This window comes from Streptomyces sp. NPDC043896, from assembly GCF_056435605.1.
On record NZ_JBWKEE010000030.1, the window covers coordinates 1 to 53,942 of the forward strand.

A 53,942-nucleotide genomic window follows, 5' to 3' on the forward strand; every position below is an offset into this window, starting at 1 on the left:
GCAGCCATCTGGCACAACCGAGCCGACGGACGCCCGGTCACCAGGTCACTGATCGCCTACGACCACTGACCAGCACTTCGGACTTACTCGTCTAGTGCTGTGACCGGAAAGGCTCACCGGGCCGCGGCGCCCGGCACGGCACCTCGCGGCGTTGTCGGACCACGCAGGTACGTCCAGTACGAGCCGTGGCCCTCCGCCTTGCGATGCACCGCACCGGACACCGCGACCCGGCAAACCTTCCCGGTCACAGCACTAGGCTTCGGGCATGGAGTCGTACACCATCGGTCAGGCGGCCCGGCTGCTCGGCGTGAGCGTGGACACGGCGCGGCGCTGGGCCGACGCCGACCGCTTCCCCACCCGCCGTGAAGGCACGCGCCGCATGGTGGACGGGCCGGACCTGGCGGCGTTCTGCGTCGAGGCCGCGCAGGAGGGCGCCGAGGGCGAGGAGGCCCCGTACACCTCGGCGCGCAACGCCTTCCCGGGCATCGTCACCGGCGTGAAGCTCGGCACCGTCGACGCCCAGGTCGAGATCCAGGCCGGCCCGCACCGCATCGTGTCCCTGCTCACCCGCGAGGCGGTGGAGGAGCTGGGCCTGGAGGTCGGCGCGCGGGCCACCGCCCGGGTGAAGTCGACCAGCGTCTTCGTCGACCGGGGCTGACCCCGGCCGGCACCGGGTGCCGCGCGGGTGTCGGGCGGGTGCCGGCCGGGCAGGGGCGCCTGTGGCGGAGCCGCCGGCGGGGCGGTGGCAGACTGGCCGCTGATCCGCCGAAGGGGAGTACGCCCGTGTCCATGTTCAGCAACCTGCGCCGCGCCGTGCGCCGCGGCTACCGGCGGGCCGTCGACCTCAGCCACCCCGCCCGCTCCCCGCTCGGCAGCGCCGTCGTCAACTGCGTGGTCTACCAGGAGGGCGTCCGCCAGGACGGCTGCGCGGAGGTGGAGGAGGCCCTGCACCGGGTCCGCAAGGCGGGCGCCGGCTTCGTCTGGATCGGCCTGCACGAGCCCTCGCAGCAGGAGCTCGCCGGACTCGCGGAGCTCTTCGGCCTGCACCCGCTGGCCGTCGAGGACGCCGTCAACGCGCACCAGCGGCCGAAGGTGGAGCGGTACGACGACACCCTCTTCGCCGTCTTCAAGACCGTCCGCTACGTCGAGCACGAGGAGCTGACCGCGACCAGCGAGGTGGTGGAGACCGGTGAGCTGATGGCCTTCATCGGCGAGGACTTCGTCATCACCATCCGGCACGGCGGACGCGGCACCCTCGGCCCCGTCCGCGAGGCCCTGGAGGCCGAACCGGAGCAGCTGGCCAAGGGGCCGGCGGCCGTGCTGCACGCGATGGCGGACCACGTGGTCGACGACTACGTGGCCGTCACGGACGCGGTGCAGAGCGACATGGACGCGGTGGAGACGGCCGTGTTCAGCGAGCACGGCGGCCGGGGCGACGCGGGCCGGATCTACCAGCTCAAGCGGGAACTCCTCGAACTGCGCCGGGCGGTGGCGCCGCTCAGCCGCCCGCTCCAGCACCTCGCCACGCAGCCGATACCGGTGATCCCGGCCGAGGTCCGCGCCTACTTCCGCGACGTCTCCGACCACCTGACGCGGGCGACCGAGCAGATCGGGGCGTACGACGGGCTCCTCGACTCCATCCTCCAGGCGCACCTCGCGCAGGTGACGGTCGCGCAGAACGAGGACATGCGCAAGATCACGGCATGGGCGGCGATAGTGGCCGTGCCGACGATGGTGTGCGGGGTGTACGGCATGAACTTCGACCACATGCCGGAGCTGCACTGGACGTACGGCTACCCGCTGGTGCTTTCCGTGATGGTGGCCGCCTGTCTCGCCATCCATCGGGGCTTCAAGCGGAACGGCTGGATCTGACACCGCTCGGAGGGAAGGTCCAGGGGGACTCCCACCGCGTCGGCCGGGACTCCCGGGACCCCTCCCGCCCCCGTCGGCGCACCCGTCGCAGGAGGGCTCAACTCCCTTTGAAACCAAGGGTGATGGCCCAAACCAGGCGCTCTGTAGTGGCTTGAGGGCGACGGGTGGAGGGCATAAGTCGGGCCCGGCCCCCTTTCAGGCCGAGGGGCCGTCGATGCCGTCCTTAGGGGGGACTCGTGCACTACTACGTCGACGTCATCAAGCGCTACGCGGACTTCTCCGGCCGCGCGCGCCGCCAGGAATACTGGATGTTCGTCCTGTGCAGCATCCCGATCATGGTCGTGCTCATCGCACTCGACTTCGCGCTCGGGAGCTACCCGGTCATCTTCTACATCTACAACATCGCCGTCTTCCTCCCCACCCTCGGGCTGAGCGTCCGCCGTCTGCACGACACCGGCAGGTCCGGCTGGTGGTACCTGATCAGCCTCATCCCCTTCGTCGGGTGGATCGCAATGATCGTCCTGATGGCCATCGAGGGCGACGCAGGCCCGAACGAGTACGGCCCGAGCCCCAAGCAGCTCACCGCCTGAAAGGCGGGTCACCGCGGCGCCGCCGCCGGCCTCACGGGCCGGTGGGGGCGCCTTTCGCCGCGCAGTGACGTGCGTCTCGCCGGTCTTCCGGCAGGGGGCTGTCCAGACATGCCCGATCACGAGATATCTTGATGTCGAGCAATGTTGCAGACGAGAGACGCAGACTGTGGAGCGGAGCATCCGGTGACTGACTCGACCATCATCTACACGCACACTGACGAGGCCCCGGCCCTCGCGACGTATTCCTTCCTGCCTGTGATCCAGGCCTACGCGTCGACGGCCGGTGTGAATGTCGAGACCCGTGACATCTCCCTGGCCGGTCGGATCATCGCCGTCTTCCCCGAGTACCTCGAGGAGAGCCAGCGGATCGCCGACGCCCTCGCCGAGCTCGGCGAGCTGGCGAAGACCCCCGAAGCCAACATCATCAAGCTGCCCAACATCTCGGCTTCGATCCCGCAGCTGAAGGCCGCGATCGCCGAGCTCCAGGGCCAGGGCTACGCCCTCCCGGACTACCCGGACGACCCGAAGTCGGACGAGGAGCGCGAGATCCGCGCCCGCTACGACAAGGTCAAGGGCAGCGCCGTCAACCCGGTCCTGCGCGAGGGCAACTCCGACCGCCGCGCCCCCGGCTCGGTGAAGAACTACGCCAAGGCCCACCCGCACCGCATGGGCGCCTGGACCTCCGAGTCGAAGACGAACGTCGCCACCATGGGCGAGAACGACTTCCGCTCCACCGAGAAGTCCACGGTGATCGCCGAGGCCGGCACGCTGCGCATCGAGCACGTCGCCGCCGACGGCACCACCACCGTGCTGCGCGAGTCCGTACCGGTCCTGGCCGGTGAGGTCGTGGACGCGTCCGTCATGCACGTCGACGCCCTGCGCACCTTCCTGAACGACCAGATCGAGCGTGCCAAGGCCGAGAACGTCCTGTTCTCCGTGCACCTCAAGGCCACGATGATGAAGGTCTCCGACCCGATCATCTTCGGCCACGTGGTCCGCGCCTTCTTCCCGAAGACCTTCGCCCGCTACGGCGAGACCCTCGCCGCCGCCGGCCTGTCCCCGAACGACGGCCTCGGCACCATCCTCAACGGCCTGGGCGCCCTCGCCGACGGCGACGCGATCAAGGCCTCGATCGACGCCGAGATCGCCGAGGGCCCGGCCCTCGCGATGGTCGACTCCGACAAGGGCATCACCAACCTGCACGTCCCGTCCGACGTCATCGTCGACGCCTCCATGCCGGCCATGATCCGCACCTCCGGCCACATGTGGGGCCCGGACGGCGCCGAGGCCGACACCCTCGCCGTCCTCCCGGACAGCAGCTACGCCGGCGTCTACCAGGCCGTCGTCGAGGACTGCCGCGCCCACGGCGCGTTCGACCCGGCCACCATGGGCTCGGTGCCGAACGTCGGTCTGATGGCGCAGAAGGCCGAGGAGTACGGCAGCCACGACAAGACCTTCGAGATCGCCGCCGCGGGCACCGTCCGCGTCGTCGACGCCGCGGGCAACGCGCTCATCGAGCAGGAGGTCGCCGCCGGCGACATCTTCCGCGCCTGCCAGACCAAGGACCTGCCGATCCAGGACTGGGTCAAGCTCGCCGTCACCCGCGCCCGCGCCACCGGCGCCCCGGCCGTCTTCTGGCTCGACGAGACCCGCGCCCACGACGCGCAGCTCATCGCCAAGGTCAAGACGTACCTCGCGGACCACGACACCGAGGGCCTGACCATCGAGATCCTCTCCCCGGTCGAGGCGACCAAGTTCTCCCTGGAGCGCATCCGCCGCGGCGAGGACACCATCTCGGTCACCGGCAACGTGCTGCGCGACTACCTGACCGACCTCTTCCCGATCCTGGAGCTGGGCACCAGCGCCAAGATGCTATCGGTCGTCCCGCTGATGGCGGGCGGCGGCCTCTTCGAGACGGGCGCCGGCGGCTCCGCCCCGAAGCACGTCCAGCAGCTGGTCAAGGAGAACTACCTGCGCTGGGACAGCCTGGGTGAGTTCTTCGCCCTGGCCGCGAGCTTCGAGCACCTCGCCACCACCACGGGCAACGCCCGCGCCCAGGTCCTGGCCGACACCCTGGACCGCGCCACCGGCACCTTCCTCAACGAGGACAAGTCGCCGACCCGTCGCCTCGGCGGCATCGACAACCGCGGCAGCCACTTCTACCTCGCCCTGTACTGGGCGCAGGAGCTGGCCGGCCAGAGCGACGACACGCAGCTGGCGGCGGCCTTCGAGCCGCTCGCCAAGACGCTGGCCGAGCAGGAGCAGGCCATCGTCGGCGAGCTGAACGCCGTTCAGGGCTCCCCGGCCGAGATCGGCGGCTACTACCAGCCCGACCCGGCCAAGGCGGCCGAGGTGATGCGTCCCTCCGCGACGCTGAACCAGGCGCTCGCCCTCCTGGGCTGACGCCCGTAGCTACAGCCCGTACGCTCCGCCCCGGCAGGCCCCGCGCCCGCCGGGGCGGAGCCGCGTCCGGAGACCTCCTAGAGCCGGTGCACCCGGCCCTGGCCCACGGCCAGGGGGTGCCGTCCGGCCGCCAGGATGCGCAGGCCGGGTGCGGCGGTGAGCAGTTCGCCCAGCCAGGTCAGCGCCTCGGGGCCGAGCCGGTCGCTGCCGTCCAGGACCAGCAGCATGTCCCGTTCCGCCAGCCAGGAGGCGGCGTTGGCCGTCCCGTACGGCAGGAAGGGCATGCCCGGTACGCAGCCCAGCGCGGCCACGAGGCCGCGTACGCCGCCGTCGGGGCTGACGGTGACCACGGCGGCCCCGTCGCAGAAGTTGGACGAGAGCCGCCGGGCGATCTCCCGCACCAGCAGGCTCCGTGCTTCGTGGAAGTGCCCCGTGACCGTCAGTACCCGGCCCCGCCGGACGGCGGTGAGCAGCCTCGAGAGTTCGGTGGACGTGGTCGGCAGTGTTCCGGTCGCTCCGCCCGATGGTGTCGGCCGGGAGTCCCCCATCATCACGATGCCCCCCGTTGCATGCGTGACCCAGTGCGGCACGAGGGTTGTTTCGAGCCGCGTGTCGATGATTATGCGTCAATTCGGCAGCATGACCAGGGGAATGTCGTATTCCGGCGCATGGCCCGGAGGCGCCCAGGTCAGCCGATGCCCTGCCGGTCCGGCTGGAGGGCGAAGGCCGCGCGCTGCGGGGTCGGCGCGGTCGCCCGTACGGCCTCCTCCAGCAGGTCCCGGTGGCGCCGGACCGGCTCGCGCCGATCCGGCGGGGCGATCCGCTCCAGGTCGTCCAGGCAGGCCGCGATCCGGCGGGTGATCTGCACCGAGCCGATCCCGTAGTCCCGGATCTCGGTGAGGGCCAGGTCCAGCAGCTCCGGCCAGCTCGGGAGGGTCTCCACCAGCCGTACGGCGCCCCGCGCGTCCCGGTGGTACGCCCGCCCGAGCGGCTGGGCGGCGAAGGCGGTCAGCAGCACCTGGATCCGGTCGAGCGACTGGACCGCCGTCGTCGGGTCGTTGACCGCCGGGGACAGCGCCCGCGCCGCGATGTCGGCGAGCTGGCGGATCCCGAAGGCCAGGTCCTGCTCCGTGGTCCGCTCCACGCCGAGGTCCAGGGTCGCCTGGAGGTCGGCGTCGGCGGGGGCCGGGCCGCCCGAGACGCGCAGCAGCGGGGTGTGCGGTACGAGGTAGTCCCCGATCCGGGGGATGAGGTGCAGCACGAGCCCGTCCCGCGCGGCCAGCGCCACCAGCCGCCGTACGTCGACGGCCTGGAGCACGCCCGGCCGCCAGGTGTGCCGGACCACCGTCCCGCCCGGGTCCGGCTGCGGGTCGTGATCGGGACCGGGGTCGCGGGCTCCGGGGTCGGCGGGGCCCGCGCTCTCGCGGACGAGCCGCAGGCTCTCCTCCGCCACCCGCTCCATGACGTACGTGACCCTCATCAGCCGGATGGTGGAGTGCACGTAGACGACGAACAGGCCGAGGCTGAGCACCAGGAACCCGATGGCGAGCGAGGCGCCCAGGTAGGGCACGGCCGCGTCGCCGTCGTCCGGGGCCGAGGAGTACTCCTTCTGCACCCTCAGGGTGTAGAGGAACGTGCAGAGGAACACCGCCAGGGTCAGCTTCGTGACCAGCGATTCCACGTAGAGGCGCAGCACCCGCGGCGAGAACTGGCCCGCCGCCATCTGGAGTGCCACCAGGGTGATCGAGAAGACCACGCCGATGAAGGTCAGCATCGCCGAGCTGACCGCCGCCACCGCGGTCTTGGCCGCCGCTCCGAAGTCCTCGGCCGTCCGCAGGAACCACAGCCGGGAGAGGTCGATGTCGACCAGCCGCGTGTCCAGTTCGTGGATGAAGGAGTCGGCCACGACCACGCCCGTCGCCAGGTACCAGCCGACGACCAGCCCGGTGAACGGCAGGAAGAGGAAGGAGTTGCGCATGCGTTTGCGCAGCCTCGGGAACATCCCCCGGCTCCGCCGCACCACGGTCATCGGCATGCACGCCAAACTAGCCCCGGCGAAGCGGCGGACGCGGTTCCTGCCGCCCCCGGGGCGTACGTGCCGTGCCGCGCCCCCCTCCCCGCCGCCGGTGAACGCTTGTCCGCGAGGCGGTCATCGGCTCTACTGCTGAACGGCCCCGGTCCCGGGGCGTGTTCCCGGGAGGGGTCGAGATGACAGCGCACCGCAGGCACGGGACCCCGTCGCACCGGCGCCGTTCCCGCTCACCCGGGCGCCGGCTCGTCCTCCTGGCCACCGCCTGCCTCCTGGCCGGCCTCTGCGCCGCGGCCGGCATCGCCTGGAACCCCTTCACGGCCGCCGCCGGCCAGGACACCGCAGGCCCCGCCGCCGCGCCCGCGCCCACCGGACCCGCCGCCGCCCCCGGCACCCCCTCGGCCACCGGCCCCGACGGCGCCGCCGGGAGCCCGCCGGCGCGCTCCCCGGCCTCCCCGCCGGCCCCGGGCCCGGCCGGCACCGCGGGCGGCGCCGCGCACCCCGCCGGAGCCCTGCCCTTCGACCTGCCCGCACCGGCCGCCCTGCGCTCCGGCGAAGCGGGCCGCAAGCTCGTGTTCGCCCACTACTTCACCCCGTACCCGCTCTCCCTGGACAACGCGGGCGCCGAAGCCGACTACTACACCCGGCACTACCTCGACCCGCGCGGCGAGAACGGCAAGCACCAGCGCTACGGCGGACTCCTGCGCGACCGCCCGCTGCCCGTCGCGCCCAAGGGCGGCGACTGGGAGTACGCCAACCTCCAGCAGGAGGTGCGCACCGCCCGGGACGCCGGCGTCGACGGCTTCTCCCTCGATCTGCTCTCCCTCTCCGGCAAGAACCGGGAGCGCGCCGAGCTGCTGATGAAGGCCGCCCACGCCGTCGACCCCGCCTTCAGGATCATGCTGATGCCGGACATGACCTCCCTCGGCACGGACGACCCCGCCGTGATCGCCGGCCTGATCGCCGCCCTCGGCGGGAACCCGGCCGCGCACCGGCTCCCCGACGGGCGGCTCGTCGTCTCGCCGTTCAAGGCCGAGCAGCAGAGCGCCGGCTGGTGGCGGCGGGTGCTGGACCTGCTGGAGTCCCGGCACGGCGTCCGCACGGCCTTCGTCCCCCTCTTCCTCGACTTCGGCGCCCACCACGAGGCCTTCGCCCCCATCAGCCACGGCTTCTCCGAGTGGGGCAGCCGCAGTTACGCCGGCCAGGAGGGCGCCGCCGACGACGTGCGCCGCGCCCACGCCGCGGGGAAGATCTGGATGCAGCCCGTGTCCGTCCAGGACGCCCGCCCGAACCAGGGGATCTACGACGAGGCCGGCAACACCGCCACCCTGCGCTCCACCTGGACCCACGCCATCGAGGACGGCGCCGACTGGGTACAGCTCACCACCTGGAACGACTACTCCGAGGGCAGCCAGTTCGCCCCGTCCCAGCACAACGGGTACGCCTACCTGGACCTCACCTCGTTCTACCTGACCCGCTTCAAGACGGGGGACTGGCCGCCGATCGTCCGGGACACCCTCTACCTCACCTCCCGCACCCAGTTCGCGGCCACCGGGCCGACCGGCGGCCAGTCGCTGACGATGTCCCTGCGCAAGGGCAGCGCCGCCGCCCGGGACACGGTGGAGGTGCTCAGCTTCCTGACGGCCCCCGCCACCGTCCGCACCGCCGTCGGCACGGCGGACGGCGAGCACCGGGCCCCCGCAGGAGTCCACGCCGAACTGCTGCCGCTGCGGCCCGGCACCAGCTCGGCGGAGGTGGCGCGCGACGGAGCGCCCGCCGCGCGCGTGGAGCTGCCGTACCCGGTCGACCACCGGGTGCCGGTGCAGGACCTCCAGTACTACGCGGCGACCAGCGGCCGTCCGGGGTAACGGCACGCCCCGGGGGAGTGGTACGCGCGGCGAGGCCGCCCGCCCGGCCGGAGCGGTACCGGGCGGCCGGGCGGAAGCCACGCCCCGGGCGGCGGCCACGCCCGGGGCGGCGGCCACGCCCCGGACGGTACGCAGGCCAATCCGGCCCAGGCGGCCCTTCCGCCCCGGCCGGCGAGACCGCATGCTCCGGGTGCGGGCCCACGAGGCCCGCCCCGACACGACCCCACCCGGAGGTACCCGTGCCCGCGCCGTCCGCCCCCTCAGCCCCGCCCGCCTTCCCCGGCGGCCCCGGCCTCTTCCGGCTGGACCCCGCCGTCGCCCACCTCAACCACGGCTCCTACGGCGCGGTCCCGCTGCCCGTCCAGGAGGCGCAGGAAGCCCTGCGCACGGAGGCCCACGCCGACCCCGACGCCTTCTTCCGGGGCGTGCCCGAGCGACTGGCCGCGGCCCGCGCCAGGATCGCCGCCCGGCTGGGCACCGACCCGGACGGCCTCTGCTTCATCGCCAACGCCACCGAGGGCGCCAACCTCGCCTTCGCGGCCATCCCGCTCGCCGGGGACGACGAGGTGCTCGTCACCGACCACGGCTACGGCACCGTCACCGCGGCCGCCGCCCGCCGCGCCCGGGTGACCACCGTGGCCCTGGACCCCCGCCTGCCCGACGAGGACGCCGTACGCGAGACCGTGCTGGCCGCGCTCACGCCCCGCACCCGGGTGGCCCTGCTCGACCACGTCAGCTCGCCCACCGCCCGGCTCGTCGCCACGCCCCGGCTCCTCGCCGAGCTCTCCGCCCGCGGGATCACCACCGTCGTCGACGGCGCCCACACCCCCGGAATGCTGGCCGAACCGGTCGCGGCCGGCGCCGACTTCTGGTTCGGGAACCTCCACAAATGGGGCTACGCGCCCTCCGGCACCGCCCTGCTCGCCGTGGCCCCCGCCCACCGGGCCCGGGTCCGCTCCTTCTCCCCGTCCTGGCAGGACCACCTCGGCTACCCGCGCTCCGTCGAGTTCCGCGCCACCGCCGACTACACCGGCTGGCTGGCCGCCCCCGAGGGCCTCGACCTCATCGAGCGGCTCGGCGCCGACGGGCTCCGCGCCCACAACAGCGCCCTCGCCGCCTACGGAGCGGAACTGCTCGCCCGGATCCCGGGCCTGACCCCGCTCCCGCACACGCCCGGCCTGGCCATGCGCTCCCTGCTCCTGCCGCCCGGCACCGCCGAGACCCAGGACGCCGCAGCCGCCCTGCGCGAGGAACTCGCCGCGAAACACCGCGTCCGCACCCTGATCTGGGCCCGGCCGGGCGGCGGCGGCATCCGGGTCTGCGGGCAGGTCTACAACCGCGCCGAGGAGTACGAGCGCCTCGCCGCCGTCCTGCCCGGCTTCCTCAGGGGCGCCTGAGCAGGTAGGTGTCCATGATCCAGCCCTTGCGGGCCCGGGCCTCGGTCCGCAGCTCCTCGATGCGGCCGGACACCTCCGCCAGCTTCCCCTGGACCAGGATCTCGTCCGCGGTGCCCACGTAGGCGCCCCAGTAGATGTAGAGGTCCTGGTCGAGGTGGGCGGTGAAGGCGTGCCGCGCGTCCAGCATCACCACCACGTCGTCCACGTCCTGCGGCCAGCCCTCCGCGAGCCGGCGGCCGGTGGTGATCTGGACCGGCCGGCCGACCCGGTTCAGGTTGGTCCGGTGCCTGGCCAGCAGCGCCGACACGCTGCTGATGCCCGGCACCACCTCGTGCTCGAACGCCACCCGGCCGTGCTCCAGCACCTCCTCCAGGATCGCGAGGGTGGAGTCGTACAGGGACGGGTCGCCCCACACCAGGAACGCGCCCGTCTCGCCCTCCGCCAGGTCCTCCGCGATGAACCGCTCGAAGATCCCGGCCCGCGCGCTGCGCCAGCCGTCCACCGTCGGGGTGTAATCCGCAGGGGTGCGGTCCCGGTCCGGGTCGCGGCCCTCCACCAGCCGGTGGCCCGGACGGGCGTACGCGTCGAGCATCGCCCGCCGCAGACCGGTCAGGTCCGACTTCTCCTCCCCCTTCTCCAGGATGAGGAATGCGTCCGCCGCGCCGATCGCCCTGACCGCCTGGAGGGTCAGGTGCTCCGGGTCGCCCGCGCCTATGCCGATGACTGAGAACTTCTTCACCGGGCTATTGTGCCCACCATGCGCGTCGCCCTGTTCGTCACCTGCGTCAACGACGCGCTGTACCCCCGCACCGGCATCGCCGTCGTACGGCTCCTGGAGCGGCTCGGCGTCGAGGTGGACTTCCCCGCCGCCCAGAGCTGCTGCGGCCAGCCCCAGTACAACACCGGCTACCGCCACGAGGCCGAACCCCTCCTGCGCCGCACCGCCGGGGCCTTCGCCGGGTACGACCACGTCGTCACCCCCTCCGGCTCCTGCGCCGCGATGATCCGCGAGCACTACCCGCGCATCGGCCGCCGGGCCGCCGAGGAAGGGCGGGGGAGCGCACTGGCGGAACTCGCGGAGGACCTCGTACCGCGCGTCCACGAGCTCACCGAGTTCCTCGTGGACGTCCTCGGCGTCACCGACGTCGGCGCGTACTTCCCGCACACCGTCACCTACCACCCCTCCTGCCACGGCCTGCGCTCCCTCGCCCTCGGCGAGCGGCCCCGCCGCCTGCTCGCCGCCGTCAAGGGCCTCGAACTGGTCGAGCTCCCCGGCGCCGAGGAGTGCTGCGGCTTCGGCGGCACCTTCGCCGTCAAGAACCCCGACGTGTCCACCGCCATGGGCACCGACAAGACCGCCGCCGCCCGCGCCACCGGAGCCGACGTGCTGTGCGGAGCCGACAACTCCTGCCTCGCCCACCTCGGCGGCATCCTCCACCGCGCCGGGGACCCGATGCGCACCCTGCACCTCGCCGAGATCCTGGCCGCCACGGAGGAGGACCCCCTGCCATGACCGGTACGCACCTCGGCATGCCCGCCTTCCCGCCGTTCCCCGACGCCGCCCGCGAGGCCGTACGGGACGGCGTACTGCGCGCCAACCTCCGGCACGCCACCCACACCATCCGCGACAAACGGGCCCGGGCCGTCTCCGAACTCGCCGACTGGGAGCGGCTGCGCGCCGCCGGCAAGGCCGTCAAGGACCACACCCTGCGCCACCTCGACCGCTACCTCCTCCAGCTGGAGGCCTCCGTCACCGCCGCCGGCGGCACCGTGCACTGGGCCGCCGACGCCGACGAGGCCAACCGCATCGTCACCGGCCTCGTCCGCGCCACCGGCGAGCGGGAGGTCGTCAAGGTCAAGTCCATGGCCACCCAGGAGACCGGCCTCAACGAAGCCCTCGAAGCGGCCGGGATCGCCGCATACGAGACCGACCTCGCCGAACTCATCGTCCAGCTCGGCCACGACCGGCCCTCCCACATCCTGGTCCCCGCCATCCACCGCAACCGGACCGAGATCCGCGACGTCTTCCGCTCCGAGATGGCCGGCTGGGGCCGCCCCGCCCCCGAAGACCTCGGCGACGACCCCCGCGAACTCGCCGAAGCCGCCCGCCTCCACCTGCGCGAGAAGTTCCTGCGCGCCAAAGTCGCCGTCTCCGGCGCCAACTTCATGGTCGCCGAGACCGGCACCATGGTCGTCCTCGAATCCGAGGGCAACGGCCGCATGTGCCTGACCCTGCCCGACACCCTCATCTCGGTGGTCGGCATCGAGAAGGTCGTCCCCACCTTCCGCGACCTGGAGGTCTTCCTCCAGACGCTGCCGCGCTCCTCCACCGCCGAACGGATGAACCCGTACACCACCATGTGGACCGGCACCACGGACGGCGACGGCCCCTCCGCCTTCCACCTCGTCCTCCTCGACAACGGCCGCACCGACACCCTCGCCGACGCCACCGGCCGCCAGGCCCTGCGCTGCATCCGCTGCTCCGCCTGCCTGAACGTCTGCCCCGTCTACGAACGCGCCGGCGGCCACGCCTACGGCTCCGTCTACCCGGGCCCCATCGGCGCCGTCCTCAGCCCCCAGCTGCGCGGCACCGGCAGCGCCATCGACGCCACCCTGCCCTACGCCTCCACCCTGTGCGGGGCGTTCTGAATCCGCGCACTCGCCGTGTCCCACACAGGTCGTGTCTCTTTGAGCCGGTGACTCCCGAAGCCGCCGTGTCTCGCAAAACGACTGGAGCGTGTCTCCTTGGCCCACCCGGACCATAACCCGCCCCGCCCACCGGCCGCCACGACTCCGCCGATCTCCACCCCAACGACGAAGGCCCCGACCCGATCCCCGGGCCGGGGCCTTCGCGTCGTGTCGGACGGCTACACCCGCGCGAGGACCGCCCCGTGCTCCTTCCACGTCGCGTGGGCCTGATCGACCCACAGCGTCGCGACGTACCAGGCGAGCGCCATCTCCCCCTCGGACTCCGAACGGCGGGCGGCGTCGAGGGTGTTCTGCGCGTTGCGGAGCTGGCGGGTCATCTGCTGCCACCCGGACGACAGCGAGGACATCGACGCCTGCCGCTGGCACGCGTCGGCCAGCGCCATGATGGCGTACTCGGCGGCGGTGTTGTCCGTGACGGTGTCCGGGTCCACCCGGCTCATGTCCGGCTCGATCGCGTGGCGGCCCCACTCGTTGATCCGGTGCAGGAGCCGGGCGAAGACGACCTCTCGCTCGGGGACGCCTCCGAACTGCTCGGGGGACGGCGGCGGGGCGTCGTAGGGGCGGCGGGGCCCGGTCAGCTCCAGCTCCTCCACGAGCCTGATGATGTAGTGGCACAGGTCATCGACCTTGTGGTGGGGGCACGGGGCGACGGTCATGGTGCTCATCACGGCCGACCGTACCGGCGCCCGCCCGGCAGGGTGGGGAGGCGTGCCGCCGGACAGGTGACGGGAAGCACCTGCGCCGGCCGCGGTGCTCTACCTCACCTCGCCGGTCGGAGTTCGTGCACGGTGGCCCGGTGGCCGCCCGCCTTCTCGGTGAGCCGGTAGAAGCGGACGTTCCCGACGCGGGTGGTCTGCTCCAGCCAGCCCAGCTCGATCAGCTCCCGGCGGACGCGGGAGAGGAGCTGGGGGAGCATCCCGAGGCGGGCGGCGAGGTCCCCGCCGGTGGCGCGTACGGACCCGTCGTCCTTCTGCTCCAGGGACGCGTACAGCAGGACCAGGAGGCGCTGGTTGGGGTTGAGGTCGGCGGTGCGTTCCAGGACGTCGAGGACGTCGCGGCGGTTCTCGATGTTCATGCGGCGCCCCTTCGGGGAGGGTTGAGGGCCGGGCCGATGTCGGCGGCCCGTACGGGGTGGTTGGGGAGGTCGGGCGGGTTGCAGGTGGCGACGGCGTGGCGCTGGTCGGCGCCGGGGCCGTGGCCGCCCAGGTAGGGGGAGATGGCGTAGAACTTCGCGCGGCCCACGGCCGGGCCGCGCTCCAGCAGGATGCGGCGGGCGACGAGCCGCTTGATCATCCGGCTGACGGTCTCGCGGGTCAGGTTCAGCCGTCCGGCGATTTCGGTGACGGTCAGCTGCACCGGCTCTCCGTGGCCCGGTGAGGCCAGCAGGTACCAGGTGATGAGGCGGACTTCGGCGTCGGTGAACGCGGCGGGGTCCTCGAGGATGGCGAGCATCCGGGGCTGGGAGGCACTGGAGTGGGCGCCGCCGTAGGCGTACGGGGTGAAGGGGCGGACGTCGGCCTGCGGCCTGCTGCTCTGCACTCCTCAACACCCCCTCTGGCCTGCGAACTCAACTCATTGTTGATTCAACGTAGCCTCCGGATCACGTCACTTGCACTCCAAGGTGAACCCGCAGGTCACAGAGCACACGCACGACCCGGCGCAGCGAGGGGTGATGTGATCCTAGGATCACAACGTCGTGATCCTAGGATCACATCAGAAAACACCATCACCGCAGGTCAGCGCCCCAATGAGTAAATCGCGCTCTATAGATGAGGGAACCCGCCGCCGCCGACCGCCCCCCGCCACGAACCAACCCCCAGGCGCTCCGCGCCAGCAGCAGCCAGCAGCCCTGGGCCACCGCCGGGCCGCCGCCCGCCCGGTTCGGGGCTGGGGCTCTCAGGGGCCCTGCCCCCGAACCCCCGCCAGCGCCCCGGCCGCGCTGGACCGGCCGCAGGGCTTCCGCTCCTCCCAGCGCTGGGCGCTGGTCCGGTGCCCACCCCGGTGGGTCCTCCACACCCCTCCCACGCCCCGCCCGCCCCTGGGCCGCCGCTCGGTCGCTCAACTGGCGTGGCCGGGCCCCGGTGGGTGACTGGCGCACCTCCGCACCGCCGCCGTCGGCCTGCGGGCCGCCCTGGGCTGGCTTTCGCGGGCCGGGGCTCCGTCGAGTGGGTGAAAGGGCTGCCGCACAGGTCAACGGCCTGGCGGGGCGCCGGTAGCGTGGCCATGTATCAGGCCCGCCAGCAGGCCGCCCATACCTCAGGTGGGCAGCCGGAGCGGTACGGGTGGACGGTTCGACGGCCCCGGAAAACCTCAGGGTGCACACCCGGGGCCGTCGGCCCGCCCGGCCCCGGCGGCGCGGAACAGGGGCACCGTCCCAGACCCGGCCAGGTGCTCGACAGCACACGCCGGCCGCGGTGCTCCACGTCACCTCAACGGCGGCACGGCACCCCGAACCCCCGCCCTGCCTCCCGTACAGTCCGGCGGGTGACGGCCCTCGCCCCCGCCCCGCTCGACGCCCTCCCCGCCCTGTCGGACCTCTTCGGCATCAGCGGCACCGCGCGCACCCGCTACCTCCCCGACGGGCAGCCCGGCCCCGTCGTCCGCGTCGATGCCTACTGCGGAACCTGGGTCGTCAAACGCCTCCACGGACACCACCCCGACGACGTCCACCGGGTCCTGACCGTCCTGCCCGAACTCGCCGACTGGCTACCCGTGCGCCCGGCCCGCACTACCGCAGGAGGCCACACCGTCGCCCACGTCGCAGGCGCCGCCTACTGCCTGTACGCCTACGCCGAAGGCGAGACCCGGCCCGGCCACACCCTCACCCTCCACGAGGCCGCCGCACTCGGGACGCTGACCGCCGACGTCCACCGCCAGCTCGCCCACCGCTACGCGGGCCCCCGCCCCGACACCTGCCCGCCCCCACCCCCACCGTCGGCCGCCTCCACCCTGGCGGACCTGGACCGGCTCCGCGCGGCCGCCCTCGCGCACCCCGACGCAGAAGCCGCCGTCCGCACCCTCACGGCCGTGGACCGCCGCCGCGACCTGATCACCACCGTCGCCGCACTCCAGCCGCCCTCCACCGGCCCGGCCGGTCCCCACGGCTTCACCCACGGCGCCATCCACCCCGACCACGTCCTGTGGCACGAGGGCCTGATCAACGGCCTCATCTCCTGGAACCGGCTTGCCTGCCGCCGCTACGCCACCGAAGTCGTCGAAGCCGCCCTCGCCCACTTCACCCACGACAACACCCTCGACCTCGACCGGATCGCCGAACTCGCCGCCGCCTACCGCCGCACCACCGGCCTCGACCCCGACGTGCTCGCCGACGCCGCACACCGCGCCTGGTGGCACCTCCTCACCGACCTCACCCCCCTGGCCCCGGACACAGACGGGCCGCCCGACCACGACCAGCTGCTGACGTGGTGGACGGCCCGACGCGACGCCGTACGCGACGCCTTCACCACGGCGTGAGGAAGAGCACCTGCGCCGGCCAGGTGCTCCCGGTCACCTGCCGTGGTGGTGGGCGGCCCGAGATCGGCTGGTTTCGCCTCGCCCGTCCGGGGACGGCCATAGGGTGCGGCGCGTGATGGACGCGAACCCGCAGGACGACGCACTGACCGCCGCTCTTCCCCAGATCGCGGACGCATTCCGCCTGGGCGAGCCCCTGACCCGGGAGTTTCTTGCCGACGGACTGATGAACCGAAACTGGCAGGTCAAGACCACCACCGGCCGGTACGCCGTCAAGCAGATCCTGGACGTACCCCTGCCCAAGGTCCGGCGGAATCTGGCCGTTCTCCCCGGCCTCGCCGAAGCCGGTCTTCCCGTAGCCCCGGCCCTGACCACCGCCGACGGCGAGCAGGTCATCGAAGTCGCCGGACAGGGCTACTGCGTGCTGCCGTGGACGGAAGGCGAGCACGTACCGGGAACCGAGCTGGAGATCAGCGCGGTCCGAGACCTCGGCTCGCTCCTCGCAAGCCTTCACCAGGGCCTTCACGACCACGCCCCCGGACCGCTGCCGGACACGCCCCCCAGGGCCAAGGTCGTCCAGCCGCACACCGCACTGGACGCCGCCGACGCCCTCCTCGCGAAGGTCACCGCCGGGACCGGAAGCGACTTCGAGGAGAAGGCCGCCCGCGCCCTGCGCGACCGCAAGGACCTGCTGGCCGAGCACGCGGCCCTGCGGCCGGACAGCGAAGTCCCGGCGGGCCCGTACGGGTGGACGCACGGAGACTTCCAATACCGCAACCTGCTGCGGCGCGAAGACCACGTCGTCGCCATCCTCGACTGGGACCGGATCGGCGTCCGCCCCTACGCGGAAGAAGTCGCCCGCACCGCCCAGGTCCAGTTCGGCGTCGGCGGCCACTTTGACCTCGACCGGGTCGCCGCGTTCGTCACCGGCTACCGCACGGTCATCGACCTGCCCACGGAAGTCCTCGCCGACGGAGTCACCCGCCTGTGGTGGAAGCGCATGACCGACTTCTGGCAGCTGGAGTTCCACCTCGACCGGCCCGCCGACGGCTTCGACGCCATGTTCCTCGCCGACGAGCAGCTGCTGCACTGGTGGACCGGCCGCCTGGACGAGGTCCAGGCGGCCTACGCGACCACGTGACCAGGAGCACCTGGCCGGCGCAGGTGCCGTGGAGCACCTGGCCGGCGGGCGTGCTTCTTGTCACCTTCCGCGGGCGGCCAGCATCAAGGCCAGCGGCCCGGCGGGAAGTAGGAACTGTCCCTGTTCGGCTGCCGTGATGGCGTCGTCCAGCGGCCACCAGGACAGCTTGAAGTCGTGCTCGTCCGGCGTCAGCTGCTGCGGGCCCAGGGTTAGCTGTCGGGCTTCGTAGAGGTAGACGCGGGCGGTCGAGCCGAGCGTGATGGCGTAGGCGCCCAACGGCCGCCAGGACGCAGCGATGACCCCGGCCTCCTCCGCGAGCTCGCGGCGGGCGCACTCCTCGGGGCTCTCGTCGCCTTCCATCCGGCCACCGGGCAGGAACAGGAACTCGCGGCCGTGGCGCGGGAAGTCGGCGGCCAGGACCGCCACCCGGCCGTCACCGTCCACGGCGACGACCACGGCAGCATCCCGAGCAGGGCTTTCGTCATGTCCCACGGTCGAACTCCTTACTCAGCCGAGATGGTGGCGCGGACAAGGAGCGTGACGGCCCCGCCCGGTTCGGGAGCGGGAAGGATCTCGGCGTGGACATCGGCGAACCCGTGCCCTTCCAGCAGCGCCGTCCACTGCTCGGGGGTGTGGTGCCAGCACCGCGCCGTCAGTTCGGTGCCCAGCCACTTCCCGCTGACCTCCCGCTCCCCGTACGGGCCGGTGTTCGCGGCCCGGTGGGAGAACGCGAACACCCCGCCCGGAGCCAGGCGGGCCCGGATGCGGGGCAGCAGAGCGTCCGGGTCGGTGAACCAGACCGCCCCCCACGTTGAGTACACCGCGTCCCACTGGCGCGCGTCCTCGTCGAGGAACGCGCACGCCTCGCCGTGGACGAACTCCACGCCGGGCACGTCGTGCCAGAACCGGCGGGCGCGGGCGACCTGGACCGGCGAGAGATCCACCGCCACCACCCGCACGCCCTGGCGGGCCAGGTACGCAGCGTTCTCGCCCTCGGCGGGCCCCAGGTCCAACGCGGTGCCCGGGGCGCCCAGGAGCTCCGCCCCCGGCTTCGTGCCGGTCGTCCACGAGAACCGGTCGGCCGCCGGACGCTCCTGCGGCTCCTCGCCCCGGTGGGGCCGGTACCTGTCCCAGTACGCGGCGACGTCCAAGGGAGCGGAGCTGGTCAAGCGGACCTCCTGAAGAAACGGACAGGTGACGTGGGGCACCTGCGCCGGCGAGGTGCTGTTGAGCACCTGCCGCGGACCAGGTGCCCCACAGCCTTCTCGCCGGTCGGCGCCTACCCCAGCGGCCAGGAGTCCGACGGGTCGTCGAGCCAGGCCCGGTGGGTGCCGTCCGGGGTGACGGTGAGACCGAAGCGGTCCGGGCCGGGCTTTCCGTGGCCGAGCCACCAGCGGTGGGCTTCCTCGATCTCGTTCCACAGGCGGCGCGGCCCGTGCTGGTAGACGGTGAACTGGTCGGCGACGCCGCCGTCGTGGTCGATGGCCGCCCACGACCGGCCGTCGGTGGTGGCGACCCACAGCCGGTCGGCCACCCCCGTGACCGGCTCGTCCTGCCAGGTGTGCCACACGTCGCCCAGGCGGTGCCCGATGGCGAAAGCGGCATCCCCCTGGACCACGTCGCGGCGCGGCAGAGTCGAGACCGACTCGTCCGGCCGGTGGTCCTCGGACACGACGTCGCTGTGGATGCGCATGTCCTGACGCTGGGTCCTCATCAGCATGAACGCGCTGTGCGGGCTGTAGCGGCCCACGGCCGACCCGTCGTCTGCGACGGTCAGCCGGAGCAGTCCCCAGCAGATCCACGGGTTGTCCCAGGGCGTGAGGATCACGCCCCCGGCTCGGGTCTGGGCGATCCACTGCGGCGGGATACGGCGCACGGAGCAGGTGGCCACGGTCCGGTCGTACGGGGCGCCCGGCGCCCAGCCGTCCCGCCCGTCCCCGCACACGACGTTCGGGGTGTGCCCGAGAGCCTTGAGCCGGTCGCGGGCCCGGTCGGCGAGGTCCTGATCGACTTCGATGGTGACCAGGTTCGCGTCTCCGACGACGTGGCCGATCATCCCGGTGTCCCAGCCGGTCCCGGTGCCGATGTGCAGCACCTTCGCCCCGGGGTACAGGTCGGCGGCCTCGTTCATCCGGAACACCACCGACGGATGGGACGCCGAACTGGAGGGCCACACCTCGCCGTCGTCAGCGGTGGCGCCGTCGTTGACCTGGGTCACCACGGGCTCGAGGGCGTAGGCGGCGGCAAGCCAGCCCTCCGGGTCCTCGCCCCGGTCCAGGGGCCGGTAGCTGCCGTCCCGTTCGATCCAGATCCGGTCGGGCAGGAAGTCGTGGCGCGGGGCGGCTTCCGCCGCCTCCTGCCACTGGGGGGCCACGTCGTGGCCGAGATCGGCGGCGACAGCCCGGAGCAGGCCGCGCACGGCGGCCTGCTCCGGGGACTGCTGGGCGTCGGTCACCGCTTGTGCTTCGGGTCGGCTGCGGGCTTGGACCCGTCGGGGGACGGCTTGGAGGTGCCCGGGTCCTTCTTCCCCGAGTGCTTGCCCTCGCCGCCGTCGTTGGAGCCGCTGCCCCCGCCGGTGCCACTGCCACCGCCGCCCTTACCGGTTCCCCAAGGCATGACTTCCTCCTGCGTGATCGTCGTGCGGGTCCCGGATCGGCGGGCGCCGGTCCGGGTGGTACAGCCCCAGGGCGAGGGGACGCGGCCTTCACGGGGGAAGACCGGGCCATCGTCCCCGCCCGGGGCAGCTCCTGTGGGGGTTACGGCCGAAGCCGGGCCCCTTCCGCGGCAGGTGCTGTAGAGCACCTGCGCCGGCGGATGTGCTTCAGATCCTTCGCCGGTCAGCTGGTGGCGAGTTCGGCCAGGAACTCGGCGTTCGCCTTCGGGTCGTGCCCGAGCCGCACGTTGTCGCGCGGGAGGGCGGCGAGGGCGGCGGTCAGGTCGTCGGCGGGGCCGGTGGTGGGCGGGGTGAGGCGGAAGACGTCGGGGTAGCGGTCCTCGGTGCCCTCGGTGAAGAAGTCGTCCGCGTCGAGCTGGCGGCCCTCGCCGACCCGGGCGGGGGCCTGGTCGGGGTCGATGTGGGGGAAGACGATGCGGGCGGCGGTGCCCTCGGTGGCCAGGGTCAGCCCGAGCCACGTCACGAGCTGGTCGGGGAAGAACTGCGGCTTGAGCTCCTTCCCGGCCTTGTTGCGGATGGGCAGGCGGCCGCCGTCCAGGAGGGCCTGGGTGACGCGGGGGTGCTGGGTGGGGTGGAGCTGCTGGCCGTCCAGAACGCGGGCGCGTACGTCGTCGTAGAAGCCGACGGCGTCGAGGAACCCGAGGCCGATGGCGGCGGCCGACGGCCACGGCCGCACCTGCACGGCACCGTTGGGGCCGGTGCGGACGAACACGCGGTCGTTGGCCAGGAGCCCCCACCCGGCCCGCGCCAGCAGCAGCGCGGTCGTGGTCTTCCCGGCGCCCTTCGGCCCCAGCGTCAGGACGGTCTCCCCGTCGCGGACGGCCGCCGACGCGTGGAGGATCGTCCACCCGTCCCCGAGGAGGCGGGCCCGGACGAGCTCGCGGGCCAGGCGGGCGGCGGCCGTGGCCACCGCGACCTCCTCGACGCCCAGGACGTGCATCTCGCCCGCCTCGTACTGGTAGGCAAGGCGCTCGTCGGGCTGCACGGCCGTCGTGCGGGTGCCGTCGCTCGCGTGGAGCATCACGGCGTTCGCGTACAGGCTCTCCTCGTGGTCGGCGCCGGTCACCCGGGCCGTCAGCTCGGCGACCGCGTCGGCGTCGATGTTCGCCTCCACGATCGGCAAGGTGACCGGCAGCACCTCGCCGGCCGCGGTGGCGTCCATCACCTTCGCGTTCCACCAGGGGCCGAAGTAGCGGCGCGACCAGTCGGCGACCGGCTCGCTGTCGCTGGACACGGTGACGTGGGCGTCGGCGGCGGTGATCTGTACGGCGTGCGTCATGCGGGGGCTCCTTGCAGGTGGTGGGCGATCGACTGGCATGCGGCGTTGGTCTTGTGTTCGGCGGCGGCCAGGAGGCGGCGTTCGCCGGGGTCGAGCTGGGGCAGGCGCACGGTGGGGCGGCCCCGGGTGAAGTGGACGGGCAGGCCGAGCTGGGCGCCGTGGTGGTCCACGGACAGCTCCACCACCCCGTCCTCACGCCCCAGGCTGTGTGTCAGGGCGGCCAGGACGGCGCCTGCGGGCCCGGAGCGGCCCCGGCCGATCCCGGCGTTGATCCGGCGCGGCCGGTCGCGCAGGGCGGCGCGTACGGCCGCCACGGGCACCCGGGCGGTGCGGCCCCGGACGCGGGTGGTGGAGGCGCACAGCACGGCGGCGTCGCCGTGCTCGCCGATCACCTGGCCCTCGACGTCCTCGACGGGCACCGCGAGCTGCCGGGCGAGAGCCAGACGGTAGCGGGCGGAGTCGGTGGCTGACCCGATCCCGAAGACCCGCTCCATCCCGCTGGCACGTTGCAGGAGCCAGCTCATCGGGTCCACAGGGTTGGTCACCACGACGGCCGTTCCGGCGTACCCGGCCAGCTGGCGGCCGATCGCCGTGATCAGCGGCGCGTTCGCGTCCAGCCCGGCCATCCGCACGTCGCGGCCCCGGGTGTTGGTGAACTTCGCCCGGGGGCAGACCACGACGGCCGCGCAGTCGTGCATGTCGGCGACGGTCGCGGTCTCCGCCCGCACGGGCGAGGCGGTGATCTGGGCCATGTCCTCCAGATCGGTGACCAGGCCCTCCGCCGAGCCGGGGCTGCCGGACGCGACCAGCAGGCGCCCGCACCATCCGGCGGCGACCAGGAGGGCGCCCACGGTCTGGCCGACGGCCCCGGCGCCGATGATCCCCACGCTCGGGCCGGTCATCGTCCGGCCGCCGTCGTCGCGTTGTCCAACGCGAGGCGCCACACCGCACGCCCGTCCAGGGTCATGGACGCCAGCAGGGCGGAGATCCGGTCGAGCATCGTGCACACCGGCCCGGCGTTCGCCACGAGCGCGGAGGCGGTCTCCGGGAGCGGCAGGCCGGGCGGCGCCGTCAGGTAGGTCGTCAAGATGTTCACGGTGTCCATCAGCCAGAGCACCGCGAGCTGCCGCAGGTAGGCGGCCCGCTCCGCCGGGCTGTGCCGGTAGGACTGGTGGTCGGTGAACTCGCTGATCCCGCGCAGGACAGCGGCCGGGCCGGGGGCGGCCGGGGGCTGGGCGACCAGGGCCAGGACGGTGCGGGAGATCAGCTTGGCGACGTCCACGGCCGGATGCCCCGGCGCCAGCCCCGGGTCGAGGAACACCGGTTGTCCGTCGGGCCCGTCGGGGAAGGTGACGTGCTCCGGCTTCAAGTCGCCGTAGACCACCCCGTGCCCGTACGTACCGGCCAGCCGCACCCGCCGCAGCCGGTCCACCACCGTCGCGAGGACTGGCGCGTGCTCACCCGTCAGCGACAGGTACGTGGACCCGGAGATCCCGTTGAACTTCCGGCCGAACGTCCCCTGAACCGACCGCTCCCGGATCGCGGAGCCGCCCACGGCGGCGGCGACGGCCGGGGCCTGCAGGGCGGCCAGCGCGCCGACGGCGGCCGTCATCAGCGCGGCCGTGCGGTGCGGCTCCTTCGCGACGATCTCGCCCAGGGACAGGCCCGGCACCGGCTCGGTGAACAGGACTCCGGCCGCGACACCTGCGACTGGCGCCGCCGCCAGCCCGGCCCCGGCCAGCAGCCGGTACTGGGCGGCCTCCCGCTCCAGCAGGGCCCCCGGCGTCGATAAGTACGCGGCCTGCTTCGCCCTCACCTCCGGCCAGCTGCCGTGCGTACCGCGCAGCACCGACGCCAGGGAGACCCCCAGCAGGGACACCTTCGCGAACACCGGCCGCCCCCCGGCCTCCAGCCGCTGCACGTACCCGGTCACCGAGGGGACGTGCGGGCCCATGACGACGGGCCGGTCCGGCCACAAGGCGGCGGCCGTCTCCTCGATGCGGTCACGGGCGTAGGCGAAGACGTCGTCCGCCTGGATCGTGTCGGGCACGGCAAGCTCCTCGGGAGGTGAGGTGGAGCACGGGGGCCGGCGAGGTGCTGTTGGGCACCTGCCGCGGATGGGGACTCCGGTGCCCGGCGCCTGGCGGCAGGCCGGGGACCGGAGCGGTCTACGCGGGCCCGTCGTCCGGGGTGCGGTCCGAAACGGTGACGGGCAGCGCGAGGTGGTGGGCGTCGTCGGTGATCTCGTCGTGGCCGATGACGCCGAGCAGAGCGAAGCCGGTAAGAACGGCCGACCACCAGGTCAGCGCGACGACGACCTCGCCGTTGACGTGCAGGCGGTGGCGGCCCATCAGCAGGCCGCCCGCAGTAACGGGCCGGGCCGCACCCGCGCGGCGGCGCGGCCGTCGGCGGCGTACCGGGCGAGGTACTGGGCGGACTTGGCCAGAAGTCGCAGGCTGGCCACGGGGTCATCTCCGGGCTTCTTCGCCAGCTCACGGGCGTAGCGGACGGTCCGCAGGGCGGTGTCACGTGGCCGGGAACCGCCCATCGTCGCGGCGAACGCTTCGGCCGGGTCGGCCAAGGCCCGGATGTGGCCGCGCAGGCTCTCCCGGACCGCTCGGGCCGCGTCCCCAGAAGGCGCGGTGTCGGCGAGCGCGAGCGCGAGCTCCACGTCCCGGGCGACGTCCCCGGTCGAGATGAGCGGGAGCACCTTGGCCGGCGAGGTGTCGCAGGTCCTTGCGTGATGCGGCTCGGAAGGTGTTGCCGTTCGGTGCATGTGCGCGCTCCTGATGACGGGGGTGATCCGTTCGAGGGTTGCTGCGCCGCGCCCCGGACATGCGGGGCCAGTGCGGTACACGGCGTGCCCGGGGCGAGGGAAGTCCGGCTCCTGCTGCACGGATTGACCGTACGGACGGCCGTGGTGCGGTAGGACTGACTGTGGGTACGAGTTCGGCAGCGACCTGCCCCAGGGGGCGTCATGACCACCAACGGCACGTCCCGGCCCTCGCGTTCGGGATTCATCAGCGGCTTCGTGCTGCGCACGGCCCGCGAGTCGATCCCCGCCACCCAGCAGGGTCTGGCCGAACTCCTCGCCGTGGACCTCGCCACCGTGCAGGGCTGGGAGTCCGGCCGCCGCCCGCTGGCCAACATCAAGGCCGGGCTACTCACCGCGATGCGGCGCCGCCTGGCCATCCTCGGGGCCGACCCGGGAGTCCTCGGGCTCCTCGACGCAGCCATGGACGCCGACCGGATCGTGACGGCCTGCCTCGACCCCGCCGCCGACTCCCACCCGCTCGGGGAGTGGGTCCACACCCGCGACACCACGCACATGCTGGCCTGGGCCCTCACCGGCACCCCGCCGCCGCCCCTGGCCGCGCGCGTCAGCCGCCCCAGGCGCGGCCCCGTGCCAGCAGCACCCCTCCTCGGACCAGGCGAGAAGGAGATCCTGTTCGACTACCTGCGCCGCACCGCCGAGAGCGCCAAGCGCACCGACCCCCAAGGCATCCTGCTGCACCGACAAGCCCTCTACCTGGCCTCCTACGACCGCACCCCGCAGGCCCGCGCCTGGACCGCGCAGACCCTCCACGCCCGCCGCGACGTCCTGGCCCGCCACGGCTGGAGCCCCCAGTGGGCCGAAGCCCGCTCCACCGCCACCGCCCTCGCCCGCCTCGGCGACCCCGTCCCGCTGTGGGACTTCATCGAACGGGCCATAGCCGACAACGACGATGGCGAGGCCGCGAACCTGAACTACTGGGCGTACTGGCTCGGAGTGGCCCGCCAGCCGCAGGCCGACGACACGTTCATGCGCGACCGGGCCCTGACCGGCTGGGACCCTGTCGCCCTGCTGCGGGCCCTCGCCGACGGCATGCACCTCGCCCCCGGCTACATCGACCTGTACGCCCACTCGCTGTGGGCGCTCCTGGAGGTCCACCCCTGGCTCCCCCGGGCCCTGCCCCAGGTCGCCGCATCGCTGCGCGCCCGCACCGACAGCCTCCTCGAGGACGGCGTCATCTCCCAGAGATCCAGACGCGAACTCGGCGCCCTCCGCTACGTTTTACGACAGAACTGATGATCCGAACCGGAGGTCACCGCATGGCAGACGAGACGGCGAACGCGCAGGGCACCGCCGAATTCCTCTTCGAGATGGGCGTCCTCAAGAACGCGAAGCGGACCGGCTGGTGGTTCACCGGGAACAACAACCCCGAGTCGATCGCCGAGCACTCGTTTCGCGTGGGGATCATCGGCTCCGTCCTGGCCATGATGGAAGGCGCCGACGCGGGCAAGGTCGCCCTGATGTGCCTCTTCCACGACACTCAGGAAACCCGGATCGGGGACATCCCTCACATCGGCCGCCGCTACATCCAGGCCGCCAGCAACCAGACCGTCACCGCCGACCAGGTCTCCGCCACCCACCCCGCCGTCAAGGCCGGAGTCCAGCGGGTCGTGGACGAGTACGAGACCGGCTCCAGCCTCGAAGTCCTCGTCGCGCACGACGCCGACAAGCTCGAATGCCTCGTCCAGGCCGTCGAATACCGAGCCCAGGGCTACAGCGAGGTCCAGGACTGGATCGACACCTCGATCGCGAGCCTCAAGACGCCCTCCGCGCAGGCTCTCGCCGAAGCAGCGCTGTCGATGTCCCCGCTCCAGTGGCGCCGCACGTTCCTGGGCCGCTGACCTCCACCCGCGGCAGGTGATCCGGAGCACCTGCGCCGGCGAAGGCGCTTTCGGTCACCTTCGCCCGCGCAGGGTGGAAGGCTGTGGGCGCATGGACGACGAACCCCTTGAGGAGTGGGCCCTTCGGTGGCTGAGCCGCCAGGCGGGCCGCGTGGGCGAGATCCGCGCCATCCCCATGACCGGCCGCGAGGGCGAGGTCCGGGCCGCGCACGTCAACCCGCAGGCGCCCCGGCTGATGGTCCGTTGGGACGGCTACCAGTGGACAGCGATAGGGCTAGCGGCCGACTACGCCGCCGCCCAGCGCATTCTGCACCCCGCTCCGTCGCCTGAGCCTCAGGACCTCCAGCTCCCGCCGTCGAAGAAGAAGCCGGGCCGTCACCGCAAGCCCCCGGCCACGACCTGACCCGCGGCAGGTGACGGGAAGCACCTCGCCGGCGCGCGTGCTGCCCGTCACCTCGACCGGCTGGCGGTCCGGGTCAGCGTTGGTAGTAGGAGACGCGTCCGGTGATCCGGGCGTTGTGGATGGCCTGGAGGTGGTGGCGGGCGTATCCCCGGTCGCGAGGCATGATCTCCCCCCACTCGTCGATGGTATGGACCTGGACCTCGGAGTGCTCCTCCCGGTCCAGGACGATGTTCGAGATCTGCTCGTCCGTGAGGGCGCCCCCGTCGAAGACGAACCCGATGTGGTTCGCGGGCCACGCCGCGCCCCGGTCCTTGATGAACTCCACCCCGAGGAGCTTCTGCTCGCCCGCGAAGGCGATACCGGTCTCCTCCATGCACTCGCGCAGCGCACACTCCCACGGGTTCTCGCCCGGGTCCATGTTCCCGCCGGGCCAGTGCCAGACGTCGGGGTTGCGGACATCGCGGAGCTGGACGGGCCGCTGTCGGGTGTCGGTGAAGTACAGGCAGGCGTACGAGGTCGCGCGCGCGATGGTCTGGACGTACTCGCCGGGCGGCAGCCATTCACGGGCCATGGGGTCGTCTCCTCCTGTTGAAACCAGCGGATGGCACGTCCCCATCTCACCGGGGGACGTGCCATCCAGCTCCGGACTCCCCGGGGCGGGGACAGCCTCACACCACCGGCGGCGGACCGGGGCAGGTTCGACGAGATACGCCCGGAGGTGATCGAGAGCACCGCGGCCGGCGAGGTGCTGTCGAGCACCTTTCGCGGTGTCGGACGGTCGCAGCCGCTACGTCTCCTGCGAGCCGGGGGCGGAGTGCGGATCGGTGGGCAGGAACTTGGCGGCCTTGATGCGGAGCTGGTCGGCGAAGTAGGCGGGGGCGTCCGGCCGCATCCGGGCGAGCGCGACGAGCGCGGTGATCGCGACATCGGCGACCTCATCGTGCACGTCGTCCCATGCGTGGGTGACGCCGCCCTTGCGCGGGTTGGTGCCCCACACCCCGACCACGGCCTGTGAGGCCTCTCCGGCTTCCTCGCTGATCTTCATGACTTGCAGGGTGTGCGACAGCTCCGGGGCCATCCCCCGGGCGGCGTCGCCCTCGTTGAACAGAGCCGCCAGGTCCGTCAACTTCTCCCAGATGTCCTTCTCCACGCCGTCCCTCGTCCTTCCTCCGAACCGACGGTTGGCCCGCTCCCGTAACGCCCGGGAGCGGGCCAACCGCCCCGGGATGGCCCGGGGCGGAGACAGCCTCACAGGCCCCGGACCGGCCGGGGACGCGTTCGCGGAGAAACGTCCGAAGGTGGTCCGGAGCACCTTGGCCGGCCCGCGTGCTCCCGCTCACCTTCGGGTGAAGGCCGGGTGATCGGGCCCCGGGCAGGGGCGGGGGCCCGTACGGTGCCGGGGCGTCTTGCGCGCGTCCTTCCCGGGTCGGCCTCTTGGGCTGCCGCCTCGCGGGGGGCGGCAGCCGCCGGGAGAGTCCCGGTCGCCGTCTGCCCCGGCAAGGAGGACGGCTGTGGGGCGTCATGCACGGGAGCGCACGCCCACGGGGGTCGTACGGCTTCGCAGGCTGTGGTGTTGGTCGAGGCGGGTGCTCACGGTGGTGGGCGCGGTGCTGACGGCGGCCAGAGTGGCGGAGTGGGCGGCCCGGTGGGCAGAGAGCTTCGATCGTCCGTAACGGTCGAAGTTCCCCCGCGCGCCTGCGCGATGGCCCCGCTGGGAGTTGACGCCTCCTGGCGGGGCTTCATGGTCCCACGGGCCGGGCCGCCCCGGGCCTGCTTCTCGTGGGCCCGTGACGAGTCGAATCTATAGTTATCTCAGTAGCAAGGGTGTCAGCTGACGGGAAACCCTCACCCCCGCGAGGGAACGAAGGTGACGCGCAGCACCACCGCCGGCGCAGGTGCTCTCCAGCACCTGCCGCGGACGGCACCATGAGAGCGGGGCCCGCCCACCTTGTCCGGCGGGCCCCACCCCCTCACCTCCCCGGCCGCAGCGTCCGCACGTTCTGCGGCACGTCAGCCGCCTCCCGCAACCGCTCGATCAACTCCCGCTGCGCCGCGATCTGCGACACCGCCCGCACCCGAAACGCCCGCAGCTCCACCAGCTCCGCTTCCTGCTTGCGCAGCCGCTCTCGCAGGGCCCCCTCCACGTCCTTCTGCCGGGCGATCTGCGCCTGACGCGGGTCCGGGATCGTCCCGGCCTCCGCGAGGGCGGCACGGCGCCGCTCGAACTCCTCCGCGAGGTGCTGGTACAGGCCCGGCCGCTGCCCGCCGTCCCGGTCGGGCTTACCGTAGAACAGGGTCCGGCTCACCCCGGACTCCCGGGCCAACGTCGCCAGATCGACCTTGCCGCCCGGCGGCAGCTCCCCGCGCAGCATCCGGTCCATCGCGGCCCGGATCGCTTCCTCCGCCTGACGGCGGCCCTCTTCACTGATCTTGGGCATGGTGCTCTCCGTCCCGCGCCGCCAAGGCGCCGTCGATCTCGTCCAGGACCCGGCGGCCCCGGTCCAGGTCAGCCTGAGCCCGCGCGCGGGCCTCCTTCTGGGGCCGGGGGATAGCCCGGATCATCGCTGTGAGCGCGTCCACGTTCGCCGCCCACACCGGCCGGTGCTCCTCGTGATGGGTCGCCTGCGGACACCGCGCCGAGTCACACATCATGGCCAGTGGCTGGGACGCCTTCGGGTTGCCCGCGAGCTTCTGACACAGCGCCTTCGACGGGTCCTTGAACCAGCAGAAGTTCGCCGCTGCCACGTGCAGGAACTTCGACTGCTGCCGCAGCAGGTTCACCAACCGCGTCTCGCTGTCGATGATCGTCGCGGCCGTGGCGGCGTGGTCGGCGAGGTCGGAGTCGATGTGCTCGAACGCGTCGATCAGGTCCCGGGCCCCCGGGCCGGTCGGCAGCCGCCCGGCCCGGTACTCCTCCCACGCCTGCCGCGTCAGCGCGAGCCGGTGTTCCTCCTCCGCCTCCCGGACCTCCGCCAGGAAGATGGCCTGAGCGCCGCCGGGCCGATGGGTGTAGCCCTCGGTGGTCACCACCGACAGGTGCTTGAGCTGGACCTTCGCGGCCAACAGCCCGCCGGGCCGTTGCGCGAGCGCGATGGCCAGCGTCCGCCGCAGCATCCGGAAGGTGATCGGCCCATCCGGGATCGGCGCCAGCCCGAGCCGCTGACCGGCCGGGCCGTTGACCCACTGGTGGAGGCCCTGGATCTCGTAGCTTGCGGCGCGTCGTGCGAACACCCGCTCATCGGGTCCGCACTTCGTCAGCCGTGCGGCGAGGCGGACTGCGGTGTGGACGACCTCGACCACGGTCCACTCCTCACGGATGAACTGGCCGGGCCGCTGGCGCTTCACGAGCCGTCCGGCCAGCTTGTACCGGGTGGTGCCCCGCAGTCCGGTCACAGGCTGCATACAGCTGTTGCCGGTCAGCTCAAGAAGCTCGCTGCGTCGCATACCGCTGAGGGCCGCGACGACGACCATGCACGCGGAAACGGCGAGAGTGTGGAGAGCGCGCAGGTCCCTGTCCCACATCGGCCCCGCCCACGGAATCTCACGGTCCGAGTCGCCGGGTGCGGGCACCAGGGCAGGATTGCGGCCGTACGGTGCTGCGACTCCGACGGCAGCCACGGCGTCGAGGAGCCACGGGCGGATGACGGCATCCGTTTGCTTGGTCGGCCTGTGGACTTTGAGGCCCGGGAGGAGCGCGCGCAGGGAGACATCCATGAGCGGGCCTCCGCCATCCCAAGCCCGGCTGCCGGGTCGCCGCCTAGGCGTACGAGGGTCCGAGCTGGGCAGAGGTTCACCGGCGCGCACGTGCTGCTCCAGGCGCGCGCGCAAGAGTTCGGGGATGGAGCGTTCCTCCGTAGCAGGGGCGTCATTGGCGGACGTGAAGGCATCCCACTCGTCCGCGATGTACGGACCGAGAACCTCCACGATGTAGAGGGCTGCGGCCAGCAAGGGCTGCATGATGGTGTCGGGCACCGGAGGGGTGTTGTTGCCCCGGAAAGTGGAGTACCCGGTGATCGCCCAGGGTGAGACCCCGCCCCACGGTAGGAACCCGGGCCGGTAGGAGTCGCCGCTGAACAACTCGGCGTAGTGCCCGAGATAGATGACCGGCGCGATGATGAATGCCAGCGAGCTGGACGCGCGGAGCGTCCCTTTGGCCGTGTAGGACCGGTGGTGCATGTACGCGTCGCAGTGGCCCTGCTGGACTTGTTCCAGCGAGGTAATGCCGTGTGTGGTCAGGTAGTTCAGCCACTTGACGAGATCACGGAACAGCCCGTTCGCGGTGATCGGAGCCTTGGGGACGCGGAAGGCGTGGGCCAGCTCGGCGACGGCCTGGTGCTGAGGCGCCATGAGCGCGAGGGTCTGCTCCTTGGCGACGATCCGCCAGGCCGGGTTCTTGATGCTGGTGAAGTCGAAGCGAAGCTGCGAGGGGACGATGTGGGCGGCGGCGTCGGCGTAGTCGAGGAACCAGTTGTCATCCTCGAATCGGACGGGGAGAGCACCTGGCGAGGGTCGCAGGCCGATCTCGGCGAACACGTCGGTACCGGCGAACACCCGCGGCGAGGTGCCGGAGAGCACACGGCCGGCGGAGGTGCTGTCCCTCACAGCGATGCCTCCTCTGGCCGCAAGGGCAGCTCGGCGTCGGTGTCGAGCACCGCGCCCGCCGCCGCGTCCAGCACGCGCTGGTCGAAGCGAGGCAGGATCTCGGTGTCGAGCCGGTCGGAGTATGGGCCGAACACGGTCAGGAAGTCGCTGGTGGTCATGGCCCGTGCCTGCCGGGAGAAGTACGCCTTCCATCGCAGCAGGTTGGGCGCGTGGCGGGGGAGGAACACCGCCAGAGGGCACAGCAGGCACACGTGCGGCCGGGCCGGGCACGGTTTGCCCTTCGGGCCGTGGAGACCGGCCAGCATGTCGGAGCACGTCGCGGTGAACACGTCCTGGCTCCCGCCTAGCAGATGCCGCATCCGGGCCTCGTCCACGCCCAGAGTGTGGGCTGTTTCTGGCTGGTCTCGGACGAAGTCGGCCGCGTCGTCGTCGCTCAGGACGACGGGCTTGCGCGCGCGTCGGCTGACGTCACCGATGGCGTCGGAGATGATCTCCTCGACCGCGTCGCGGCGGGCGGGCGTCGTCGGGCTCAGGTAGTGGTGGGCTTCCACTTGCGCGGTGTGATTGGGGTCGATCGGCCGTACCGATCCCGCCCATGGGAGGCTTTCTCCGCGCCGGTTGAGGAAGGTGTTGCGGACCCTGCCGCTGTGGTGGCTCAACGGGCTTCCATCGTCGGCGAGCACGCCCAACTCGGCGGTGAGTGCGGCCCTGGCTTTGGCGTTCCACGTGGCCCGCCCAAGGGGCCCGATGAGCTGTTGGCCGATGCGGAAGATCCGCGTCACGCTGTAGATCCACAGCATGTCGTGGTGGTCGGTCCCCTCCGCATGGCGACGTAGCGGCCCGGACAGGTCGAGCCAGTCGGACAGGACGGTGATCGCCTTACGTGGCAGGTTCGCCGACTCCGGGCCGGTGCGCCCCTTCACATAGTCGAGCAGGAGCGTCTTGTCACCGGCCCAGTGGAGGTCTGCCAGGCCCAGTGCGCTCAGTCCGTCGGCGACGATGCCGCTGTGGACGCCCAAGAGCATCCGGTAGGCGTACGTCACTGGGGCCGTCGGGTAGAGGGCGTCACGCCACGCGCTGACGGCGTTTTGGTTCGCTTCGGTGGTGGGCAAGTCGAGGCTTCGGAGCACCGGGAGCGGAAGTAGGGGACCGTCGGCGAGCAGCTTCGCCGTAACGGCGTCCAGGCCCGTCCCGCCCCGTGCGGCTGCCGCCAAGGCGGCGTCGTGGCGCTTGCGGGCTCGGCTGACGTATGCCTCCAGCGCGGCGGTGAGCGCTGTCCACTCGGTGTCGGTGTACGGCTGGTGCGGAGCACCCTTGGGCCTCGATGTGCCCTTGAGGGACCTGCCGTGCAGGTGCGCGCGAAGGGACGGCTCCAGAGCGCCGAACGTATCGTCGTAGCCACGCAGCATGGCGCGGGTGATCCGCTCCATCACCCAGTTGTTGGCCAACCAGAGGCGGACCATCTGGGGTCGCGTGAGATCGCGGGCCCGGCCGGTGAACCCCTCTTCGGTGAGAGCCCGGACCATCTGACGCAGGTACGTTCCGTACTGCCGGAACGTCGCCACGGAGGCCACGGGGCCGTAGGGGTGGACGCAGCTGACGAGCCCTTCGGCCAGATCGTTGACCAGTCTCACGTTGGTGAGATCGCCGAAGGTGATGACGGTCTGGTCGCCGTTGGGGAAGGAGGCTTCGATCCGGGGCGGCGGCCCGTAGTGGTACTCGGCGGGCATCAGGCGTCCTCGAATTCGGTATCGGCCTCGGCCTGCGCCGCCGAGAGCCCGCGTCGGCGCAGCGTCGCGGCGTAGATGTCGCGGTGGATGCGGTGGATGTCCAGGCGCGAGACGTATAGCTCCGTCGTGGTGACGCTCGCATGCCCTAGGAGGTCCCGCAGCAGCACGATCGGTTCCCGCGAGCGCAGCAGGTCGAGCATGTAGGGGTCCACGTCGAGGTGGTCGATGACCTGACCCTCGGCCCTGTAGTGGCCGGTCACCAGCTTCGCCAGCGTGGCCATGGCGAAGCTGTGCCGGGCGGTGTGCGGGCTGACCATCGGGAACCGGGGCTCGTACATGCGCCGGATGCGTTCGGAGGTCCGCCGGAACACCGTCGCCCACGCGGTGAACGGGTCGCCGGTGCTCTGGAGGGACAGCAGCGCGGGGGCGCCTTCGGGCGTCACCAGCCGCAGCCGTTCACCCGTGGACAGGACGCGCCAGGAGCGGCGCAGGCCGTTGATGCGGCCGCCTTCCCAGTCGGACGCGCTGATGTGCAGCGGCTCGGTGAGGTGATGTGGAGCACCGCGGCCGGCGGTGTGCTCTGCGTCCTGGCGGCGGGCGGCGGCGCGGTCGGCGGCCAGGGGCCGCTCCAGCCCCATGTACTGGTGGACCTGCGTCAGCGGGTCGTACTCGATCCACGTGGTGCGCGCGATGTTCCCCTTGGTGATGGGCCCGGGAAGGGGGAACCAGGTGGGGATAGCCGTGCGGCGGCGGGGGAGGTCCGGGATCTCGTAGGTGAGGAGATGGGTGAACTCCTCGCTTCGCGCGCCGGTGCCGAAGGCGAGGTGGCCGACGGCGGCGTTGCGGCCGAGCTGTCGGCCCGCGTAGCCGGGCTCGGGGTCGCCGTCGGGGTTGAGCCCAGCAAGGGCCCGCAGGAACAGCCGGGTGAAGTCGGGCTCGAGGTACTTGATCCGCGCATGGGCGGACGGCCTGCGCACGGAGGCGGTGTTGCGGACGGTGGCAACCGGCCCGGCCTCGGTGTAGCGGGTGCCCATGACCTGGGTGAAGGGCATCTGCGTGCAGTGGCCCTCGCTCATCGCCCACTGGTAGAAGCCCGTGATGCTGGCGATCCGGACGTTCCACGTGGAGCCCTCCCACCGGGCCTCCAGCGGCCCCCCGGGCAGTCGGTACGCGGCGAACGCGGCCAGCGCAGAACGTAGTTCGTTCCGGGTGCCGAACGGGTCCACGCCCCTTTCCGACAGGAACTCCAGCCAGTGGAGCAGGGCGGTGGCGTTGTTCTTCCAGGTGTGCGGGGAACGGGCCGACCGACCAGAGGCGAAGCGGCCACCGCCGCCGGTCGGCAGGCGGCGAAGCCACTGGTTGACGACGGCCACCGGGCGAAGGCGCCCGTCGTCCTCGAAGACCAGGTCGTCGTCGTAGAGCACGGGCATGCCATCGGGAATCAGGGGCTCGTGGTGGAGTCCCCAGTCCTCCCATCCCGCGCTGGAGTAGTAACCGATATGCATGATTCGAACGTACGTTCCCTACGGGAGTGACTGCAACGGATTGTTGAGGTGATCGTCCGCACTGCATTCCCCATAGAGACACGACAGTTGTGCACGGATTGCCTGCTATGAGGTCTGCCCCGTCGCCATCGACATCCCCGAGGTCCTCGTGCACCTGCGCGAACGCGTGGTCCAGGGCGGCCCCGTGACCCGCGAGGGCGTCCGCGTCCGCATCCGGCCCGCCCACGGCCACACCGCCGAACGGGCCGCCATGCGCGCCGCCCGGCTCCTCCTCGACCACCCCGGCGCCGTGCGCGCCGGGGAACGGCTGCTGTCCCGCGCCCGCCGGCTGCGCCCGCGCCGGCTCCCGGGACCGGGCCGCGCCTGGACCGACACCCGCGAACTGCCCGACATCCCGGCGGAATCCTTCCGCGACTGGTGGCTCCGAGAACGGGGGACCCGAGGTTGACCTCCAAGGACCGCGTCCTGGCCCGCATCCGGCGGGCCAACGCACAGGCCCCGGACGCTCCCGCCGTCCCCCGGGACTACCTCCGCGTCCACGGCGACCGCACCCCGGCCGAGACCGCCGCCCTCCTGGCCGCCAACCTCACCGAGTACCGGGCCAGGGTCCACCGCACGGACGAAGCCGGCCTCCCGCCGCTCCTCGCCCGGCTGCTCGCAGCCTCCCGCACGGTGCTCGTACCGCCGGCCCTGCCCCCGCACTGGCTGGCGTCCACCACCGCGGCCCGCGTCGAGGACCGGCCGGACTCCACCCCGTACGACCTGGACCGCGTCGACAGCGTCGTCACCGGCTGCGCCCTGGCCATCGCCGAGACCGGCACCATCGTCCTCGACGGCGGCCCCGACCAGGGCCGGCGCCGCATCACCCTCGTCCCGGACCACCACGTCTGCGTGGTCCGCGTGCCCGGCCAGCTCGTGGACTCCGTACCGCAGGCCCTCGGACGCCTCGACCCGGCCCGCCCGCTGACCTGGATCTCCGGCCCCTCCGCCACCAGCGACATCGAACTCGACCGGGTGGAAGGCGTACACGGCCCCCGCACCCTGGAGGTCGTCCTCCTCGGCGCACAATAGCCGCATGCCATCCCACATCGCCCTGACCGCCCTCGTGGTCCACGACTACGACGAAGCCATCGACTTCTACACCCGCGCCCTCGGCTTCGAACTCGCCGAGGACACCGCCCGCCCGGACGGATCCCGCTGGGTCGTGGTCCGCCCGCCCGGAGCCAAGGAGTCCGCCCTGCTGCTCGCCCGCGCCAAGGACGAGGCCCAGCGCTCCCGCGTCGGCGACCAGACCGGCGGCCGCGTCGGCTTCTTCCTCTACACCGCCGACTTCGCCGCCGACCACGCCCGGATGACCGCCGAGGGCGTCCGCTTCCTGGAGGAGCCTCGCCACGAGCCGTACGGCTCCGTCGCCGTCTTCGAGGACCTCTACGGCAACCGCTGGGACCTCCTCCAGCCCGCCTAGGTCCCTGGGGTCCCCGTCAGCCGGGGGGCCTCGGCCGCCGCGTCGACCCGTTCCCCGGCCTCCACCCGCCCGGCCAGCTCCCGGGCCCACCGCACCAGCCCCGCCACGTCGATCCCGTACGCGTCCCCGCGCCCGGCCAGGGCCCCGGCACCCCGCAGCAGCAGCCGCGCCCCGCCGACGGAGTTCCCCCGCGCGGCGTGCGTCAGCCCCACCGCCAGCTGCGCCAGTCCCCGCCACAGGCCGGCGTCCTCGGGGGGCCCGGACTTCCACGCGTCCTCGAACACCTCGTGCGCGTGGAAGGGCATCCCGGCGTCCAGCAGCCCCTGAGCCTCCGCCACCGTCCGCTCCGGGGCGCGCACCACCCCCTCGGGCTGCCGCGCCACCCCCTCGACCCCGTACGGCAGCGGCCGCCCGAGCCCGTCCCGCGGCCGCGCACTGCGTGCCCGCCCCTCACCGTCCCGGTCGCGTTCCCGTTCCCTCACACGGCCATCCTCCCCCGCGCCGATTACCCGTGCACACGCACCCCTCTGCGTGGGGTAATGTTCTGCATGTGCCCGGCACGAGGGGGAAACCCCAGGTGAGGGGCACAAAGCAAGGCAACGGGACGTGGCGCAGCTTGGTAGCGCACTTGACTGGGGGTCAAGGGGTCGCAGGTTCAAATCCTGTCGTCCCGACTGTGCATTCCGCACGTCGGAGGCCGTTCTCTCATCGATGAGAGAACGGCCTTTCCTGCGTCCGGGGCCATGGTGGCCGTGGCGACGCCGCCGGATCCGGACAGGCATCCGCACCCCGCCGTGGGACTTCCCCGTCCCGCGGGAGGCGCTGGCTCCGGCCAGGGGGCGGGCGTGCCCGCACGACCCGAGCCGCTTACCCGCAACGGCCGTTCGGGCTCTGCTGAACCTGCGGCGCGTGCCCGCTGCTGCTCAGGACCACCACCGTGCCCCGGGTCGTGTGCCGACGACGGGGCTGAGGGCGGGCGCGGCCACGTCGCCCGGGCGGGCGCCGGGGACGAAGTCCGTCCACGCGCCGCTGAGGGCCGTCGGCTCGGGGATGGGGCGACCGTGGCCGCGTTGCACCGTACGGACCAGGTCTCGCCCCCGGGCCCGTTGAGGGACGGCAGGCCGACCTCGAACCAGCCCGGGTACTTGGGCTCGGCGTAGAGCTCGCGCCCGGCGCGGATGGCGAACGGATCGGGGCGTCATCGGTACGGTCCGCTCAGTCCGAGTGCACGAGCCGGCCGCCGACGTAGGTCCGCTCCACCCTGGCCTCCGCGATCTCCTCGGCGGGCGCCGTGAGGATGTCGCGGTCCAGGACGACCAGGTCGGCGAGGTTGCCGACGCGCAGGCTGCCCGCGTCGTCGTGGCCGTTCACATGGGCGGCCCCGGCGGTGTACGCGGCCAGCGCGGTCGGCAGGTCGATCCGCTGCTCGGGGTAGAAGGTCCGGCCGTCCCCGGCCCCGGGCTCCCGGCGGTTCACGGCCACGTGCAGGCCCGCCAGGGGATCGGGGCTGCTCACCGGCCAGTCGCTGCCCGCGACGAGGGTCGCGCCGGCCCGGACCAGGTCGCCGAACGGGTACTGCCAGGCGGCACGTTCCGGGCCCAGGAACGGAATGGTCAGCTCGTCCATCTGGGGCTCGTGGGCCGCCCACAGCGGCTGGATGTTGGCCAGGGCACCGAGCGCGGCGAAGCGGGTGAGGTCCTCGGGGTGGACGACCTGGAGGTGGGCGAGGTGGTGGCGGTTGCCCCGGTGCCCGTTGGCGGCCACCGCCGCCCCGACCGCGTCGAGGGCCTCGCGCACGGCCCGGTCGCCGAGGGCGTGGAAGTGCACCTGGAAACCGAGGGCGTCGAGCTCCGTCACGTACCCGCGCAGCGCGCCCGGCTCGACGAAGCTCAGGCCGCTGTTGGCGGTGGCGCAGCCGCAGCCGTCCAGGTAGGGAGAGGTCATGGCGGCGGTGAAGTTCTCCGCGACACCGTCCTGCATGATCTTCACGGAGGTCGCGCGGAACCGTCCGGCCCGCAGCTTCTCGCGCCGGGCCACCAGTTCGGGGATCTGCTCGGCGCCCCGCGCCCGGTCCCACCAGAGCGCCCCGGTCACCCGCGCCGTGAGCGAGCCGCTCTCCGCCGCGGTCATGTACGCGTCCGAGGGGTCGGGCCGGCCGCCCAGCTCCCCGAGCATCGCGTCCTGCCAGCCCGTGATGCCGAGGGAGTGGAGCAGCTCCTGGGCCCGCAGCAGCCCGGCGAGGAGTTCCGCCGGCGTGGTCGGCGGCAGCAGCCGGCCGACCAGCGAGGTGGCGCCCTCCTGGAGCATGCCGCTCGGGGTGCCGTCCGGCTCCCGCTCGATCCGGCCGTCGGCGGGGTCGGGGGTGGCGGCGGTGATCCCGGCGAGTTCGAGCGCCCGCGTGTTGGCCCAGGCACCGTGGTGGTCCCGGTTGGCCAGGAGGACCGGGCGGTCGGGGACGACGGAGTCGAGCAGCTGCCGGGTCGGCAGTCCGCCCTCGAAGCTCTCCATCGACCAGCCGCCGCCGGTGATCCACTCCCGGTCGGGGTGCGCGTCCGCGTACGCGCGGACCAGCGCGAGGCAGTCGTCCGCGTCGACCGTCCCGGTCAGGTCGCACTCGGCCAGCTCCACCCCGGCGACGACCGGATGGACGTGGGCGTCCTGGAAGCCGGGGACCAGCAGCTTCCCCGTCAGGTCGACCACCTCGGTGCCGGGGCCCACGAGTTCGCGCACCTCGTCGTGGCCGACGGCCGCGATCCTGTCGCCGACGACGGCGAGCGAGGTCGCCCGTGTACGGGCCGGGTCCACCGTGAAGACGGGCCCGCGGGTGAAGACCAGATCGGCCTTGGGCATTCGAAAGCTCCAGAGCGTGAGGCGACAGGGGGGTGGCCGCCATGGAAGCGCCAAGGGCGTTTACACGTCAATGGTGTTGACGTAAGGTCCCGGCCATGTCCGAACGTGTCACCCCCGAAGACAGGCGCCGGCGCCGGAGGCCCACCAAGCAGGGCGCGGTCCTCTCGGAGCAGCTCATCGTCGAGACGGCGCTGCGGCTGGTCGCCCAGCACGGCGCGGACGCGCTGTCCGTACGCAGACTGGGAGCCGCGCTCGGCGCCGATCCGAGCGCGCTCTACCGCTACTTCCACAACACCGACGCCCTCCTCCTGGCCCTCGCGGACGAGATGATCGGCAGGGCGCAGGAGGGCTGGCGGGCGACCGGGGACTGGCGGGAGGACCTGCGCTCGATGGGCCTGCGGATCCACGCCTGCTACCTGTCCCACCCGCAGGCGGCCGTCCTCGGCGCGTACCGCACCACGGGACGCCCCCACGAGACCCGGGCCGTGGAGCGGATCCTCGGCATCCTCCGCACGGCGGGCTTCCCGGACGCCCTGGCAGTCCGCGCCTACCACGCGTTCGTCGACCAGGCCCTGGCCTTCGCCGCGCAGGACGCCGCCGCGCTCGCCCTGCCGAAGGCCGCCCGCGAGGCGGACGAGGCGGTCTGGAACTCGGTCTACGGCAGGCTGCCGGCCGAGACCCACCCGCACATCGCGGCGTCCTTCCCGCTGCTCGCCGCCGACATGCGCGACAGCGGCTACCCCTTCGCCCTGGAGCTGATGCTCGCCGCGCTGGCAGCGCTCCACCCGGCCGGGCCCGGCGCCGCGGGTCCCCGCCCTGCCGGTCGCGGCGCGGCGGCCGACAGGGGTGTGCGGGCCGCGGAGGGCGGCCGCGTCGCCTGACGCCCGGCCGGACCCCTACCGGGTGCCGTAGGGGAGCAGGGCCATCTCGCGGGCGTTCTTGATCGCGGCGGCGAGCTGCCGCTGCTGCTGGGCGGTGACGCGCGTGACGCGGCGGCTGCGGATCTTGCCGCGGTCGGAGACGAACTTCCGCAGCAGGTCGGTGTCCTTGTAGTCGATGAAGGTGATCCCCGCCGCATCCAGCGGGTTGGGACGGGACTTGAGCGGCTTGTGCGGGTCCTGGCGGCGGGGCATACGGGGTTCCTTGTCGGGTCGGACCGATCGTGACGGGTCGTCAGGTTCGGCGGGGGCGTGCGGAGTTCAGGAGACGGGGTCGAGGAGCGAGTCGAAGGCGGCCGGGAGGGACTTCCAGCCCTCCGGTCCCGCCGCGTACTCGGCGTCGGTGAGCAGGCAGGATTCGAGGAGCCGCTCCAGGCCCTGGCGGTCGAGGCCGGGCGAGGTGAAGACCAGGTGCTGGCAGCAGTCGCCGTGGTCGGGGTGCCAGTCGAGCGAGGCCGCCGCCCTGCGCATCGGGGGGACCAGCTCCCAGGCGGCGTCCGGCAGGGAGGCCAGCCAGGGGCCGGCGTTCTCCACGCACAGGGCGCCGCCCGCGGCGTCCCAGGCCAGCAGGGTGTCGGGCCGGTCGGCGAGCCAGAAGCGGCCGCGGCTGCGGGCGGCCGCGCAGCAGAGGTCCTCCAGTGCGTCGTAGAGCCGCTCGGGGTGGAAGGGCCGGCGCCGGTGCCAGACGAAGGTGGTGACCCCCGCCTCGTCGGCGTCCTGGGGGAGCAGGGCGCAGGCCGGGTGCTGGGCGGCGTCCGCGGCTTCCAGGTCGAAGCCGGCGAAGGCCGCCCGCGCCAGCTCGCCGGACCCGGCCGGCACCCGGCGGGCCGTCGGGTGGAGCTGCGCCAGCAGGGCGAGGTCCTCGTCGTCGGCGTCCTCGCTGTCGACGACGGCCAGCACGGGCGCGTACTCCAACTGCCGGGCCCAGGTGTCCCCGACGGTGCGCTGGTCCGCGGCGGCCGCCGCGAGGCCCGCCTCCGCGAGGTCGTCGCCGTTGACGAGGCAGGGCAGGACGAGCGCCGGGTCCACCGCGGTGATCACGCCGGTGAGGTCGAGTACGCCGGCGCCGTGGGCGCTGACCACCTGGGCCATGGCCCTGGGCTCGACGGAGTCCCACAGCTCGACGACGGCCAGCCGCGTCAGACCGCTGCCGGCCAGACGCTCCAGCTCCGGGACCAGGTCCTCGCGCAGCGCGCAGCACGCGCAGTCGTTGACGAGGGGGGTCTCCCCCCGGGACAGCTCGCCCGAGGCGTCGCGTATGACGCGCAGCACCGTTCCCCGCGCCGCGGTGGCGAGGTCGTGGTGGAGGGCGACGCTGCCGGGGACGGTGTCCAGCAGCCGCTGCACCACCTCCCTGCGCGCGTCGGAGTGGAGGCCGCAGACGATGACGACGGGCAGGGTCACGCCGTGCTCCCGTACCGGCGCCGGAAGCGCTCGACGCGGCCGGCGGTGTCCATGACGCGGGCGGTGCCGGTGTAGAAGGGGTGGCTCCGCGAGGAGATCTCCACGTCGATGACGGGGTAGGTGTTGCCGTCCTCCCACTCGACCGTCTTGTCGCTGGTGGCGGTCGAGCGGGTGAGGAAGGCGAAGTCGGCGGCCTTGTCGCGGAAGACGACGGGGCCGTAGGCGGGGTGGATTCCGGGCTTCACGGGGTGTCCTTCGGGCAGTTGGGGGGGCGGGGGCGGGGGTCAGCGCTCTTCGCGGAAGTCGACGTGCCGGCGGACCACCGGGTCGAACTTGCGCAGCACCATGCGGTCCGGATCGTTCCGCCGGTTCTTGCGGGTGACGTAGGTGTAGCCGGTGCCGGCGGTGGAGCGCAGCTTGATGACCGGGCGTACTTCGTTGCGTGCCATGCCGCTACTATACGGGAATGGAAATCGTTTCCAATAACCACCTCCCAGCAGAGAGGGGCAGGTAGCACCTTGTCCGCGCACTGCCAGCTGACCGGCGCCAAGCCCGGTTTCGGCAACCACATCTCCCACTCGCACCGGCGCACCCCGCGCCGCTTCGACCCCAACATCCAGCGCAAGCGCTACTGGCTGCCGAGCGAGGGGCGCCACGTCGCCCTGACCCTGAGCGCGAAGGCGATCAAGACCGTCGACGTCATCGGCGTCGAGGCCGCCGTGGCCCGGATCCGGGCCCGCGGGGTGAAGGTCTGATGGCCAAGAAGAGCAAGATCGCGCAGAACGAGAAGCGCAAGGCGATCGTCGAGCGGTACGCGGCGAGGCGCGCCACCCTCAAGGAGATCCTCCGCAGGCCCTCCTCCACGGAGGCCGAGCGGGCGGCGGCTCTGGCGGAGCTGTCCCGGCAGCCCCGCGACGCGAGCGCGACCCGCGTGCGCAACCGGGACGGGGTGGACGGCCGGCCCCGCGGCCACCTGCGGAAGTTCGGCCTCTCCCGCGTCAGGATGCGCGAGCAGGCGCACGCCGGACTCCTGCCCGGAGTCACCAAGTCGTCCTGGTAGCAGCCGGAGCGGAACCGCACGGGCCCACACCTCCGGCGGGGTGTGGGCCCGCGTGCGTTCCGCGGAGGGAACGGACCCGGTCAGTCGGGGGGCTCCGGGACCGGTTCCTCCGGGTTGCCGTCCGGCGGGCCGGACGGACGGTGCGGGGGATCGTCCGGCCGGGGGTCGCGGGGGACCGGCTCCGGTCCGGAGGGCACCGGCTCGGGGCCCTCCGGCGGCGGCGGGCTCGGATGCGTCACCGTCACTCACCTCTCTTCCGGCGGACCTGACCCGGGCACGGGGCGGGCGGTGCGGGGCGGTCGCCCCGTACGCGGGCCTCCGGTCCCCGGACGCCGCTTCCCGGCCGTCCCGTCCCGGAGGCGGGTCATGGTTCCGCTGCTTCTGGTCCTGCTGCTGATTCTGCTGCTCTTCGGTGCGGGTTTCGCCGTGGAGGTGCTCGTGCCCGCCGCCGTCCGGGTGACGCGGGCCGGCACGTTCAGGCCTGCGCGGGCCGGTCGAACTCCCGCAGGACGGCGGCGCAGAAGACGTCCAGGTCGTCCGGCTTGCGGCTGGTGACCAGCGTCGCCGGGGCCGCCCGGCAGACCCGGACCGGCTCGTCCACCCAGATGCCGCCCGCGTTGCGGATGTCGGTGGCCAGGCTCGGCCACGAGGTCAGGGTCCGGCCGCGTACGACATCGGCCTCCACCAGCGTCCACGGAGCGTGGCAGATGGCCGCGACCGGCTTGCCCGCGGTGAAGAAGCTCCGGACGAAGCCCACGGCCCGGTCGTCCGTCCGCAGGGCGTCGGGGTTGGCGAGCCCGCCGGGCAGCACCAGGGCGTCGAAGGCGTCGGACGTGTCCCCGGCGAGCACGTGGTCGACGGTGAAACGGCCGGCCCTGTCGAGGTGGTCGAAGGCCTGCACCCGCCCCGGCTCGGTCGAGACCAGCCGCGGATTCCAGCCGGCCCCCTCCACGGCCTTCCACGGCCCGGTGAGTTCCACTTCCTCGACGCCTTCGGGCGCGGTCAGAAAGGCGATGCGCACCGAATCCACCTCCTCCGGCTCGTACGGGTTGCGCGGACCCCCCGCGCCTGCCCGGACACGGGCCGCCCAAGCACGCACCATGGGGGAGGACGGCCGCGCGGCCCGCGCGGCCCGGAAGCCCCGGAGGCGCCCCGTGACGGACAGCGACGACCGTGGGACCGCCCCCGTGCCGGTGCCCGCCATGGACGCCTTCGCCGACCTGCTGGACGGCGCGATGTACGTGGTCACCGCCGCCTCCGGCGGGAGACGGGCCGGCTGCCTGGTCGGCTTCGCCTCCCAGTGCTCGATCCGCCCGCCGCGCTTCGTGGTCTGGCTGTCGACCGCGAACCACACGTACGGAGTGGCCCGCGCGGCCGGCCACCTCACCGTGCACGTCCTCGGCCGGGAGCAGCGGGCCCTGGCGGAGCTCTTCGGCGGGGAGACCGGGGACGCTGTGGACAAGTTCGCCCGGACCGGCTGGCGGCCCGGCCGGGACGGCAGCCCCGTGCTGGCCGGCGTACCGCTCTGGTTCACCGGTTCGGTCGAGGAGGTCGTCGCCGTGGGCGGGGACCACGTGGGCTTCGTACTGTCCCCCGTGGAGGCGGGCGGCGGGCCCCCCACGGCCGGCCCGCTGCGCTACGGCGCCGTCCGCGATCTGGAGGCCGGACACCCCGCCTGACCGGGCCGGGGGACGGCGCCGGGTTTCAACCGGCCGCGAACGAGCACGCGCCAGACGACGGGGGACCCCGACCCAGGAGGAAGTGCCATGGCCGCGGAGCCGAAGGAACAGGACGTCGTCGCGGTGATCCTCGAGGACCACCGGACCATGGAAGAGCTGTTCCGGAAGATGCGGAGCGTAGAGGCGGACCGGGCGGCGGCGCTGGAGCGGTTCTCCGCGCTGCTCATCGCCCACGGCGAGGCCGAGGAGGCCGAGGTCTACGGCGCGCTCAAGCGCTACAAGAACGTGGACGACGAGGAGGTCGAGCACGGGGAGGAGGAACACGCCGAGGGCAACAAGGCGCTGCTGGCGCTGCTGGAGGTGGAGGACGTCGGCTCCGACGAATGGGACTCGAAGCTGGAGGACCTGGTCGAGGCCGTCGCCCACCACGTGGACGAGGAGGAGCGGACCATCCTCAACGGGGCCCGGGAGAACGTGCCCGACGGCCGCAGGGCCGAGCTGGGCGCCGCGTTCCTGAAGGAGCGGGCGAGGCAGCTGGAGTCGGACTGCGGCAGCGTCGAGAACGTCCGTGCCGTCGTGGGGCGGTGAGGCCGCGGACGGCGAGCCCGCGGGCGGTCAGCCGGGCGGGTCGCCGAGCGGGTTGTGGCCGGCCGGCACCCGCTCCCCGGGGGGCGGCGGTCCCGGCGGGGTGCCGTCGCCGAAGGGCCGCCCGCCCAGGACGGCCCGGCCGTGCGGGGCCAGCCAGCCCTCCGCCGCGGGCCCGGCCGGGACGATGCCGGTGGGGTTGATGTCGGAGTGCACGAGGTAGTAGTGCCGCTTGATGTGGTCAAAGTCCACCGTGTCGCCGAAGCCGGGAGTCTGGAACAGGTCCCGCGCGTACGCCCACAGCACCGGCATCTCGGCGAGCTTGTTCCGGTTGCACTTGAAGTGCCCGTGGTACACGGCGTCGAAGCGTACGAGCGTGGTGAACAGCCGTACGTCCGCCTCGGTGATGGTGTCGCCCACCAGGTAACGGGAGCGCGAGAGCCGCTCCGACAGCCAGTCGAGCCGGGCGAACAACTGCTCGTAGGCCTGCGCGTACGACTCCTGGGACCCGGCGAACCCGGCCCGGTAGACGCCGTTGTTCACGTCCCGGTAGACCGCCTCGTCCACGGCGTCGATGTCCGGCCGCAGCCGCGGCGGGTACAGCGCGGGCGCGCCGGGCCGGTGGTGGCGCGTCCACTCCAGCGACAGGTCGATCGTGATCTGCCGGAAGTCGTTGGTCACCACCGCCCCGGTCGGCACGTCGACGATCGCGGGCACCGTGATGCCGCGGTCGTACCCCGGATCCCGCGCGAGGTAGGCCTCCTTGAGGCGCTCGATGCCGAGCACCGGGTCCCGGCCGCCCGGGTCGAGGTCGAACGTCCAGCTGTCGTCGTCGTGGACCGGCCCGGCCACGGCCATCGGCAGGGCGTCCTCCAGGCCGAGCAGCCGCCGCACGGCGACCGCCCGGCTCGCCCACGGGCAGGCCCGGCTGACCACCAGCCGGTAGCGGCCGGGCTCCACGGGGAAGCCGTCACGGCCGTCGGCGGTGATCCGCGTGCCGATGTAACGGCTGTCGCGGTTGTACTCCTTGCCGGGGTTCACGTAGTTCACCCCGTGCGCCTACCCGGGCCGTGCGGCGGTGAACGTGGTGCACTGTGCTGGCGCCCCGGACCCGGGGCCCGCACCCGTCCGCAGGAGGCAGAGGTGTCCGGGAAACAGGAACGACGGCTGGTCCTGGTGCGGCACGCGAAGGCCGTGCCCAAGGGCGGCATCGAGGACTTCGACCGGCAGCTGGCCGACCGGGGACGCGCCGACGCGGAGGCCATGGGACACCGGCTCGGGCAGTCCCCGCTCGGGGTGGACCTCGTGCTGTGCTCCTCGGCGAAGCGCACCCGCCAGACCTGGCAGCTGATCCAGCCCTCCCTGGCGGAACAGCCCCCGGCCGTCTTCGAGGACGCGCTCTACGACGCGGGGACCGACGAACTGCTCGCCGCCGTGACCGGGACCGGAGCCGGGGTGGCCGGGCTGCTGCTGGTGGGCCACAACCCGGGCATCCACGAACTGGCCTCCGCCCTGGCCGGCGAGGGCCCCGGGGACCTGCTGCGGAGCCTCCGTTCGGCCATGCCCACCTGCGCCGTCGCCGTACTGGACTTCCCCGGCGGCTGGACGGACCTCGCCCCCGGAACGGGCCGGCTGACCGCCTTCCTGACCCCCGCCGACCGGGTGCCCTGACCGCTCCCGTGTCCGCCGCCGGCTCAGCCGCCCGCCTCCCGCGCGCCGGGCGGGCCGCCGCGGTGCGGGCCCCCGGGGGAGAGGTGGTACACCGAGAAGGCCTGGCCGATGACCGGCATCGCCACGTTGCGGACCTGGACCCCGCCGGCCGTCATCCCGTGCTCGGTGCCGAGGTGCGCGTGGCCGTGCACGGCCAGGTCCGCCCCTTCCTCGTCCATCGCCTCCGCGAGGAGGTAGCTGCCGAGGAAGGGGTAGATCTCCCGGGGCTCGCCCGCCAGGGTGTCCGGCACGGGGGAGTAGTGGGTCAGCGCGATGCGCAGCGCGCTGCCGGCCTCGCGCAGTTCGCGCAGCGCCCGGCCGAGGGCCTCCGCGCTGGCCCGCGTGCAGCGGATGAAGGACTTCATCTCCTGCTCCCCGAACTCGCTGCCGCTGCGCCCCGCGAAGCCCCCGCAGAAGCCCTTGGTGCCCGCGATCCCCACGGACGTCCCGTCGAGCTGGAGGAGCACGCCGTCCCCCTCCAGCACGTACAGACCCGCCGAGCGGAGCTCGTCCGTGACGGCCTCCTGGAGGTCGCTCTGGTAGTCGTGGTTGCCGAGCACGGCGACCACCGGCACCGGCAGCCCGGCCGCCTCGGCGGCCACCACGCGTGCCTCGTCCGGAGTGCCGTGCCGTGTCAGGTCGCCGGCGAGGAGCAGCAGGTCGGCGCAGTCGCCCAGGGTGTCGAAGGCGGGCCTCAGCTGCCCGGCGCTGCCCGGGCCGAGGTGGATGTCGCCGACGGCCGCGACGCGGATCACGACAGCTCCTCGGCGTGGTCCGGCGGCCTGACCCGGTTCAGGGTGACGTCGTCGTACCAGTCGACGCCGGCCAGTTCCTCGGCGGCGATCCGCAGCACGGCCGCGCGCCGCTCCTCGTCGCCGACGCAGCCGCGGACCACGGCGCGGCTGCCGTGCAGCTCCACCCGTACGCCCAGTTCGGCGAGCTCCTCGCGGGCCAGGCGCTCGCGCAGGTGCTCGATGCGGTACTCGATGATGCCTGCGGCCGTCATGCCGTCTCTCCCGTCGTCCCGTCCGCGCGCTCGATGACGCGCAGCCCTTCGAGCAGGTGGAAGAACGCGTCGGGCAGCGGAGCCGCCCCGTGGTCGCGCTCCAGGCGGGCCCAGTCGATCTGCTCGCGCAGCATCCGGGCCATGGGGAGCAGGTCCCCGAAGTCGCAGTAGTGCTCGCACAGCGCGGCGAGGCGGCTGTCCATGAGGTCGGTGGGCGCCAGGACCGGCATCCACACCGAGTCCACCGCCTTGACGCTGGCCCGCTCCAGCAGTTCCGTGCTGACCGGCCGCCGGGCCAGTTCGAAGATCAGGTCGATCTCCTCGCCGCCCGAACGGCCCTTGACCAGCCAGTCCTCCGGAGCTCTGCGCATGGCGATGCCCCCGTCCTCCAGGGCCTCGACGGCCCGGTCGGCGTCCTCGGGCCGGACGCAGAAGTCGGTGTCGTGCTGGAAACGGGCCGGCAGGCCGTGGGCGAAGGCGGCCACGCTGCCCGCGAGGGCGAAGGGCGGCCCCGCGCGCTTGAGCAGTGCCGCCACGCGCTTGGTCGTCTCCAGGATGGCCTGGGTGTGGTCCTGGGGCAGTGGGTCGCCGGTCGGCTGCGGAGGGCGCAGGCCCTCGGGCTGGGCGACCACGGGCGGGTTCCGGTCGGCCACGGCGCGCCTCCTCCGTTCCGCCCGCACGATCTCACGGTCGGGCATGGATGCCGCCTACCCGCCCCGGCCCGCCGGAACCCGCCGGACGCGAGGAGTGCCCCGGGTTGCCGAGGGTAGGCGCGCGGCATGCCGAAACTCCTCGACAGCACGGTCCCCCTGCTGACCCAGGGCTACGCCTGGGCCCCTGACCTGCGCCGCCGCCACGGCGACCCGCCCGCCGTCCGGGCCCGGCTGATGGGCCGGCCCGCCCTGCTGCTGCACGGCCCCGCCGCCGTGGAGTTCTTCTACGACGAACGCCACGTGCTGCGTGACGGAGCCCTGCCCGGACCGGTCCTGGACACCCTCTTCGGCCGGGGCGCGGTCCACACCCTTGACGGGGACCGGCACCGGGTCCGCAAGGAGCTGTTCGTGTCGCTGCTGATGGACGGCGGAGCGGTGGACGCGCTCACCGCCCTCGTACGCCGGCACTGGGCCGCCGCCGTCGACGGGTGGCGGGGCCGCGAGGCCGTCCTCTTCGACGAGGCGGCCGTGGTGCTCGCCCGCGCCGTCTGCGAATGGACGGGCCTGGCGGTGCCCGAGGACGCCGCCCGCGAGATCGCCGAGGACTGCGTGGCCATGGTCGACGGCTTCGCGACCCCAGGACCGCGCCACTGGCGGGCCCGCCGGGCCCGGGCCCGGCAGGAGGAATCCCTCGCCCGCACCGTCGAGGAGCTGCGCGGCGGAGTGACCCGCCTCCACCAGGCCCTGCCGTCGGGCAGCGGGGACACCGCCCTCGAACGGGTCGCCCGGCACCGCGACGCGGACGGCCGCCCGCTCGACGCCACTACCGCGGCGGTGGAACTGCTCAACATCGTCCGCCCGACCGTCGCCGTCGCCTGGCCGGTGGCCTTCGCCGCGCACGCCCTGCACCGCAGGCCCCGCCTGGCGGACGGGCTGCGGGCGGACGGAGGCGCGTACGCCCGGGCCTTCGCCCACGAGGTGCGCCGCTTCTACCCCTTCGTCCCCTTCGTCGGCGGTCTCGCCGCCCGTGACCTGCGCTTCGGCGAGGAGGCCGTCCCCGAGGGAACCCTGGTCCTCCTCGACGTGTACGGACACCACCACGACCCCCGGCTGTGGCCCGACCCCTACCGGTTCGACCCGCTCCGCTTCCTCGGGCGCGAGCCCGGCCCCGGCGAGCTCATCCCCCAGGGCGGCGGTGACGCCCGTACCGGCCACCGCTGCCCGGGCGAGTCCGTCACCGTCGGCCTGCTCGCGGAGTTCGCCTCCGCCCTGGCCGCCCTGGACACCGACGTCCCCGAGCAGGACCTCCGGATCCCGCTCCACCGCATCCCGACACGGCCGCGCAGCGGGTTCACCGTGTCGGTCCCGTCCCGGCAGAGGAGCCATCATGCCCCGCGGTTCCAGTCCCAAGCGTGAACGCCAGTACGAACACATCAAGGAGAGCGCGGAAGAACGCGGCGAGAGCCCCGAGCGCGCCAAGGAGATCGCGGCGCGGACCGTGAACAAGGAACGGGCCCGCGCGGGCGAGTCCAAGACGGCGAGCCGGACGTCGCTGGAGGACATCTCCTCCTCCCGGCGCGGGGGGCTGCACTCCCACAGCGGGGCACAGGGCCCGACGTACGACCAGCTCTACGCGGAGGCGAAGCGGCGCAACCTGCACGGCCGCTCCTCGATGGACAAGGCCGAGCTCAAGCGCGAGCTGGGCTACTGAACCGTTCCGCGGACGCGCCCGCCGGTCCGGGAGGACCGGCGGGCGCGGTGCCGCGCATGATGGAGGTGGACACGCGCGGGCACGGGCGCGCGCCGTCGGCCCGGCCCGCATGGGCGTCCGGCCGGCGGGTAGGCGCCGGGCACTCGGCAAGGAGGACCCGATGGACGTTCTGACCATGGGGGTGGAGGAGGAGTTCCACCTCGTCGACCGTGACAGCCGGGTGCCGGTCAACCGGGCCCCGGAGGTGATCCGCGCGCTGGCGGCCGAGCTGGGCGGTCAGGTCCAGGCCGAGTTCTACACCACCCAGGTGGAGGTCTGCACCCTCCCCGCCGCCGACCGGGAGGACCTGCGCGAGCAGCTGCTGCGGCTGCGCCGCTCCGTCGCGGAGGCGGCGGACGCGGCCGGCTGCCTGGCGGTGGCCTCGGGCAGTCCCGTGATCCCGCCGCAGGACCCGCTGACGGTGACCGACAACGCCCGGTACCGCCTGATGGCCGGCCGGTTCTCCGGGCTTCTGGGCCCCGACCGCCTCGTCTGCGGCTGCCACGTGCACGTCGGCACCCTCGACCGGGGACGGGCACTGGCGCTGGCGAACCAGATGCGGCCCTGGCTGCCCGTGCTCCAGTCGATCACCGGGAACTCGCCCTTCGTCTGCGGCCGCGACACCGGCCTCGACAGCTGGCGCTCGGTCGCCTACTCCGCGTGGCCGACCGTGGGACCCCCGCCCCTGGTCGACGAGGCCCAGTACCTCGCGTACGTGGACGGGCTGGTCGACTCCGGGGTGCTGCTCGACCGCGCGATGGTCTACTGGTACGCCCGCCCCTCCGAGCACGTCCCGACGCTGGAGATCCGCATCTCCGACGTCAACGCCGACCTGGACACCGTGGTCCTGACGGCCCTCCTCGTACGGGGCCTCGCCTCGGCCCTGCTCGCGGAGGCCGACGCCGGGGTGCCACCGCCCGAACCGCCCGAGCGGGTGCTGCGCGTCGCCCACCGGCTGGCCGCGCGGAACGGGATCGACGGGCCGGGCCTGGACGTGTGGACCGGCGCGCCGGTGCCGGCCGGCGTGCTCGTCGACCGCCTGGTGGCGCGGGCGGCCCCGGCGCTGGCGCGGGCCGGCGACCTGGGCGTGGTGGAGTCCCTGTGGGCCGGGATGCGCCGACGGGGCACCGGCGCCCGCCGCCAGCGGGCGGTCTACGCGGCCACGGGCAGCCTGGCGGCGGTGGTCGACAGCCTGAACGCGGCCACGGGCAGCCTCGCGGTGGAACCCGCCTGAGGCAGGCAGGCGGAACCGGCCGTCCGTCCCGGCGGCCGGTTCCGCCCTGTGCCGCCCGCCGCCCGCGGATACGCCGACGGGGGCGCACCGGCCGGGGGTGGGCCGGTACGCCCCCGTCGGGGGAGTGCGGGTCGGGTCTCAGGACCGGGCCGCGGGCTCCAGCGCCTCGTCGGCGGTGCCCGCCGCGCGCGCCGCGATCTGCGGGTTGCGCGACTTCAGCACGGCCCAGCCGACGGCCAGGCAGACCGCCCAGCCGGCGCCCACGTAGAGGGAGACGCGGCTGTCGGGGTCGATGGCGATCATGACGGTGACCAGCAGCAGGAAGGCCACGGCGATCCAGCTGCAGATCGTGCCGCCCGGCGCCGGGAAGGAGGACGCCGGCAGTTTGCCCGCGACCACCGCGCGGCGGTACAGGATGTGGCTGACCAGGATCATCAGCCAGGTCCAGATGCCGGCCGTGGTCGCCACCGACATGACGTAGCCGAAGGCCTTCTCCGGGACGACGTAGTTCAGGACCACGCCGATGCCCATGAGGGCGGCGGAGAGGGTGATGGCCACCGCCGGCGTCTTGGTGGAGCTGAGCTTGCCCAGCAGCTTGGGGGCCTCGGAGTTGGCGGCCAGGTCGCGCAGCATGCGGCCGGTGGAGTACATGCCGGAGTTGCAGGACGACAGCGCCGCCGTGAGCACCACGAAGTTGACGATCGCCGCGCCGGCCGGGATGCCGATCTTGGCGAAGGCCGCCACGAAGGGGCTGACGCCCGGCTGGAACTCGGTCCACTTGACGACCATCAGGATCACGCTGAGGGCACCGACGTAGAAGACGATGATGCGCCAGGGCAGGGTGTTGATGGCCTTGGGGAGGGTCTTCTCCGGGTTCTCGGACTCGCCCGCCGTGACGCCGACGAGCTCGACGGCCAGGTAGGCGAACATGACGCCCTGGAGGGTCATCAGGCTGGAGCCGACGCCCTTGGGGAAGATGCCGTCGAAGGCCCACAGGTTGGAGACCGCCGCGGTGTCACCGGCCGCGCTGAACCCGAAGGTCACGACGCCGATGCCGATCACGATCATGCCGATCAGGGCGGTGACCTTGACCATCGAGAACCAGAACTCGATCTCGCCGAAGATCTTCACCGAGATGAGGTTGGCGACGTACAGGACCACCAGGAAGATCAGCGCGGTGACCCACTGGGGCACGCTGGGGAACCAGTAGTGCATGTAGATCGCCGCGGCGGTCAGCTCGGCCATGCCGGTGACCACCCACATGAGCCAGTACGTCCAGCCCGTGACGAACCCGAAGAACGGGCTGAGGAACTCGCGGGCGTACTCTGCGAAGGACCCCGAGACGGGGCGGTACAGGAGCAGCTCGCCGAGCGCTCGCATGATGAAGAAGACGATGACGCCGGCGAGGGCGTACATGAGGATGAGGCTGGGTCCGGCCTTGGCGATGTTCGCCCCGGCTCCCAGGAAGAGGCCGACGCCGATGGCGCCGCCGATGGCGATCATCTGGACCTGGCGGCTGCCGAGTCCGCGCTCGTAGCCCTCCTCGGGCGCGGTGCCCGTGGTGGGGTTGTCGTCGCCGTGGTGCTGTTCGACCTGCGTCGAGGTCATGCTCTGGTGCGCCTTTCCGCTCCATGCCGATCCGCCGCCGTGCTCGGCCGCGGATCGGGTTCCGATCCCCCGGATGCTGATGGAGTTGCATGCCGGCGGTCGGCCGACTTCAGCGCCCCTGTCCGGACGTGGGTGGTCCGGCAGGCGGTCGAGAAGATGTACCACGGTGTCCGGCGCCGGACCGTGGCGAACATCACCGGCAAATCGGCCATTCGCCCGTGACCAGGCCCAAAGACCCTTGCGCAGTGATGTCATCGTTATCCGGATCTGAGCCTCCGCTGAGCGAACGCGCAATGACACCGAGGCAACGCGTGCCACGGCGGTGGCACGCAGGCCGCCCGGCCGTCACGGAGAGTGAGGGCCGGGCGGGAGGGGAGGCGGAAGGCCGGCCCGCTCACCTCGGGTCGCGGTCGTACACCGCCTTCGACCAGCGGTAACCGAGCACGGTCAGGCCCAGGCACCAGAGCAGGGCGATCCACCAGTTGTCACCGATCCCGGTGCCGAGCAGCAGCCCGCGCAGGGTCTCGATGGCCGGCGTGAACGGCTGGTACTCGGCGACCGGCTGGAACCACCCCGGCATCGCGTGGACCGGGACGAAGGCGCTGGAGATCAGCGGCAGGAAGATCAGCGGCAGCGCGTTGTTGCTGGCCGCCTCGGCGTTCGGGCTGACCATGCCCATCCCGACCGCGATCCAGGTGAGCGCCAGGGCGAACAGCGCCAGCAGCCCGAACGCCGCGAGCCACTCCAGGGGCGTGGCGTCCGTCGAACGGAAGCCGATGGCGACGGCGACGGCGCCGACGAGGAGCACACTGGCGACGGCCTGGAGCACGCTGCCGACGACGTGCCCCACGAGCACGGAACCGCGGTGGATCGCCATGGTGCGGAAGCGGGCGATGATGCCCTCGGTCATGTCGTTGGAGACGGACACCGCCGTGCCGATCGTGGTGGAGCCGACGGTCATCAGCAGGAGGCCCGGGACGAGGTAGGCGATGTACTCGGAGCGGTCGGCGCCGCCCCCGCCGATGCCCGCGCTCATCACGTCACCGAAGACGTAGACGAACAGCAGGAGCAGGACGACCGGCGTCAGCAGCAGGTTCAGGGTCAGGGACGGGTAGCGCCGCGCGTGCAGCAGGTTGCGCCGCAGCATGGTGGACGAGTCGCGCAGGGCGAGGGCGAGGGAGCTCATCGGGTGTCCTTCCGGGGCTGGGGTGCGGTGGCGGGGGCGGCGGTCAGGGCGAAGAACACGTCGTCGAGGTCGGGCGTGTGCACGGTCAGCTCGTCGGCCTCGACCCCGGCCGCGTCCAGCCAGTCGAGGACGGCGCGCAGCTCGCGCTGGCTGCCGTCGCTGGGGATCCGCAGCGACAGCGCCTCGTCGTCCCGCGTGGCCTCGCCGAGGGAGGCGGCGGCCGACCGGTAGGCCGCGGGGTCGGAGAACCGCAGCCGTACGTGCCCGCCGGGGATCAGCCGCTTGAGCTCCTCGGCGGTGCCCTCGGCGACGATCCTGCCGCCGTTGAGCACCGCGATCCGGTCGGCGAGCTGGTCGGCCTCCTCCAGGTACTGGGTGGTGAGGAAGACGGTGACACCGTCGGCGACCAGCCCGCGGATGATCGTCCACATGGTGTGGCGGGAACGCGGGTCGAGGCCGGTGGTCGG

General features: G+C 72.9%; 59 protein-coding genes, 1 tRNA gene and 2 pseudogenes (1 of these 62 running past the window's edge). 27 read left to right on the forward strand and 35 right to left on the reverse strand.

The window, feature by feature from the left end:
- The first annotated feature begins 265 nt into the window (after nt 1-265).
- The 4 genes from AC069X_RS32650 (at nt 266) to AC069X_RS32665 (ending at nt 4,865) form a co-directional block, all read left to right on the forward strand.
- Complete coding sequence (locus tag AC069X_RS32650) at nt 266-658, forward strand: TOBE domain-containing protein (protein WP_478734346.1); 393 nt, start codon at nt 266-268, stop codon at nt 656-658.
- 131 nt (nt 659-789) lie between these two features.
- Nucleotides 790-1,872: a magnesium/cobalt transporter CorA gene (gene corA / locus AC069X_RS32655; RefSeq protein ID WP_478734508.1), complete on the forward strand. Its 1,083-nt coding sequence runs from the start codon at nt 790-792 to the stop codon at nt 1,870-1,872.
- 236 nt (nt 1,873-2,108) lie between these two features.
- Entirely contained in the window at nt 2,109-2,462 is a 354-nt protein-coding gene (locus AC069X_RS32660) for a DUF805 domain-containing protein (protein ID WP_478734348.1), read from the forward strand.
- Nucleotides 2,463-2,645: 183 nt separating this feature from the next.
- On the forward strand, nt 2,646-4,865 hold the full coding sequence (locus AC069X_RS32665) for an NADP-dependent isocitrate dehydrogenase (RefSeq protein WP_478734350.1): 2,220 nt from the start codon (nt 2,646-2,648) through the stop codon (nt 4,863-4,865).
- 77 nt (nt 4,866-4,942) lie between these two features.
- On the opposite strand, the gene AC069X_RS32670 is transcribed toward AC069X_RS32665, so the two are convergent.
- Nucleotides 4,943-5,416, reverse strand: a complete 474-nt coding sequence (locus AC069X_RS32670) for a hypothetical protein (RefSeq protein WP_478734352.1) — start codon at nt 5,414-5,416, stop codon at nt 4,943-4,945.
- Nucleotides 5,417-5,553: 137 nt separating this feature from the next.
- The gene (locus tag AC069X_RS32675; RefSeq protein ID WP_478734354.1) at nt 5,554-6,900 is read right to left on the reverse strand and encodes a DUF2254 domain-containing protein; all 1,347 of its coding nucleotides are present in this window, start codon (nt 6,898-6,900) and stop codon (nt 5,554-5,556) included.
- A 173-nt stretch (nt 6,901-7,073) separates the two neighbouring features.
- Here AC069X_RS32675 and AC069X_RS32680 point away from each other — a divergent pair, with 173 nt between their 5' ends.
- Both AC069X_RS32680 and AC069X_RS32685 read left to right on the forward strand, forming a co-directional pair.
- A complete protein-coding gene (locus tag AC069X_RS32680) occupies nt 7,074-8,762 on the forward strand; it encodes a glycoside hydrolase family 71 protein (RefSeq protein WP_478734356.1) in 1,689 nt (562 codons plus the stop codon).
- A gap of 239 nt (nt 8,763-9,001) precedes the next feature.
- Nucleotides 9,002-10,159, forward strand: coding sequence for an aminotransferase class V-fold PLP-dependent enzyme (locus tag AC069X_RS32685; RefSeq protein WP_478734358.1), 1,158 nt, complete (start codon nt 9,002-9,004; stop codon nt 10,157-10,159).
- On the opposite strand, the gene cobF is transcribed toward AC069X_RS32685, so the two are convergent.
- Nucleotides 10,146-10,898 carry a precorrin-6A synthase (deacetylating) gene (gene cobF / locus AC069X_RS32690; RefSeq protein WP_478734360.1) on the reverse strand — a complete coding sequence of 251 codons (753 nt, stop codon included), beginning with the start codon at nt 10,896-10,898 and terminating at the stop codon, nt 10,146-10,148. The two genes, AC069X_RS32685 and cobF, sit on opposite strands and share 14 nt — an antisense overlap.
- Before the next feature lie 18 nt (nt 10,899-10,916).
- On the opposite strand from cobF, the gene AC069X_RS32695 reads away from it, so the two are divergent.
- Both AC069X_RS32695 and AC069X_RS32700 read left to right on the forward strand, forming a co-directional pair.
- Nucleotides 10,917-11,672: a (Fe-S)-binding protein gene (locus AC069X_RS32695; protein WP_478734362.1), complete on the forward strand. Its 756-nt coding sequence runs from the start codon at nt 10,917-10,919 to the stop codon at nt 11,670-11,672.
- A pseudogene (locus tag AC069X_RS32700) lies at nt 11,669-12,802 on the forward strand (lactate utilization protein B); the annotation flags it as partial. The gene AC069X_RS32695 and the pseudogene AC069X_RS32700, both read left to right, overlap by 4 nt.
- Nucleotides 12,803-13,026: 224 nt before the next feature.
- Here AC069X_RS32700 and AC069X_RS32705 read toward each other — a convergent pair.
- The 3 genes from AC069X_RS32705 to AC069X_RS32715 form a co-directional block, all read right to left on the reverse strand.
- A complete protein-coding gene (locus AC069X_RS32705) occupies nt 13,027-13,533 on the reverse strand; it encodes a hypothetical protein (RefSeq protein ID WP_478734363.1) in 507 nt (168 codons plus the stop codon).
- A 95-nt stretch (nt 13,534-13,628) separates the two neighbouring features.
- Nucleotides 13,629-13,943, reverse strand: a complete 315-nt coding sequence (locus AC069X_RS32710) for a replication initiation protein, RepL2 (RefSeq protein WP_478734365.1) — start codon at nt 13,941-13,943, stop codon at nt 13,629-13,631.
- Entirely contained in the window at nt 13,940-14,407 is a 468-nt protein-coding gene (locus AC069X_RS32715) for a helix-turn-helix domain-containing protein (protein WP_478734367.1), read from the reverse strand. The genes AC069X_RS32710 and AC069X_RS32715 overlap by 4 nt, the downstream gene beginning before the upstream one ends.
- A gap of 945 nt (nt 14,408-15,352) precedes the next feature.
- Between AC069X_RS32715 and AC069X_RS32720 the strand changes: the two genes are divergently transcribed.
- Together AC069X_RS32720 and AC069X_RS32725 are read left to right on the forward strand one after the other, a co-directional pair.
- Nucleotides 15,353-16,342 carry a phosphotransferase gene (locus AC069X_RS32720; protein WP_478734369.1) on the forward strand — a complete coding sequence of 330 codons (990 nt, stop codon included), beginning with the start codon at nt 15,353-15,355 and terminating at the stop codon, nt 16,340-16,342.
- A gap of 115 nt (nt 16,343-16,457) precedes the next feature.
- Nucleotides 16,458-17,480 (forward strand): phosphotransferase, encoded by a 1,023-nt coding sequence (locus AC069X_RS32725; RefSeq protein WP_478734510.1) that lies wholly within the window; start codon nt 16,458-16,460, stop codon nt 17,478-17,480.
- A gap of 60 nt (nt 17,481-17,540) precedes the next feature.
- On the opposite strand, the gene AC069X_RS32730 is transcribed toward AC069X_RS32725, so the two are convergent.
- From AC069X_RS32730 to AC069X_RS32770, 9 genes are all read right to left on the reverse strand, one after another.
- Entirely contained in the window at nt 17,541-17,972 is a 432-nt protein-coding gene (locus tag AC069X_RS32730; RefSeq protein ID WP_478734370.1) for an NUDIX hydrolase, read from the reverse strand.
- An 11-nt stretch (nt 17,973-17,983) separates the two neighbouring features.
- On the reverse strand, nt 17,984-18,649 hold the full coding sequence (locus AC069X_RS32735) for a class I SAM-dependent methyltransferase (protein WP_478734372.1): 666 nt from the start codon (nt 18,647-18,649) through the stop codon (nt 17,984-17,986).
- 110 nt (nt 18,650-18,759) lie between these two features.
- Nucleotides 18,760-19,935, reverse strand: a complete 1,176-nt coding sequence (locus tag AC069X_RS32740) for a methyltransferase domain-containing protein (RefSeq protein WP_478734374.1) — start codon at nt 19,933-19,935, stop codon at nt 18,760-18,762.
- The gene (locus AC069X_RS32745) at nt 19,932-20,096 is read right to left on the reverse strand and encodes a hypothetical protein (RefSeq protein ID WP_478734376.1); all 165 of its coding nucleotides are present in this window, start codon (nt 20,094-20,096) and stop codon (nt 19,932-19,934) included. Before AC069X_RS32745 ends, AC069X_RS32740 begins: the two co-directional genes overlap by 4 nt.
- Before the next feature lie 221 nt (nt 20,097-20,317).
- A complete protein-coding gene (locus tag AC069X_RS32750; protein ID WP_478734377.1) occupies nt 20,318-21,433 on the reverse strand; it encodes a phosphoenolpyruvate carboxykinase (ATP) in 1,116 nt (371 codons plus the stop codon).
- The gene (locus tag AC069X_RS32755) at nt 21,430-22,335 is read right to left on the reverse strand and encodes a lactate/malate family dehydrogenase (protein WP_478734379.1); all 906 of its coding nucleotides are present in this window, start codon (nt 22,333-22,335) and stop codon (nt 21,430-21,432) included. The genes AC069X_RS32750 and AC069X_RS32755 overlap by 4 nt, the downstream gene beginning before the upstream one ends.
- Nucleotides 22,332-23,483: a phosphotransferase gene (locus tag AC069X_RS32760; RefSeq protein WP_478734381.1), complete on the reverse strand. Its 1,152-nt coding sequence runs from the start codon at nt 23,481-23,483 to the stop codon at nt 22,332-22,334. The genes AC069X_RS32755 and AC069X_RS32760 overlap by 4 nt, the downstream gene beginning before the upstream one ends.
- A gap of 118 nt (nt 23,484-23,601) precedes the next feature.
- Nucleotides 23,602-23,784 (reverse strand): hypothetical protein, encoded by a 183-nt coding sequence (locus AC069X_RS32765; protein ID WP_478734383.1) that lies wholly within the window; start codon nt 23,782-23,784, stop codon nt 23,602-23,604.
- Complete coding sequence (locus AC069X_RS32770; RefSeq protein ID WP_478734385.1) at nt 23,784-24,209, reverse strand: DUF6415 family natural product biosynthesis protein; 426 nt, start codon at nt 24,207-24,209, stop codon at nt 23,784-23,786. The genes AC069X_RS32765 and AC069X_RS32770 overlap by 1 nt, the downstream gene beginning before the upstream one ends.
- Before the next feature lie 201 nt (nt 24,210-24,410).
- On the opposite strand from AC069X_RS32770, the gene AC069X_RS32775 reads away from it, so the two are divergent.
- The 3 genes from AC069X_RS32775 (at nt 24,411) to AC069X_RS32785 (ending at nt 26,510) form a co-directional block, all read left to right on the forward strand.
- Nucleotides 24,411-25,502, forward strand: a complete 1,092-nt coding sequence (locus tag AC069X_RS32775; protein WP_478734387.1) for a helix-turn-helix domain-containing protein — start codon at nt 24,411-24,413, stop codon at nt 25,500-25,502.
- A 23-nt stretch (nt 25,503-25,525) separates the two neighbouring features.
- Complete coding sequence (locus AC069X_RS32780) at nt 25,526-26,107, forward strand: HD domain-containing protein (RefSeq protein WP_478734389.1); 582 nt, start codon at nt 25,526-25,528, stop codon at nt 26,105-26,107.
- 91 nt (nt 26,108-26,198) lie between these two features.
- Nucleotides 26,199-26,510: a DUF6087 family protein gene (locus AC069X_RS32785; RefSeq protein ID WP_478734391.1), complete on the forward strand. Its 312-nt coding sequence runs from the start codon at nt 26,199-26,201 to the stop codon at nt 26,508-26,510.
- 73 nt (nt 26,511-26,583) lie between these two features.
- On the opposite strand, the gene AC069X_RS32790 is transcribed toward AC069X_RS32785, so the two are convergent.
- From AC069X_RS32790 to AC069X_RS32815, 6 genes are all read right to left on the reverse strand, one after another.
- The gene (locus tag AC069X_RS32790) at nt 26,584-27,081 is read right to left on the reverse strand and encodes an NUDIX domain-containing protein (protein WP_478734393.1); all 498 of its coding nucleotides are present in this window, start codon (nt 27,079-27,081) and stop codon (nt 26,584-26,586) included.
- Nucleotides 27,082-27,297: 216 nt separating this feature from the next.
- Nucleotides 27,298-27,660: a MazG-like family protein gene (locus AC069X_RS32795; RefSeq protein ID WP_478734395.1), complete on the reverse strand. Its 363-nt coding sequence runs from the start codon at nt 27,658-27,660 to the stop codon at nt 27,298-27,300.
- A gap of 820 nt (nt 27,661-28,480) precedes the next feature.
- Nucleotides 28,481-28,948 carry a hypothetical protein gene (locus AC069X_RS32800; RefSeq protein ID WP_478734397.1) on the reverse strand — a complete coding sequence of 156 codons (468 nt, stop codon included), beginning with the start codon at nt 28,946-28,948 and terminating at the stop codon, nt 28,481-28,483.
- Nucleotides 28,932-31,112, reverse strand: coding sequence for a site-specific integrase (locus AC069X_RS32805; protein ID WP_478734399.1), 2,181 nt, complete (start codon nt 31,110-31,112; stop codon nt 28,932-28,934). Before AC069X_RS32805 ends, AC069X_RS32800 begins: the two co-directional genes overlap by 17 nt.
- The gene (locus tag AC069X_RS32810) at nt 31,109-32,842 is read right to left on the reverse strand and encodes a hypothetical protein (RefSeq protein WP_478734400.1); all 1,734 of its coding nucleotides are present in this window, start codon (nt 32,840-32,842) and stop codon (nt 31,109-31,111) included. The genes AC069X_RS32805 and AC069X_RS32810 overlap by 4 nt, the downstream gene beginning before the upstream one ends.
- Complete coding sequence (locus tag AC069X_RS32815) at nt 32,842-34,347, reverse strand: site-specific integrase (protein WP_478734402.1); 1,506 nt, start codon at nt 34,345-34,347, stop codon at nt 32,842-32,844. Before AC069X_RS32815 ends, AC069X_RS32810 begins: the two co-directional genes overlap by 1 nt.
- Before the next feature lie 100 nt (nt 34,348-34,447).
- On the opposite strand from AC069X_RS32815, the pseudogene AC069X_RS32820 reads away from it, so the two are divergent.
- The 3 genes and pseudogenes from AC069X_RS32820 to AC069X_RS32830 form a co-directional block, all read left to right on the forward strand.
- A pseudogene (locus AC069X_RS32820) lies at nt 34,448-34,795 on the forward strand (lactate utilisation protein LutB domain-containing protein); the annotation flags it as partial.
- The gene (locus AC069X_RS32825) at nt 34,792-35,418 is read left to right on the forward strand and encodes a LutC/YkgG family protein (protein ID WP_478734404.1); all 627 of its coding nucleotides are present in this window, start codon (nt 34,792-34,794) and stop codon (nt 35,416-35,418) included. The pseudogene AC069X_RS32820 and the gene AC069X_RS32825, both read left to right, overlap by 4 nt.
- 4 nt (nt 35,419-35,422) lie before the next feature.
- Nucleotides 35,423-35,812, forward strand: a complete 390-nt coding sequence (locus AC069X_RS32830) for a VOC family protein (RefSeq protein ID WP_478734406.1) — start codon at nt 35,423-35,425, stop codon at nt 35,810-35,812.
- On the opposite strand, the gene AC069X_RS32835 is transcribed toward AC069X_RS32830, so the two are convergent.
- Nucleotides 35,809-36,294, reverse strand: a complete 486-nt coding sequence (locus AC069X_RS32835) for a DUF309 domain-containing protein (protein ID WP_478734408.1) — start codon at nt 36,292-36,294, stop codon at nt 35,809-35,811. The genes AC069X_RS32830 and AC069X_RS32835 overlap by 4 nt on opposite strands.
- 118 nt (nt 36,295-36,412) lie before the next feature.
- On the opposite strand from AC069X_RS32835, the gene AC069X_RS32840 reads away from it, so the two are divergent.
- A tRNA-Pro gene (locus AC069X_RS32840) sits at nt 36,413-36,486 on the forward strand.
- A 541-nt stretch (nt 36,487-37,027) separates the two neighbouring features.
- Here AC069X_RS32840 and AC069X_RS32845 read toward each other — a convergent pair.
- The gene (locus tag AC069X_RS32845) at nt 37,028-38,662 is read right to left on the reverse strand and encodes an amidohydrolase (RefSeq protein WP_478734410.1); all 1,635 of its coding nucleotides are present in this window, start codon (nt 38,660-38,662) and stop codon (nt 37,028-37,030) included.
- A gap of 95 nt (nt 38,663-38,757) precedes the next feature.
- Here AC069X_RS32845 and AC069X_RS32850 point away from each other — a divergent pair, with 95 nt between their 5' ends.
- Nucleotides 38,758-39,543 (forward strand): TetR/AcrR family transcriptional regulator, encoded by a 786-nt coding sequence (locus tag AC069X_RS32850; RefSeq protein ID WP_478734412.1) that lies wholly within the window; start codon nt 38,758-38,760, stop codon nt 39,541-39,543.
- Between the two features lie 15 nt (nt 39,544-39,558).
- Here AC069X_RS32850 and rpsR read toward each other — a convergent pair whose 3' ends face one another.
- The 4 genes from rpsR to rpmG all read right to left on the reverse strand — a co-directional run bounded on the left by rpsR (nt 39,559) and on the right by rpmG (nt 41,453).
- Entirely contained in the window at nt 39,559-39,795 is a 237-nt protein-coding gene (gene rpsR / locus AC069X_RS32855) for a 30S ribosomal protein S18 (RefSeq protein ID WP_478734414.1), read from the reverse strand.
- Nucleotides 39,796-39,861: 66 nt separating this feature from the next.
- Nucleotides 39,862-41,004, reverse strand: coding sequence for a CobW family GTP-binding protein (locus AC069X_RS32860; protein WP_478734416.1), 1,143 nt, complete (start codon nt 41,002-41,004; stop codon nt 39,862-39,864).
- Nucleotides 41,001-41,249 carry a type B 50S ribosomal protein L31 gene (locus AC069X_RS32865; RefSeq protein ID WP_478734418.1) on the reverse strand — a complete coding sequence of 83 codons (249 nt, stop codon included), beginning with the start codon at nt 41,247-41,249 and terminating at the stop codon, nt 41,001-41,003. The genes AC069X_RS32860 and AC069X_RS32865 overlap by 4 nt, the downstream gene beginning before the upstream one ends.
- A 39-nt stretch (nt 41,250-41,288) precedes the next feature.
- The gene (rpmG, locus tag AC069X_RS32870) at nt 41,289-41,453 is read right to left on the reverse strand and encodes a 50S ribosomal protein L33 (RefSeq protein WP_030965493.1); all 165 of its coding nucleotides are present in this window, start codon (nt 41,451-41,453) and stop codon (nt 41,289-41,291) included.
- A 69-nt stretch (nt 41,454-41,522) separates the two neighbouring features.
- Here rpmG and rpmB point away from each other — a divergent pair, with 69 nt between their 5' ends.
- The 3 genes from rpmB to AC069X_RS32885 all read left to right on the forward strand — a co-directional run bounded on the left by rpmB (nt 41,523) and on the right by AC069X_RS32885 (nt 42,619).
- Nucleotides 41,523-41,759, forward strand: a complete 237-nt coding sequence (rpmB, locus tag AC069X_RS32875; protein ID WP_478734420.1) for a 50S ribosomal protein L28 — start codon at nt 41,523-41,525, stop codon at nt 41,757-41,759.
- On the forward strand, nt 41,759-42,064 hold the full coding sequence (rpsN, locus tag AC069X_RS32880; RefSeq protein WP_478734422.1) for a 30S ribosomal protein S14: 306 nt from the start codon (nt 41,759-41,761) through the stop codon (nt 42,062-42,064). Before rpmB ends, rpsN begins: the two co-directional genes overlap by 1 nt.
- Before the next feature lie 366 nt (nt 42,065-42,430).
- A complete protein-coding gene (locus AC069X_RS32885) occupies nt 42,431-42,619 on the forward strand; it encodes a hydrophobic protein (protein ID WP_478734424.1) in 189 nt (62 codons plus the stop codon).
- Here the strand turns inward: AC069X_RS32885 and AC069X_RS32890 are convergent.
- Nucleotides 42,540-43,085 carry a type 1 glutamine amidotransferase domain-containing protein gene (locus AC069X_RS32890; protein WP_478734426.1) on the reverse strand — a complete coding sequence of 182 codons (546 nt, stop codon included), beginning with the start codon at nt 43,083-43,085 and terminating at the stop codon, nt 42,540-42,542. The two genes, AC069X_RS32885 and AC069X_RS32890, sit on opposite strands and share 80 nt — an antisense overlap.
- 181 nt (nt 43,086-43,266) lie before the next feature.
- Here AC069X_RS32890 and AC069X_RS32895 point away from each other — a divergent pair, with 181 nt between their 5' ends.
- Nucleotides 43,267-43,743 carry a flavin reductase family protein gene (locus AC069X_RS32895; protein WP_478734512.1) on the forward strand — a complete coding sequence of 159 codons (477 nt, stop codon included), beginning with the start codon at nt 43,267-43,269 and terminating at the stop codon, nt 43,741-43,743.
- An 87-nt stretch (nt 43,744-43,830) separates the two neighbouring features.
- The gene (locus AC069X_RS32900) at nt 43,831-44,331 is read left to right on the forward strand and encodes a hemerythrin domain-containing protein (RefSeq protein ID WP_478734428.1); all 501 of its coding nucleotides are present in this window, start codon (nt 43,831-43,833) and stop codon (nt 44,329-44,331) included.
- A 27-nt stretch (nt 44,332-44,358) separates the two neighbouring features.
- Here the strand turns inward: AC069X_RS32900 and AC069X_RS32905 are convergent, their stop codons facing one another.
- Complete coding sequence (locus AC069X_RS32905) at nt 44,359-45,369, reverse strand: glutathione S-transferase family protein (protein ID WP_478734514.1); 1,011 nt, start codon at nt 45,367-45,369, stop codon at nt 44,359-44,361.
- Between the two features lie 102 nt (nt 45,370-45,471).
- Here AC069X_RS32905 and AC069X_RS32910 point away from each other — a divergent pair, with 102 nt between their 5' ends.
- On the forward strand, nt 45,472-45,999 hold the full coding sequence (locus AC069X_RS32910) for a SixA phosphatase family protein (protein WP_478734430.1): 528 nt from the start codon (nt 45,472-45,474) through the stop codon (nt 45,997-45,999).
- Between the two features lie 23 nt (nt 46,000-46,022).
- Here AC069X_RS32910 and AC069X_RS32915 read toward each other — a convergent pair whose 3' ends face one another.
- The 3 genes from AC069X_RS32915 to AC069X_RS32925 are packed head-to-tail and all read right to left on the reverse strand — an operon-like array spanning nt 46,023 to nt 47,742.
- The gene (locus AC069X_RS32915; protein ID WP_478734432.1) at nt 46,023-46,793 is read right to left on the reverse strand and encodes a metallophosphoesterase family protein; all 771 of its coding nucleotides are present in this window, start codon (nt 46,791-46,793) and stop codon (nt 46,023-46,025) included.
- Nucleotides 46,790-47,044 (reverse strand): hypothetical protein, encoded by a 255-nt coding sequence (locus AC069X_RS32920; protein ID WP_478734433.1) that lies wholly within the window; start codon nt 47,042-47,044, stop codon nt 46,790-46,792. The genes AC069X_RS32915 and AC069X_RS32920 overlap by 4 nt, the downstream gene beginning before the upstream one ends.
- Complete coding sequence (locus AC069X_RS32925) at nt 47,041-47,742, reverse strand: nucleotidyltransferase family protein (protein WP_478734435.1); 702 nt, start codon at nt 47,740-47,742, stop codon at nt 47,041-47,043. Before AC069X_RS32925 ends, AC069X_RS32920 begins: the two co-directional genes overlap by 4 nt.
- A gap of 81 nt (nt 47,743-47,823) precedes the next feature.
- On the opposite strand from AC069X_RS32925, the gene AC069X_RS32930 reads away from it, so the two are divergent.
- From AC069X_RS32930 to AC069X_RS32940, 3 genes are all read left to right on the forward strand, one after another.
- On the forward strand, nt 47,824-49,113 hold the full coding sequence (locus tag AC069X_RS32930) for a cytochrome P450 (protein WP_478734437.1): 1,290 nt from the start codon (nt 47,824-47,826) through the stop codon (nt 49,111-49,113).
- Complete coding sequence (locus tag AC069X_RS32935; protein ID WP_467884369.1) at nt 49,085-49,408, forward strand: plasmid stabilization protein; 324 nt, start codon at nt 49,085-49,087, stop codon at nt 49,406-49,408. Before AC069X_RS32930 ends, AC069X_RS32935 begins: the two co-directional genes overlap by 29 nt.
- Nucleotides 49,409-49,568: 160 nt before the next feature.
- The gene (locus AC069X_RS32940) at nt 49,569-50,681 is read left to right on the forward strand and encodes a carboxylate-amine ligase (protein ID WP_478734439.1); all 1,113 of its coding nucleotides are present in this window, start codon (nt 49,569-49,571) and stop codon (nt 50,679-50,681) included.
- Nucleotides 50,682-50,819: 138 nt separating this feature from the next.
- On the opposite strand, the gene AC069X_RS32945 is transcribed toward AC069X_RS32940, so the two are convergent.
- From AC069X_RS32945 to AC069X_RS32955, 3 genes are all read right to left on the reverse strand, one after another.
- Complete coding sequence (locus tag AC069X_RS32945; protein WP_478734441.1) at nt 50,820-52,289, reverse strand: amino acid permease; 1,470 nt, start codon at nt 52,287-52,289, stop codon at nt 50,820-50,822.
- Between the two features lie 394 nt (nt 52,290-52,683).
- Complete coding sequence (locus tag AC069X_RS32950; protein WP_478734443.1) at nt 52,684-53,475, reverse strand: ABC transporter permease; 792 nt, start codon at nt 53,473-53,475, stop codon at nt 52,684-52,686.
- Nucleotides 53,472-53,942, reverse strand: partial view of an ATP-binding cassette domain-containing protein gene (locus AC069X_RS32955; RefSeq protein WP_478734444.1) — the 3' portion only. 528 nt of this gene lie beyond the right edge of the window; the window shows 471 of its 999 coding nt (coding positions 529-999); its start codon lies off the right edge, out of view; the stop codon is at nt 53,472-53,474. The genes AC069X_RS32950 and AC069X_RS32955 overlap by 4 nt, the downstream gene beginning before the upstream one ends.

Bases quoted from the DNA above. Each gene is read 5' to 3' on its own strand.
- AC069X_RS32710 (WP_478734365.1), bottom strand. From the start codon at position 13,943: ATGAACATCGAGAACCGCCGCGACGTCCTCGACGTCCTGGAACGCACC.
- AC069X_RS32930 (WP_478734437.1), top strand. From the start codon at position 47,824: ATGCCGAAACTCCTCGACAGCACGGTCCCCCTGCTGACCCAGGGCTAC.
- AC069X_RS32695 (WP_478734362.1), top strand. From the start codon at position 10,917: ATGCGCGTCGCCCTGTTCGTCACCTGCGTCAACGACGCGCTGTACCCC.
- AC069X_RS32705 (WP_478734363.1), bottom strand. From the start codon at position 13,533: ATGAGCACCATGACCGTCGCCCCGTGCCCCCACCACAAGGTCGATGAC.
- AC069X_RS32675 (WP_478734354.1), bottom strand. From the start codon at position 6,900: ATGCCGATGACCGTGGTGCGGCGGAGCCGGGGGATGTTCCCGAGGCTG.
- AC069X_RS32950 (WP_478734443.1), bottom strand. From the start codon at position 53,475: ATGAGCTCCCTCGCCCTCGCCCTGCGCGACTCGTCCACCATGCTGCGG.
- AC069X_RS32815 (WP_478734402.1), bottom strand. From the start codon at position 34,347: ATGCATATCGGTTACTACTCCAGCGCGGGATGGGAGGACTGGGGACTC.
- AC069X_RS32670 (WP_478734352.1), bottom strand. From the start codon at position 5,416: ATGATGGGGGACTCCCGGCCGACACCATCGGGCGGAGCGACCGGAACA.
- AC069X_RS32750 (WP_478734377.1), bottom strand. From the start codon at position 21,433: ATGACGCACGCCGTACAGATCACCGCCGCCGACGCCCACGTCACCGTG.
- AC069X_RS32830 (WP_478734406.1), top strand. From the start codon at position 35,423: ATGCCATCCCACATCGCCCTGACCGCCCTCGTGGTCCACGACTACGAC.
- AC069X_RS32680 (WP_478734356.1), top strand. From the start codon at position 7,074: ATGACAGCGCACCGCAGGCACGGGACCCCGTCGCACCGGCGCCGTTCC.
- AC069X_RS32780 (WP_478734389.1), top strand. From the start codon at position 25,526: ATGGCAGACGAGACGGCGAACGCGCAGGGCACCGCCGAATTCCTCTTC.
- AC069X_RS32775 (WP_478734387.1), top strand. From the start codon at position 24,411: ATGACCACCAACGGCACGTCCCGGCCCTCGCGTTCGGGATTCATCAGC.
- AC069X_RS32945 (WP_478734441.1), bottom strand. From the start codon at position 52,289: ATGACCTCGACGCAGGTCGAACAGCACCACGGCGACGACAACCCCACC.
- AC069X_RS32755 (WP_478734379.1), bottom strand. From the start codon at position 22,335: ATGACCGGCCCGAGCGTGGGGATCATCGGCGCCGGGGCCGTCGGCCAG.
- AC069X_RS32920 (WP_478734433.1), bottom strand. From the start codon at position 47,044: ATGACGGCCGCAGGCATCATCGAGTACCGCATCGAGCACCTGCGCGAG.
- AC069X_RS32765 (WP_478734383.1), bottom strand. From the start codon at position 23,784: ATGGGCCGCCACCGCCTGCACGTCAACGGCGAGGTCGTCGTCGCGCTG.
- AC069X_RS32895 (WP_478734512.1), top strand. From the start codon at position 43,267: ATGGACGCCTTCGCCGACCTGCTGGACGGCGCGATGTACGTGGTCACC.
- rpsN (WP_478734422.1), top strand. From the start codon at position 41,759: ATGGCCAAGAAGAGCAAGATCGCGCAGAACGAGAAGCGCAAGGCGATC.
- AC069X_RS32790 (WP_478734393.1), bottom strand. From the start codon at position 27,081: ATGGCCCGTGAATGGCTGCCGCCCGGCGAGTACGTCCAGACCATCGCG.
- AC069X_RS32850 (WP_478734412.1), top strand. From the start codon at position 38,758: ATGTCCGAACGTGTCACCCCCGAAGACAGGCGCCGGCGCCGGAGGCCC.
- AC069X_RS32885 (WP_478734424.1), top strand. From the start codon at position 42,431: ATGGTTCCGCTGCTTCTGGTCCTGCTGCTGATTCTGCTGCTCTTCGGT.
- AC069X_RS32785 (WP_478734391.1), top strand. From the start codon at position 26,199: ATGGACGACGAACCCCTTGAGGAGTGGGCCCTTCGGTGGCTGAGCCGC.
- corA (WP_478734508.1), top strand. From the start codon at position 790: ATGTTCAGCAACCTGCGCCGCGCCGTGCGCCGCGGCTACCGGCGGGCC.
- AC069X_RS32770 (WP_478734385.1), bottom strand. From the start codon at position 24,209: ATGCACCGAACGGCAACACCTTCCGAGCCGCATCACGCAAGGACCTGC.
- AC069X_RS32745 (WP_478734376.1), bottom strand. From the start codon at position 20,096: ATGCCTTGGGGAACCGGTAAGGGCGGCGGTGGCAGTGGCACCGGCGGG.
- AC069X_RS32725 (WP_478734510.1), top strand. From the start codon at position 16,458: ATGGACGCGAACCCGCAGGACGACGCACTGACCGCCGCTCTTCCCCAG.
- AC069X_RS32925 (WP_478734435.1), bottom strand. From the start codon at position 47,742: ATGCCCGACCGTGAGATCGTGCGGGCGGAACGGAGGAGGCGCGCCGTG.
- AC069X_RS32940 (WP_478734439.1), top strand. From the start codon at position 49,569: ATGGACGTTCTGACCATGGGGGTGGAGGAGGAGTTCCACCTCGTCGAC.
- rpsR (WP_478734414.1), bottom strand. From the start codon at position 39,795: ATGCCCCGCCGCCAGGACCCGCACAAGCCGCTCAAGTCCCGTCCCAAC.
- AC069X_RS32845 (WP_478734410.1), bottom strand. From the start codon at position 38,662: ATGCCCAAGGCCGATCTGGTCTTCACCCGCGGGCCCGTCTTCACGGTG.
- AC069X_RS32810 (WP_478734400.1), bottom strand. From the start codon at position 32,842: ATGCCCGCCGAGTACCACTACGGGCCGCCGCCCCGGATCGAAGCCTCC.
- AC069X_RS32900 (WP_478734428.1), top strand. From the start codon at position 43,831: ATGGCCGCGGAGCCGAAGGAACAGGACGTCGTCGCGGTGATCCTCGAG.
- AC069X_RS32800 (WP_478734397.1), bottom strand. From the start codon at position 28,948: ATGCCCAAGATCAGTGAAGAGGGCCGCCGTCAGGCGGAGGAAGCGATC.
- AC069X_RS32935 (WP_467884369.1), top strand. From the start codon at position 49,085: ATGCCCCGCGGTTCCAGTCCCAAGCGTGAACGCCAGTACGAACACATC.
- AC069X_RS32650 (WP_478734346.1), top strand. From the start codon at position 266: ATGGAGTCGTACACCATCGGTCAGGCGGCCCGGCTGCTCGGCGTGAGC.
- rpmG (WP_030965493.1), bottom strand. From the start codon at position 41,453: ATGGCACGCAACGAAGTACGCCCGGTCATCAAGCTGCGCTCCACCGCC.